Here is a 56,237-nt window from a genome sequence, read left to right as displayed (position 1 = left end):
CCCCTGAAAAATCCGCGTGTTGATCCTCAGGGGTGGCGGAGCTGCGCCATCATCGGCGGGAGATGAACGACGACCTCGCCACCCCTGGCGCCGACCAGTCCCTGTCCCCTGGTCCGGGGGACCCCGGCGCCGAATCGCGTGGCTGCCTCTTCGCACTCTCCCAGCCCCCGCTGATGCTGTTCCTCACGGTGATCGGCGCCCTGCTGCTCTTCACGGCTCTCTACGATCTGTATCCGTGGTGACGCGGCCGGTATCCGTGGTGGCGCGGAAGCGGCCGGCTCACTCCCCGGCTTCGCGGCGCCGCGCCCGGTACGCGGCCACATGCAGCCGGTTGCCGCAGGTCCTGCTGTCGCAGTAGCGGCGTGAGCGGTTCCTGGAGAGGTCCACGAAGGCCCGCCGGCAGTCCGGGGCCTCGCAGCGCCGCAACCGCTCCCGCTCACCGGCGACGACCAGGAAGGCGAGGGCCATGCCGCCGTCGGCCGCCAGGTGGTCGGCGAGGGAGGCGCCCGGCGCGAAGTAGTGCACGTGCCAGTCGTAGCCGTCGTGGTCCGTCAGGCGGGGCGTGGTACCCGCGCCCGCGACCATCTTGTTGAGCAGCTCCGCCAGGGCCCGGGTGTCCTCGGTCGCGAAGGCCTCGGCGAAGCCCGCGCGCACGCTCCGTACGGCCGCCAGGTCGCGGGCGTCGAGCCGTTCCACGTCGCTGATGCTGTGCCGGTCGACGAAGCGCCGCAGCGCGGCGACATCGGGCAGCGAGTCGGGCTCTTCGCCCTCCGCCGCGCTGTTGACCAGATCGACGACGGCGTCAAGTGCGCACCGGGTGTCATGGTTGATCAGCACGGTTCGCTCCCTGGCCGGTGGTCGACTGCTGCCTGGCTTCCGCAGGTGCGTGTGCATCCGCAGATGCTCGCCGACTTTAGCGCTCGCAACGCACCGGCGCCTTCGCCGCGATGCGATCCGCGGCGAAGGCGCCGGTGTCTGCGAAGTGTCTGCGATGTCTGCGGTGCGTGTGCGGTTGCGAGGTCCGGGCTCGCGCCGTCTCCCCGAGTCGGACGGCTACGGGCTGTGAGCGGTAGGGGGCGGTTGGTCCTGCTGTGCCTCTCAGGTGTCGCCCGGCTCAGCTTTCGGCCAGGATGTGGGAGAGCTCGGTATCGAGATCGAAGTGGCGGTGCTCGGTGCCCGGGGGCACCGCGGCGTCCGTCCGCTTGAGGAACGACTCCAGCGCCCGCGCCGGGGCCTCGAGCAGGGCCTCACCCTCCGGAGAGCTCAGGGCGATGCACACGACGCCCTGGCCGTGGCTGCGGGACGGCCAGACCCGGACGTCGCCGGTGCCGGTGGGCCGGTGCAGTCCCTCGGCGAGGAGGTCGCGGGCGAACACCCACTCGACGGTCTCCTCGGCTCCGGTGTGAAAGGTGGCGTGCACGGCGTAAGGATCGGCCGTGTCATACCGCAGGCCCGCCGGGACGGGCAGGGAGGATTCGCTCGACACAACGAGGCGCAGGTGCAGCTCGCAGCTGACCGTGGTGTTCATAAGCGCCAAGGCCTTTCGCTCAGTGTGCGCTCGGGGATTCGCACGTCGGCGAAATCGACATGCCACCTACGGTGTCGTTGTAAACCCCTCTGACCGTTTTGAGGTCGTTCAGGTACCCCGTACGGCGGAGTCCTGAGTCATCCTCGGCGACCATTCCGGTGATGCTTCACGGTCGGGTAAGTTGGGCCGTATGAATGCGGAGAGTGACGAGCGACGGGAGGTCGCCAAAGTGGGCGCCACCGGCGCTACGGGGGACGGCGCGACGGCGACGGGCGCGACGGCGGTCGGTGGACTGCTGGGCTCGAAGGCACCGCAGTTCATCCAGGCTTCGAGGACGCTGCATCTGAGCTGGCAGGTAGGCGTTTTCCTGGTCGGTCTCGCGATCGTGGCGGCGGGCGTGATCATGCTGCCGCTGCCCGGTCCCGGCTGGCTGGTGATCTTCGGCGGCATGGCGGTCTGGGCGACCGAGTTCGTGTGGGCGCAGCTGGTGCTGCGCTGGACGAAACGGAAAGTGACGGAGGCCGCACACAAGGCCCTGGATCCGCGGGTGCGGCGGCGCAACATAATCCTCACGGCGATCGGCCTGGTGATCATCGGAACCGGGATCGCGGTGTACGTCTGGAACTACGGTTTCGTGATGCCGTGGCAGGTCGGCCGATGACGCGCGGATGGTCAGGGGCACGCGCTGACATGCGGTAATGTGTGCCCTGCGCCCGGGCGATTAGCTCAGCGGGAGAGCGCTTCGTTCACACCGAAGAGGTCACTGGTTCGATCCCAGTATCGCCCACTCCGTTGAGGGGTGAGCCCTGCTCACAAGCAGCGTTTGCCACCTCAACTTCGTTTTTCTGCGCGGCTGCGCCGCGCGGGCGGGGGCTTCGCCACCCGCACCCCCACGCCCACCGGCCGAGGGGCCGGAGGCTTTCGAGCCTCCGGCCCCTCGGTGCGTTTCCGAACCCGGCGCGGGTGCGATCACCGCATTCGGCCCAGTGCGTCCCGGACCCGCCGTGCGTCACGCAGCCGCTGTTCGTACGTCGCGCCGACGGCGAGCAGCAGCAGGCCGGCGACGGCGGGCGGCAGCCAGCGGGGGAGCGCCTCCACGACCTGGACGATGTACGGGGCCAGCTCGTGCACGGCGTCCAGCGCCAGGGCGGCACCGCCGAGCAGCAGCGGCGCCTGGAGCTGCTGCCGGGCGCCGAGCAGCGTCACGGCCAGGGCGCCGAGCCCGAGGAGCAGCGGCCGCAGCCAGTGCGTGTCGCTCCAGGCCGCCACGAGGCTCGGCACCAGCGTCGCAGCGAGCCCGGGGCCGTACGTCGCCCAGGAGGACGCTGACGGCTCCTGGCGCCGCCTGCGGACGCCGACGAAGAGCGCGGCGACGCTCACCGGCAGCGTGTACGCCTCGGGGGCCGTGACGCCGGACGCCGAGAGCCGGACCCAGGTCGCGAGGACGAACAGCGCGGCGGCCGCGTGGGCGGCGCCCCGGCGGTCCGGGCGCAGCGCCGTGCCTGCCGCGATGACCCCGGCGAGGGCGAGGACCGTGGCGAGGACCGGCCGGTTTCCCGCGGCCAGGCCCATCGCGAGGAGCGCAGCCGCGTACCCGGCGCTCTCGACGGAGATCCCGGCCGGGACGGCGCGCAGCCGGGCCGCGAGGAGCGACGCGGCCGCGGCGACCGCCAGGACGGCGAAGGCCGTGCGGGCCGCCGGGAGGTCCCCGGCGGCGCACAGCGCGACCGTGAGCGCCACGGCGCACACGACGGCCGCGCACGCCGTCACGGCCTGCCGCAGGCGTCCCCCGGACGCCGCGGCGGCCCCGAACACGACCAGCAGGCTGCCGAACACGGCGAGCGTCACGGCCTGCTCGGCCAGCCCCCAGAAGCCGACGGTCAATGCCACCGCCACGGCACAGAGCAGCGCGGCGAGCGAGGCCCCGCCGGGGGCATCAGGGCCGGGGGAGGGTGGGCGCTCTGCGGCGTGAGCCGCTGGGCCGGTGGCGTCTGTGGGGAGGGCCGGGGGGCGCGCCGCCGGGCCGGATGCCTCATGGCCAGGGGGCGCGGGAGCTGCGCAGCCCGTTGGGTCGGAGTCTGTCGAGCCGGGCGCCCGTCCGGGGGACTCGCGGCCAGGGGACGCGGAGCCCTGTGCGGCGGAGGCCGCCGGGCGGGAAGGCGCCGGGTCCGTGGGGCCGGGCGTCGCAGCGGCCTCCGGGAGGGTTGCCGAGGCGACCAGGAGGACCGCTGTCTGGGCCACGAGCAGGGCCACGGCGACCGGGTACGGGAGGTCGAGAGCGACCGGCAGCACCACGCCCGCGGCGCACCCGGCCGCGACCGCCCAGGAGAGCAGCGCGGGCCGTCCGTGGCGCCCCGTTTGCCAGCGGTGCACCGCCAGGGCCGTCACCGCGGTGAGGGCCAGGACGGTCGGGACGGCGAAGGTGATCGGCCAGGACCACCCGGGTCCGAGCGTCCCGGCCGGGGTGATCGCCTCGCGCGATCCCACCGGGGCGCCGGACCAGACGGCGCCCACCCAGCTCACCGGGCCCAGTACGGCCGTGGCCACCGCGGGTCCGGTCCAGAGCAGCGCGCCGGCGTGGACGGCGCCCGCGGCGGCTGCCAGTCCGGCGGCCACGGGGGCGCGCCCGGCCAGGGCGCGGGCGGCCACCAGCACACCGGTTCCGCACAGCAGGTAGCCGAGGACGATCCATTGCTCGGGCAGCCCGGTCCTGAGCAGCCCGCCCAGCGCCGCGACCAGGGCCAGGCCGCCGCCGGCCGCAGGCCACGCGGCGCCGGCAGGCCGGTGTTCGCCGGAGGGACGGGTCCGGAGAGGCCGGTCCGGTGCGCCGGAGTCTCCGGCCTCGCCCGCACCAACAGGCGCCGAGGGTGCGGTCGGTGCCGACGCTGCGGCCGGTGCCGACGGCGCGGACAGTGCCGGAAAGCGCCACGACGCGCTCACTCCGGCCGCGGCCCCCACGAGCAGCAGCGCGGCCGCCCGCGCCGCCTCGGTGGTGCCGGATGCGGTCACCGACAGCCCCGCCGCGAGCAGCAGCCCTGCGGCCCCCGTCACCGAACCGGTCACGGCAGCGGTCAGGCGTACGCCCGGTACCCGGCACCACAGGGCGATCGCCAGGTCCGCCACCGCCGATGCCAGCAGCGCCGAGCCGAAGCCGAACGGACCGGCACCCTCCGCCACGGCCCAAAGAACCAGCGGCAGTTGGGCCAGGCATACGGCGATGGGGAGCGGCAGCAGCAGCCCGGCCGCCCGCGTGCCCGATCGCGCCTCCGCGTCCGGCGGCGCCTGGTCGGTGCCCTCGGCCTCGGAGGCGTGCAACCCCTCGCCGTCCGCGGGGCGATGGCGGAGCCACAGCCCGTACGCCGCCCAGGTCCCTGCGATGACGGCGCCGGCCGCGGCCGCGTAGCCCGCGACGTCCGCGTCCGGGAGCGCCACCCGGTGCAGCGCGTACGCGTCCAGCACCAGCAGGACCAGGCCCAGGCAGGCCACGACCTCCGAGGTCGCGACGAGCGCACGGCGCAGCAGCAGCGCGGGCGCACCCATGGCGGCCAGGGTCAGCGCGCCCAGGACCGCGGCCCGGCCGCCCAGCCCCAAGTGCCCCCAGCTGACGACGGTGAAGGCGGTCACGGCGATGGCCAGCAGCACGCCTCCGAGGGTCAGCAGCAGGTTCTGCACGGTCGGCGGGTCGGCCTCCCGGAACGGCAGCGGCGAGCCCGGCAGCGGCGAGTCCTGTCGCGGCGAGTCCCGCGGCGGCGACTGGAGTCCGGACCGCGGGGCCCAGGCCATCGCGCGGGCAGAGGCGGGGCCGGACCGCCGCAGCTGGGCGAGCAGTTGGGCCCGGCGCGCGAGCAGCCCTGAGCGCTGAGCCTCCACCCGGGCCAGGGTGAGCTCGAGCTGCTGCAGCTCGACGGCCGGCGGCAGGTCCGGTGGCACGTTGTCCATGCCCCGGGAGTGTGGATGCCGGGGAGGTACCCGGACATGGGCGCACGTACTCAGATCCGTTGAGTACGCGAAGCCGCCGGACCCGAACGGGACGGCCACACTGGCCCCATGGACTGGCACCGGTACCGCTTCCGCAGCCTCTGGACGGTCGATGCCGCGCCCGCAGCCGTCTACGCCGTGCTGGCCGTGCCCGAGGACTATCCCGCCTGGTGGCCGCAGGTCCGCGAGGTGAGCCGGACCGACGAGGGCACGGGTACGGCCCGCTTCCGGTCCGTCCTGCCCTACGACCTCCTGGTCACGATGCGCGAGACCCGGCAGGACCCGGCGGCCGGGGTCCTGGGGATCGCGATGAACGGGGACCTCGAGGGCTGGGCGCGGTGGACGGTCGGCGCCCGCGGCGGCGGTGCGCACGCTCTCTTCGAGCAGGAGGTCGAGGTGAGGAAGCCGCTGATGCGTGCCCTGGCCGTGCCCTGCCGCCCGCTCTTCCTGGCCAACCACGCGCTGATGATGCGCGGAGGCCTGCGCGGACTGCGCCGCAGGCTCGCGGATGTCGTTTGATGGAACTCTCCCGGGCACTGTATTGTTCAGGCCGTGCCGCGGGCCTGCCCCCAGCACATGGGGCGATTAGCTCAGCGGGAGAGCGCTTCGTTCACACCGAAGAGGTCACTGGTTCGATCCCAGTATCGCCCACGAGACCGAGGCCGCACGTGTCCGCGAAATGCGCGGACCCGCGTCGGCCTCGTCGTTTCTGCGCGGGACGCCGTCCCCGCGGTGCGGGGGCTTCGCCACCCGCACCCCCTGAAACCTGAAGCGAGGCCGGGACGCCAACGGGCAGCCCGGCCTTCGTCGTTGGAGCGATTCCCGGGCTACGCGGCGGCCGGCAGCTCGGGCCGCAGCGGCCAGGCGGGGTCGACGGCTTCGTCCGAGCCGTTCTGGGCGAACCACGACTGCAGTCCGCGCGCCTGTGCCGCGTGCCACACGGCCTGCCGGGTGTGCAGCTCGGCGGGGCTCAGTGGATCGAGCCGGGCCGCGAATCGCCGGCCCAGAGCCCGTACGACCTCCAGCGCTGCCACCGCGTCCGCCGCCGCGTCGTGGGCGGCGGACAGCACCACCTCGTAGTGCGCGCACAGGTCGGCGAGCGTGCGCCGGCCCTTGCGGTAGCGGTCCAGATGCTTGTCCAGCACCCGCGGGTCGAGCACGCACAGCGAGCCGAACCCGAGGTAATCGGCAAGGGCCTTGGCGCGGTGCCGCCGCAACTCGCGGTCCAGCAGCGTCAGATCGAACGGCGCGTTCATCACCACCAGCGGCGTGTCGGCCGCGGTCTGGGCGGCGAGCGCCCGCGCCACCTCCTCCATCACCGGCGCGGGCCACCGGCCCTCCCGGTTGAGCAGGTCCTGTGTCAGGCCGTGCACGGCGATGGCTTCTTCAGGCACCGGCACTCCCGGGTTCACCAGCCAGCGGCTGATGCGCGGCACCGCCGCCGGTGCGCTCTGGACCACCAGCGCGGCGGAGACTATGCGGTCCTGTTCCACGTCAATTCCCGTGGTTTCTGTGTCGAATGCGGCGAGCGGCCCCTCGTACCAGCACGGCATGTCACAACTCCTCGCGCGAAACCGGCAGATGGGAATTCGAACCCACTGCCCGAGCTGGTGATACCCGGGCCGTTTGCGCTGTACGCAGGGCGGAGACAACACAGATGACGGACCGTTCGAATGTCATCGGGTCCGGAGCGGGGAATCAATCGGCAAGGCCGGGAAGGCTATTCGGTCATGGCGCTCGCGCAGCCCGAACATGAGGGTCCCGCCCGTGCCGAAGGCTACGGGGGAGGGCTGCTGCCGCTGCGCGGCGGACTCGCCACCACTGCCTGCATGGAGACTCTCCAGGTGGGCTATCTCCACGCGGTCGCGGCCGCGGCGGGCTGCTCGCTGGCGCAGCCCTTTCCCGACAACGGGATCGACTGGCACGTCAGCCACAGCGCGCCGGGCCACGCCGTGGACGACGAGGTGACCATCAAGGTGCAGCTCAAGTGCACCTACCAGATACCCCCGCACCCGCCGGGACGGGCGTTCTCCTTCACGCTCGACAACGAGCACCTGGTGAAGCTCGCCCGCACCCCGGTGTCGGTGCACAAGATCCTGGTCGTGATGCTCGTACCGCGCAGCCGCGAGGAGTGGCTGCGCGCCTCCCACGACCGGCTCGAACTGCGGCACTGCTGTTACTGGACCAACCTGGCCGGGCACCCGGTGACCGGCCGGCGCAGAACCACCGTGCGGATCCCGACCACGCGGATCTTCGACGACCGAGCCCTCTGCGAGATCATGACCCGGGTCGGGGTGGGAGGGAGACCTTGATGCACCGGCCGTTCGACGAGTCCGTACGACCACATCCCCGAGAAGCCGCGGGAGCGCTGCCCCCGGGCGGCCTGGCCCCCGAGCAGGTGGACCCGGCCGTCCTCAGCGCCCTGCTGGGGCGGCACGGCTGGCGGCGGCGCGGCGGGGCGGCGGGCCGCTACGGCCGCTGGACCCCGCCGGGACCCGGGGCGGCCGGGACCAGCCTGCTGGTGCCGGAGAACCGCGCCTTCCCCGACAGCGAGGACCTGATCGCCGAGGCCCTCACCGCGCTGGCCCGCAGCGCCGCGCCGTCAGCCCGCGACGTGCTCGTGGGCCTGGCCGTGCCCAGTGACGAGATCCGCTGGTGGCGGGACGCGCCGGTGCCGGAGAGCGGTGCGGCGGCGTGGCCCGCGCAGGAGCAGCTGCGGGCGGGCGCGCGGGCGATGCTGGTGGCCGGTGCGCTCGCCGCGCGCGCCCGCGCCGGCTACTACGGGGCGCGGCACCGGCGGCACGCCGAGGCGGCCCTGGAGCGGATGCTCGTCGGGCCCGAGCCGGGCACCGGCCGGCAGCTGACCGTTTTCGTGCCGGTCGAGACCGGCCGCACCGCCGTCACCGCCCTGCTGCGCGCCCTGCACGCGGCCCGTGACGCCGTCGACTACCAGCGCGCCACGGGCGGGATGGAGGCCTTCGACGCGGCCGTCGAGCTGGGCGTGTGCCAGGAGCTGACCGAGGCGGTCGTGGGGCTCGTACGCGGCTCGGAGGGGGTGCGGGTGGCGCTGGACTGGTCGCCCGCCGCCGGTGCGCCGGAGGGCTTCGCGGGCAGGCCGGAGCCGGTGGAGTTCTCGCCGGGGGACCTGCCGGCCCTGCGGGAGGCGGGCGCGCGGTATGTGCGCGACGAGCCGTCCGTGCCGGTACGGGTCACGGGCGCGGTGGTGCGGATGCGCCGCTCGGCACCCGGCGGGCCGGGGACCGTACGGCTGCGGGTCCTGGCCGGGGCGGAGGTGCCGCAGGTGCGGGTGGCGCTCGACGAGGACGCGTACCGCATCGCGGGGCACGCGCACCTGGTCGGCCTGCCGATCAGGGTGAGCGGACGGCTGGAGAGCCGGGGCGGCTTCCGCCGTCTGACCGGTGCGCAGGGTGTGGTGCCGGTGCAGGTGGACGAGGCGGAGCGGGACCGGCTGATGAAGTCGCTGCAGGAGCACCTCGACTTCTTCGAGGAGGCGTGCGGCGCCGACGACGCGTAGCGGCCCAGGACCGCTTAGAAGATGCCGGCCTTGCGGTGGCGGTAGAGATCGCGCAACAGGGCGATCTCCGCTCCGTGGTGGATCACTTCGCGGTTGATGTGCAGCACGAGCGCGGCCATCGGCAGGTCGGCGAACGGCCCTTCGGCCGGTCCGCAGGGGCGCGCGAGGCCCTCGTCCCCGAGACCGCGCACACCCGCGGTCCAGGCCGCGTACCCCTCGTCGAGCTGGGCGAGCGCCTCCTCGGCCGTGCCCGCGTAGTGGAAGGACTCGTACGAGACGGGCGGGCCGCCGAAGTATGAGGCGACGCGGGCACCGAGGACGCCGACCACGATGTGGCCGAGCCGCCAGGCGATCGTCGTCACGGGCGCCGGGTCCGGCTCCGGGAAGGCGAAGTCGATCGTGAAGCCGCCCGCCCCGGCAGCGATGGGGGCCGTGCTCTCGCCTCTGGGACGCACGCTCCAGCAGCCGGGCACCGGCTCCCAGAAGTACTCGTCGTCGGACAGCCCCTCCAGGCGCTGCCGCAGCTGGTTTCGCCAGTGCCGGTCGAGCTGATCGACGAGCTCGTTGTTCCAGTCGATGGCCATGTCCGTCACGGTAGGCGCCGGGTAACCATTTCGCGTCCGGCCCGCCCGGCTCGGTACGATTCAGGCGCGCAGGCCGCCGCTTGCCGCACCACCCACAGTCAGGAGAGACCGGTGTCAGACGTCCGTGTGATCATCCAACGCGATTCCGAGCGGGAAGAGCGCGTGGTGGCCACGGGCACTACGGCGGCGGAGCTTCTGGGCGGCGACCGCAGCGTCGTCGCGGCGCGGATCGCGCCCGCGGGCGGGGTCGCGGCGCTGAAGGACCTCGCGTACGAGGTGGCGGACGGCGACGTGGTCGCGCCCGTCCCGATCACCTCCGATGACGGCCTCAACATCCTGCGCCACTCCGCCGCGCATGTGATGGCGCAGGCCGTGCAGGAGCTGTTCCCCGAGGCCAAGCTGGGCATCGGCCCGCCCATCAAGGACGGTTTCTACTACGACTTCGACGTCGCGACCCCGTTCCACCCGGACGACCTCAAGCGCATCGAGAAGAAGATGCAGGAGATCGTCAAGCGCGGACAGCGCTTCTCTCGGCGCGCGGTGTCCGACGAGGACGCGCGCGCGGAGCTGGCCGGCGAGCCGTACAAGCTGGAGCTGATCGGGCTCAAGGGCTCGGCCGCCGACGCCGCCGAGGGCGCGTCCGCCGAGGTCGGCGCAGGCGAGCTGACCATCTACGACAACCTCGACCCGAAGACCGGCGACCTGGCCTGGAAGGACCTGTGCCGCGGTCCGCACCTGCCGACCACCCGGAACATCCCGGCGTTCAAGCTGATGCGCTCGGCCGCCGCGTACTGGCGAGGCAGCGAGAAGAACAAGCAGCTGCAGCGGATCTACGGCACCGCGTGGCCGTCGAAGGACGAGCTCAAGGCGTACCTGGACTTCCTCGCCGAGGCCGAGAAGCGCGACCACCGCAAGCTCGGCTCCGAGCTCGACCTCTTCTCCGTGCCCGAGGACATCGGCTCGGGGCTCGCGGTCTTCCACCCCAAGGGCGGCATCGTCCGGCGGACCATGGAGGACTACTCCCGCAAGCGGCACGAGGAGTCGGGCTACGAATTCGTCTACACCCCGCACGCCACCAAGGGGAAGCTGTTCGAGAAGTCGGGCCACCTGGACTGGTACGCCGAGGGCATGTACCCGCCCATGCAGCTCGACGAGGGCGTCGACTACTACCTGAAGCCCATGAACTGCCCCATGCACAACCTGATCTTCGACGCGCGGGGCCGCTCGTACCGTGAACTGCCGCTGCGGCTCTTCGAGTTCGGAACGGTCTACCGCTACGAGAAGTCGGGCGTCGTGCACGGCCTCACCCGGGCCCGCGGCTTCACCCAGGACGACGCGCACATCTACTGCACCAAGGAGCAGATGGCCGACGAACTGGACTCGCTGCTCACGTTCGTGCTGAACCTGCTGCGCGACTACGGCCTGCACGACTTCTACCTGGAGCTGTCCACCAAGGACCCGGAGAAGTTCATCGGTTCGGACGAGGTGTGGGCGGAGGCCACCGAGATTCTGCGCCAGGCCGCCGAGAAGCAGGGTCTTGACCTGGTCATGGACCCGGGTGGCGCGGCCTTCTACGGACCGAAGATCTCCGTGCAGGCGAAGGATGCGATCGGCAGGACCTGGCAGATGTCCACCATCCAGGTCGACTTCAACCTGCCCGAGCGCTTCAACCTCGAATACACCGCGGCCGACGGCTCCCGGCAGCGTCCGGTCATGATCCACCGCGCGCTGTTCGGATCGATCGAGCGGTTCTTCGCGGTGCTGCTGGAGCACTACGCGGGCGCGTTCCCCGCATGGCTGGCCCCGGTCCAGGCGGTCGGCATCCCGATCAGCGACGACCACGTGCCGTATCTGCAGGAGGTCGCCGCCAAGCTGAAGCGGCACGGCATCCGGGTCGAGGTCGACGCCTCCGCCGACCGCATGCAGAAGAAGATCCGCAACGCCCAGAAGTCGAAGGTCCCGTACATGCTCATCGCGGGCGACGACGACGTGTCGAAGGGCGCGGTCTCCTTCCGCTACCGCAACGGCGAACAGAAGAACGGCGTGCCGGTAGAGGAGGCGGTGACCGAGATCCTCAAGGCCGTCGAGGACCGGGTGCAGGTCTGATCCGTAGGCGGGAGGCCCCTGGAGCTCAAGCCTTAAGGGGGCTTCTTCTCGTCCTCGCGCGTGAAGGTCTGCAGCAGCCAGGAGGAGAACGAGCCGGTCACCGCGCCCAGCAGCGCGAGGCCGCACGCCATCAGAGCGGCCGCGACCAGCCGCCCCTGCGGGGTCACCGGGGCCACGTCCCCGTAGCCCACGGTGGTCAGCGTCGAGCAGGCCCACCATGCGGCGTCGCCGAAGGTACGGATGGTGGTGCCGGGGGCGTCGCGCTCGGCCTGGTAGACGGCCAGCGACGCGGCGAAGCCCAGAAGCACCGAGGTCATGCCCGCGTACGTGATCACGCGCGCGTAGAGCGAGAGCGTCGGCTGGTCGCGGCGCGCCTGCACCGCGTTGTAGACCCGCACCATCCGCAACGGGCGCAGCAGGGGCAGCACCAGCACCACCGTGTCCAGCCACCGGGTGACGACGAACCGCACGCCGCGGCCGCTCAGCCGCAGCCGCACCCCGTAGTCCACCGCGAAGCACGCCCAGCTGACCGCCGTCAGCGCGAGCCAGAAGTCGAGCCACAGCCGGGAGAGGTCCGGCGCGAGCACCCGCACCGCGTACGAGGTGAGAAAGAGCAGCGACGCGGCGAAGAGCGGGATCTCGGTGCGCCGCTCCCAGCTCCGCATCCGGCTGTCGTCGTTCATCGGCTCAGCATCGCGGGACCGGCCGGGGCCGCCGCCCCGGCGACACGCTGCGAACGGGCGAAGCCATATGCTGCAGAGCATGACGAGTGAGCCGGAGCAGCAGATCGGAGTCGGGACGCCGGATGCGTTCCAGCGCTTGTGGACCCCTCATCGGATGGCTTACATCCAGGGGGAGAACAAGCCGAGCGGCCCCGGCTCGGGCGACGGATGCCCGTTCTGCACCATCCCGGCCAAGTCCGACGAGGACGGGCTGATCGTCGCCCGTGGCGAGCGGGTCTACGCCGTGCTCAACCTCTACCCGTACAACGGCGGCCACCTCATGGTGGTCCCCTTCCGGCACGTCGCCGACTACACCGAGCTGGACGAACCGGAGACGGTGGAGCTCGCCGAGTTCACCAAGCGCGCGATGAAGGCGCTGCGCACCGCGTCCGGGGCGCACGGCTTCAACGTGGGCATGAACCTGGGCGCGGTGGCGGGCGCGGGCATCGCGGCCCATCTGCACCAGCACGTGGTGCCGCGGTGGGGCGGCGACACCAACTTCATGCCGGTCGTCGCCCATACGAAGGTGCTCCCGCAGCTGCTCGCGGACACCCGCAGGATGCTCGCCGAGGCCTGGCCCGCGGCCTGAACGTCGGGGCGGGCTGACGTCCGGCTGCTCTGATGCCCGGGCGGCCTGACGTCCGCGCCTGAGGGCTGCCGCGCGCGGTCAGGCGGTTACGCGTCGTAGAGGTCGGCCCTCATCGGCGTCGCACCCTGGACGAGGCCGCTGAGGATGAGGGAGCGGTTGCCGAACTGCTCGGTGTCCACGCCGTTCTCCTCCAGGACGCGGAGCGCCGCCGCGTGCACCACCCGCAGGACCGGGGTGGCCGCGCGCAGGGCGTCGTCCGCCATGAAGCGGTGGCGCCACGGCTTGTCCGCCCAGGCGTGCCGCAGACCGAACGGCTCCGGCAGGGTCAGGCTCCCGCCGAGGTAGTCGAGGACCGGCGGGAACCAGGTCAGAGGGGCGCGCGCGGCCAGCCGTACCACCTCCTTGGCGTCCACCAGCGGCAGCGCCACCTCCTTGCTCTCCCAGAACTTCACGCTCCTGGAGACCACCTTGGTCTTCGCGGCGGGCTTGGTCGTGAACAGCGGGTGCACCGGGCCGAGGGCGTGGCCGGTCACCTCGATCCGCAGCGTCTCGTGCAGCACGGTGACCGTGACCAGCATGGTGATCACCAACTGCCCGTCCCACAGGACGAACTGCACGCCCAGATAGTGGCGGTTGCCGCTGCCGAACTGCTGCTCGTTGCAGATCCGCTGGATCTCGTGGCCCTTGATCTGGAAGGCGTCGGTGTCGCTGTCGTTCGGCCGGGCCACCTCGTCCGCGCCCTCGCCGATGGGCGACACGATCCAGTGCGTCACCGTCGGCTTCGGGAACCCTCCGGTGTGCAGCGGGCCGCGCTCCAGCATCCGCAGCTGGTCGTGGACGGCCCGGATGACATCCCAGCTGCGGAAGGGGTTGATGTCCTTGTCCGGGTCGCTGGAGACCAGGTCCTCCGCCATGTGCCAGCTGCCCCAGCGGGTGCCCATGCCGAGGATCCCCTTGGGGCCCGCGTAGAAGACGAGATTGCTGTGCTGCTCGGCGGACAGCCTGGCCAGGCCCTGGCGCAGGCGCTCCGCGCTGGTCTCGTTGGGGTTCTGCGGCACCGCCTCGGGGATCTTCGCGCCGACCCCGCCGCCCGAGAGCAGGCCCTCCCAGCGGTCCCGCAGGTCCTTCGCCGTACGCTCGCAGATCTGCTTCGCCCACAGCCAGCCGATCACCGGGGCGACGACCATCGCGCGCAGATAGAGTCCCCAGAAGCCGGTGAACGGCAGCCTGATGAGGAACAGCAGCGCCAGCAGGCCGACCCCGGCGAGCACGGCCGTACCGAGCGCCCCTGCCCTCCGGTTCTGCGATCCGGCCAGCGACCGGCGCAGCTGGAACGCGGCCAGCCACAGCAGCAGCCCGGGCAGGAACAGCAGCCCGAAGACCACCATCACCATCGTGAGCCGGGTGTCCCGCTCCTTGCGGATGCGGTTGGCGGCCAGGCAGTGCTCGACCACGGCCTGCGGCTCCGTGCCGAAGGACTGGATCAGCGGCTTCCGGGCGCCGCCGAGCATCCGCACCTGCACGGCGCGGGAGAACGCCTCGCCGAGATTGGGCTCGAACAGCGACAGCCGTGGTGCCGAGACCTGGGATTTGTGCCAGTCGCTGTTGGCCTTCAGCATGTCGGCGACTGGGCTGTCGCGGTAGGCGGCCGAGGACAGCGCACTGGTCGCCGCCGTCTGCCCTGCCGAGCCGGAGAGCGGGATCTGCGCCCCGGGACTGAAGTCGAACCCGCCGTCTGTCACTACCGCCCCCAACGCTGCTGCGCTTCCGCCAACGGATCTTCCCGACTACCGCGTCCGGCAACCCTCGTTCAGGGCACACCGTCTGACGTGCATCTCAGCGTATCGGCGGTCTGCCGCCCGCCGCACGGCAGTTGGGGCGGGCGACAGGTCCACTATCCGTCAACTACCCGCCGGATCCGGCCTCTTCACGGATCTTTGTGGCGAGCTGCGCCGGCATCGGCTCGTGCCGGACGTACGACCGGCTGAACCGGCCCGTGCCGTGCGACAGCGACCGCAGGTCCACCGCGTACCGGCCGATCTCGATCTCCGGGATCTCGGCCCGTACGAGCGTGCGGCCCGCGCCCACCTGCTCGGTGCCGACCACCCGGCCGCGCCGTCCTGACAGGTCGCTCATCACGGGACCCACGTACTCGTCCGAGACCAGCACCTGCACCTCGGCGTACGGCTCCAGCAGGTGGATACGGCTCTGGGCCGCGGCCTCGCGCAGCGCGAGCGCGCCCGCCGTCTGGAAGGCGGCGTCGGAGGAGTCCACCGAGTGCGCCTTGCCGTCGAGCAGGGTCACCCGCACGTCGACCAGCGGATATCCGGTGGCCACTCCCCGCGTCGCCTGTGCCCGTACGCCCTTCTCGACCGAGGGGATGAACTGCCGCGGCACGGCGCCGCCGACGACCTTGTCGACGAACTCGATGCCGGAACCCTCGGGCAGCGGCTCCACTTCGATCTCGCAAATGGCGTACTGCCCGTGCCCGCCGGACTGTTTGACGTGCCGGCCGCGCCCCGCGCTCTTCTCGGCGAACGTCTCGCGCAGCGACACCTTGTGCGGCACGGCATCGACCTGGACGCCGTACCGGCTGCGCAGCCGCTCGAGCGCCACGTCCATGTGCGCCTCGCCCAGGCACCACAGCACCACCTGATGGGTGTCGGGATTCTGCTCCAGACGCATCGTCGGATCCTCGGCGACGAGCCGGGAGAGCCCCACGGAGAGCTTGTCCTCGTCGGCCTTGCTGTGCGCCTCGATCGCGATCGGGAGCAGCGGGTCCGGCATCACCCACGGCTCCATGAGCAGCGGGTTGTCCTTGGCGGACAGGGTGTCGCCGGTCTCCGCGCGGTTCAGCTTGCCCACGCAGGCCAGGTCGCCCGCGATGGCCTCGGGCATGACCCGCTGCTGCTTGCCGAAGGGGGCCGAGAGCGCGCCGATCCGCTCATCCACGTCGTGGTCCTCGTGGCCGCGGTCCTCCAGGCCGTGCCCGGAGACGTGGACCGTCTCGTCGGGGCGCAGCGTGCCGGAGAACACCCGCACCAGGCTGATCCGGCCGACGTACGGGTCGGAGGAGGTCTTGACGACCTCGGCCGCGAGCGGCCCCTCGGGGTCGCAGGTCAGCGGAGGCCGCGGGCTGCCTTGCGGGGTGGTGACCGCCGGGGCCTCGCGCTCCAGCGGGGTCGGGAAGCCGCCGGTGATCAGCTCCAGCAGCTCCACGGTCCCGATGCCCTGCTTGCTGCCCTCGGGGGCGGGCGCTGCGGCCAGCACGGGGTGGAAGGAACCGCGGGCGACCGCTCGCTCCAGGTCCTCGATCAGTGTCTTGATATCGATGTCCTCGCCGCCGAGGTAGCGGTCCATGAGGGTCTCGTCCTCGCTCTCCGAGATGATCCCCTCGATGAGCCGGTTGCGAGCCTCCTCGATGAGCGGGAGGTGCTCGGGATCGGGCGCCTGCTCGGCCCGTTCGCCGGAGGAGTAGTCGAAGACGCGCTGGGAGAGCAGCCCGATCAGGCCGGCGACCGGGGCGTGCCCGTCCGCTGCCTCCTCGCCGTGCAGCGGCAGATACAGCGGCAGTACGGCGTCGGGGTCGTCGCCTCCGAAGACCCGCTGGCAGACGGCCGTCATCTCCTCGAAGTCGGCGCGCGCCGACTCCAGGTGCGACACGACGATCGCGCGCGGCATCCCGACGGCGGCGCACTCCTCCCACACCATGCGTGTCGAGCCGTCCACGCCGTCCGCCGCCGAAACGACGAAGAGGGCCGCGTCCGCTGCACGCAGACCGGCCCTCAGCTCCCCGACGAAGTCGGCGTATCCGGGAGTATCGAGCAGATTGACTTTGATCCCGCCCCATTCCACCGGAACGAGGGAGAGCTGTACTGAGCGTTGCTGCCGGTGTTCGATCTCGTCGTAGTCGGAGAGGGAGCTTCCGTCCTCGACCCGGCCCGCCCGGTTCACCGCGCCCGCCGCGAGAGCGAGGGCCTCGACCAGAGTGGTCTTTCCGGACCCGCTGTGGCCGACCAGCACCACGTTCCGCAGGGATGAGGGCCGGTCGGCCGTCGCTGCCCTGCCGGCGGCTCCGGGGTGTGCGTTCGTCCTGTCGCCCATGTGCCTCGCCTCCCGGTCTGCACCTGTTGCGGTTCTTCGAGCTTTCCACCCCTGTCATGCTGCGTCCATACGTCGTACCCCGGCCACGCGCCGGGTGCGCTCATCGAACACAAGCGCCCGCTGGCTACGATGGGGCGGCGCCGGTGGCCGCATGGGCCGCACGGCCCCCACCGACCCTCGGGAAGGCCATGCTGAACAAGTACGCGCGTGCGTTCTTCACGCGTGTTCTCACACCGTTCGCCGCGCTCCTGCTGCGCCTCGGGGTCAGCCCCGACGCGGTCACCATCGCCGGGACCGCCGGAGTCGTCGCGGGCGCGCTGGTCTTCTTCCCCCAGGGCGAGCTGTTCTGGGGCACTGTGGTAATCACCCTGTTCGTTTTCTCGGACCTGGTGGACGGGAACATGGCCCGGCAACTGGGCAGGTCGAGCCGGTGGGGCGCATTCCTGGACTCCACCCTCGACCGGGTCGCGGACGCCGCGATCTTCGGCGGGCTCGCGCTCTGGTACGCGGGCGGCGGCGACAGCCTCGTGCTGTGCGCGGTCACCATCTTCTGCCTGGCCAGCGGCCAGGTGGTCTCGTACACCAAGGCCCGCGGCGAGAGCATCGGACTGCCGGTGAATGTGAACGGTCTCGTCGAGCGGGCCGAGCGGCTGGTGATCTCGCTGGTCGCGGCGGGCTTCGCAGGGCTGCACGCGTTCGGTGTGCCCTACATCGAGGTCCTGCTGCCGGTCGCGCTGTGGGTGGTGGCGGTCGGCAGCCTGGTGACGCTCGGGCAGCGGATGGTCACGGTACGCCGGGAGGCCGCGGAGGCGGACGCGGGGGCTGCGCAGGGGAGCGAGGCGTCATGATGCCCGGGATCGCGCACCGGCTCACCGACGGGCTCTACGGCCTGGGCTGGAGCACGGTCAAGCACCTGCCCGAGGCCGCGGCCGTACGGCTCGGGCAGCAGATCGCCGACAGCGCCTGGAAGCGGCGCGGCAACAGCGTGCTGCGGCTCGAGTCCAACCTCGCGCGCGTGGTGCCGGACGCCACGCCGCAGCGGCTTGAGGAGCTGTCCCGCGCGGGCATGCGCTCGTACCTGCGCTACTGGATGGAGTCCTTCCGGCTCCCGGTCTGGAGCAACGAGGACATCGCGGCCGCCTTCTCGCCCAAGGACATCCACCTGCTGGAAGAGGGCCTCGCCGCGGGCCGGGGCGCGATCATCGCGCTGCCGCACCTGGCGAACTGGGATCTCGCCGGAGCCTGGGTCACTACCCGGCTCGGCGTGCCCTTCACCACGGTCGCAGAGCGGCTGAAGCCCGAGACCCTCTACGACCGGTTCGTCGCCTACCGCGAGGGCCTGGGCATGGAAGTCCTCCCGCACACCGGCGGCAGCGCCTTCGGCACCCTCGCCAGGCGGCTGCGCTCCGGAGGCCTGGTGTGCCTGGTCGCGGACCGCGACCTGTCCGCGTCCGGTATCGAGGTTTCGTTTTTCGGGGACGTCGCGCGGATGCCCGCGGGGCCTGCCATGCTCGCCCAGCAGACCGGCGCGCTGCTGCTGCCGGTGACACTCTGGTACGACGAACCGCCGGTCATGCAGGGGCGCGTGCACCCGGCGGTCGAGGTCCCACAGACCGGCACCCGCGCCGAGAGGACGGCCGCGATGACGCAGGCCCTCGCGGACGTCTTCGCCGCCGGAATCGCCGAGCACCCGCAGGACTGGCACATGCTGCAGCGGCTGTGGCTGAAGGACCTCGGGCCGCGGGAGCCGGGGAATGACCGCTCCGCCGACAGCTGAAGGAACGGAGAAGCCTTGAGGATCGGCATCGTCTGCCCGTACTCCTGGGATGTGCCGGGCGGCGTCCAGTTCCACATCCGGGACCTGGCCGAGCATCTGATCCGCCGTGGCCACGGGGTGTCCGTGCTGGCCCCGGCGGACGACGAGACCCCGCTGCCGCCGTACGTCGTCTCGGCGGGCCGCGCCGTGCCCGTGCCGTACAACGGCTCCGTCGCCCGCCTCAACTTCGGCTTCCTGTCCGCCGCGCGCGTGCGCCGCTGGCTGCACGACGGTGACTTCGACGTGCTGCACATCCACGAACCCGCCTCGCCCTCGCTCGGCCTGCTGTCCTGCTGGGCCGCGCAGGGTCCGATCGTCGCCACCTTCCACACCTCCAACCCGCGCTCCCGTGCGATGGTCGCCGCGTACGCGATCCTGCAGGCGGCGCTGGAGAAGATCAGCGCCCGCATCGCGGTGAGCGAGTACGCCCGGCGCACGCTCGTGGAACACCTCGGCGGCGACGCGGTGGTGATCCCCAACGGCGTGGACGTCGGCTTCTTCGCGGACGCCGAGCCCAAATCGGAGTGGCAGGGGGAGACGATCGGCTTCATCGGGCGCATCGACGAGCCGCGCAAGGGCCTGCCGGTGCTCATGAAGGCCTTGCCCCGGATCCTTGAGGAGCGGCCGGAGGCCAGGCTGCTGGTCGCGGGGCGCGGCGACGAGAAGGAAGCCGTGGCCGGGCTGCCGGCCGAGGTGTGCGAGCGCGTGGAGTTCCTCGGCATGGTCAGCGACGAGGACAAGGCGCGGCTGCTGCGCAGCGTGGACCTGTACGTGGCGCCGAACACCGGCGGCGAGTCCTTCGGGATCATCCTCGTCGAGGCGATGTCGGCGGGCGCTCCGGTTCTCGCCAGCGACCTGGACGCCTTCGCGCAGGTGCTGGACGGGGGAGCGGCGGGGGAGCTGTTCGCCTGCGAGGACGCCGACGGGCTCGCGACCGCCGCGGTACGGCTGCTGGGCGACCCGGTGCGCCGGGCGGAGCTGCGTGAACGGGGCAGGCGGCACGTACGGCGGTTCGACTGGTCGACGGTCGGCGCGGACATCCTGGCGGTCTACGAGACGGTGACCGACGGCGCGGCCTCGGTGGCGGCCGACGACCGCACGACGGGCCTACGAGCCCGCTTCGGCCTCGCCCGCGACTAAGGCCGTCAAAGGGACTTGTACACGTCGCGACGGTGGCCGACCTTGACAACAAGAACGATCAGTTGTCCGTCGTCGATGGAGTAGGCCACGCGATAGTCCTCCACGCGCAGCCGGTAGAGCCCGTCGTGTCCGGTCAGTTTCTTCACGTCCGCGTCACTGCGATATGGATCGTCGCCGAGGCGGGTGAGGGCGGTGAGGATTCGCATCGCATCGTGCCGCGGGATGGCTCGCAGCTGCCGCTGAGCGGTGGCAGTGAACCGGAACGCGTACTTCATGCGGCGTCGTGGTCCTCGCTGAACAGATCGGCGAGGACCTCCGCCATTGAGACGGTCGGTTCGCCGAGATGCTGGACTGCCTCGCGGGCGAGCAGTTCGTCGGCGGCCTCCTCGAGGGCACTGTACTCGTCCATCGGGACGATCGCGGCGACGGGAGTGCCGTTGCGGGTGATGACGGTGGCCTCGCCGGCCTCGGCCTTGTCCAGGATCTTGGCGAGCCTGGTCCGGGTCTCGCGGATGCTCAATGCGTCGGACATGCCTGAAGTGTACGCGGAGGCGTGTACACGCCGCCAGCGGTGAGCGTGCCCGGTTCCGGCTCCAGCAGTGCGCGCCCCACCCGCGCCCCGCTGCCCCGCCGGGCTGCGAAGACTCCGGGCGGTGTCCGCCGCAAGCGGCGGTAGCCTTGCCGCCCGTGACCTCGACATTGATCTGGATCGCGGTGGCGCTCGTCGCGATCGGCCTGTACCTGAGCTGGACCGCGGGGCGGCTCGACCGGCTGCACGCCCGTATCGACGCCGCCCGCGCCGCGCTCGACGCGCAACTGCTGCGCCGCGCCTCCGTGGCGCAGGAGGTGGCGACTTCCGGCGTCCTCGACCCGGCCGCGTCGATCGTGCTCTACCAGGCGGCACACGCCGCCCGCCAGGCCGAGGAGGAGCAGCGCGAGGTCGCCGAGAGCGAGCTCAGCCAGGCGCTGCGCGCCGTGTTCGCCGAGGCCCCGCAGGTCGAGGCCGTACGGGAGGCGCCCGGGGGCGAGGAGGCGGTCGGGGAGCTGTCGGCCGCGGTTCGCCGGGTCCCGATGGCGCGGCGTTTCCACAACGACGCGGTGCGCGCGGCCCGGGCGCTGCGACGGCACCGTAAGGTGCGCTGGTTCCGGCTCGCAGGCCACGCGCCGTTCCCGCTCGCCTTCGAGATGGACGACGAGCCCCCGGCCGCGCTGGCCGGACGAACCGGCCACTGAGGGCCCGGCTCCGGCAACCATGGAAACCCCGGCCGCCCCCGGCAACCCCGGGGAGCGGGCCACCGGGCCGCGATTGGCCCTTGTGGCGAAGCGGCCGCCGGCGCTTTTGTCTTATCCGTAGTAGTGCGGCGGCCCACCTGGACCGGATGGCCGGTCAGGGTCGGGTATCGAACGGGCCTACGATGGGCTCAATCGCACATTCGTCGTCGAGTGAGGTCAAACCGTGTCCAGCACGCCCCCCAGCACGTCTTCGATCGCTCCCAACGGGACCCCCGAGACCGGCACCGCGCGCGTGAAGCGCGGCATGGCCGAGCAGCTCAAGGGCGGCGTGATCATGGACGTCGTCACCCCGGAGCAGGCGAAGATCGCCGAGGACGCCGGTGCGGTGGCGGTCATGGCCCTGGAGCGGGTGCCCGCCGACATCCGCAAGGACGGCGGCGTGGCCCGGATGTCCGACCCGGACATGATCGAGGGCATCATCGACGCCGTCTCCATCCCGGTCATGGCCAAGTCCCGGATCGGCCACTTCGTCGAGGCCCAGGTCCTCCAGGCGCTCGGCGTGGACTACATCGACGAGTCCGAGGTCCTCACCCCGGCGGACGAGGTCAACCACAGCGACAAGTGGGCCTTCACCACTCCCTTCGTCTGCGGTGCCACCAACCTGGGCGAGGCCCTGCGCCGGATCGCCGAGGGCGCGGCCATGATCCGCTCCAAGGGCGAGGCCGGTACCGGCAACGTCGTCGAGGCCGTGCGCCACCTGCGCCAGATCAAGCAGGAGATCGGCCGCCTCACCACCCTCGACCACAACGAGCTGTACGCCGCGGCGAAGGAGCTGCGCGCCCCGTACGAGCTGGTCAAGGAGGTCGCGGAGCTCGGCAAGCTGCCGGTCGTGCTCTTCTCTGCCGGTGGCGTCGCCACCCCGGCCGACGCCGCGCTCATGCGCCAGCTCGGCGCCGAGGGCGTCTTCGTCGGCTCCGGCATCTTCAAGTCCGGCGACCCGGCCAAGCGCGCCGCCGCGATCGTGAAGGCGACGACCTTCTACGACGACCCCAAGATCATCGCGGACGCCTCCCGCGGCCTGGGCGAGGCCATGGTCGGCATCAACTGCGACACCCTCCCCGAGACGGAGCGCTACGCCAACCGCGGCTGGTAAGCGATCTTCACCTGGTGGGCGGCCCGCGGACCCCGCGCGCCGCCCACCGGCCGTAGAACCCACGACCCACGCCCCACGACCTGCGATCTGCAGAGAGGTTTCACCCCGTGTCCAACCCCGTCATCGGCGTCCTCGCCCTCCAGGGCGACGTCCGTGAGCACCTGGTCGCACTCGCCGAGGCCGACGCCCTGGCCCGCCCGGTCCGCCGCGCCGAGGAGCTCGCGGAGGTCGACGGCCTGGTGATCCCCGGCGGCGAGTCGACCACGATGTCCAAGCTGGCGGTCACCTTCGGCCTGCTGGAGCCGCTGCGCGAGCGCGTACGGGCCGGGATGCCCACGTACGGCACCTGCGCTGGGATGATCATGCTCGCGGACAAGATCCTGGACGGCCGGGACGACCAGGAGACCCTGGGCGGCATCGACATGATCGTGCGCCGCAACGCCTTCGGGCGCCAGAACGAGTCCTTCGAGGCCGCGGTGGACTTCGCCGGGATCGAGGGCGGCCCGGTCGAGGGCGTCTTCATCCGCGCTCCGTGGGTGGAGTCCGTCGGCGGGAACGCCGATGTGCTGGCCACGCACGAAGGCCACATCGTCGCCGTACGGCAGGGCAGCGTGCTCGCCACGTCCTTCCACCCGGAGCTGACCGGCGATCACCGGGTTCACCGGCTGTTCGTGGAAACGGTGCGCACAGCTGGGTAATCGGATCCCGGTAGGATCACTGGGGTTCGCTCAGGAATTGGTTACGTGAAGGAGACAGGCGGATGTCCGGCCACTCTAAATGGGCTACGACGAAGCACAAGAAGGCCGTGATCGACGCCAAGCGCGGCAAGCTCTTCGCGAAGCTGATCAAGAACATCGAGGTCGCTGCCCGCACGGGCGGCGCCGACCCGGACGGTAACCCGACCCTCTTCGACGCCATCCAGAAGGCGAAGAAGAGCTCGGTGCCGAACAAGAACATCGACAGCGCGGTCAAGCGCGGCGCAGGCCTCGAGGCCGGCGGCGCCGACTACGAGACGATCATGTACGAGGGTTACGGCCCGAACGGCGTCGCGGTGCTCGTCGAGTGTCTGACCGACAACCGCAACCGCGCCGCCTCCGACGTGCGCGTCGCGATGACTCGCAACGGCGGCTCGATGGCCGACCCGGGCTCGGTGTCGTACCTCTTCAACCGCAAGGGCGTCGTGATCGTCCCCAAGGGCGAGCTGACCGAGGACGACGTGCTGGCCGCGGTCCTGGACGCGGGCGCCGAGGAAGTCAACGACCTCGACGAGAACTTCGAGGTCATCAGCGAGGCCACCGATCTCGTGGCGGTGCGCACCGCGCTCCAGGAGGCGGGCATCGACTACGACTCGGCCGACGCCAACTTCGTGCCCACCATGCAGGTTGAGCTCGACGAGGAAGGCGCGCGCAAGATCTTCAAGCTGATCGACGCGCTCGAGGACAGCGACGACGTGCAGAACGTCTTCGCCAACTTCGATGTCGCCGACGACATCATGGAGAAGGTCGAAGCCTGAACTCGCTCCGATGGCGGGCCGGTGGGACACGTCCCCCGGCCCGCCGTCGTTGTCGGTGCCACCGGATAGCCTGACGATGACAGTCGAAGATCGTCGCCTGGGACCCCAACCATCAATTGAGGAACCCCAACGGCGATCAACCACATCCGCGAGAGCGGCGGCGGTTTAGCCGCAAGAAGGGGCCGTTGATGCGCGTGCTCGGGGTCGACCCGGGGCTGACCCGGTGCGGCATCGGCGTGGTCGAGGGCGTCGCGGGCCGGGCCCTGACGATGCTCGGCGTCGGCGTCGTACGGACCCCGGCCGACGCGGACATCGGCGAGCGGCTGGTCCTCATCGAGCGCGGCATGGAGCAGTGGCTGGACGAGCACCGGCCCGAATGCGTCGCCGTGGAGCGGGTGTTCAGCCAGCACAATGTCCGTACGGTCATGGGCACCGCGCAGGCGAGCGCCGTCGCGATGCTCTGCGCCTCGCGCCGCGGGCTGCCGGTCGCGCTGTACACCCCCAGCGAGGTCAAGGCCGCCGTCACCGGCAGCGGCCGCGCGGACAAGGCACAGGTCGGGACGATGGTCACCCGGCTGCTGAGGCTGAACGCGCCGCCCAAACCGGCGGACGCCGCCGATGCGTTGGCCCTCGCGATCTGCCACATCTGGCGCGCGCCCGCGCTGGGCCGCCTCCAGCAGGCGCACGCCGCCGCAGCCCGTCCCTCCCGCATCCCCCCAGCGCCCGTACGGAAGGTCACGCCATGATCGCCTTCGTCAGCGGCCCGGTCGCCGCCCTCGCCCCGGACAGCGCGGTCGTCGAGGTCGGCGGGGTCGGCATGGCGGTCCAGTGCACCCCGAACACCCTCTCCGGGCTGCGCGTCGGCCGGCAGGCCCGCCTCGCCACCTCCCTGGTCGTCCGCGAGGACTCGCTCACGCTGTACGGCTTCGCGGACGACGACGAGCGGCAGATCTTCGAGCTGCTGCAGACCGCGAGCGGGGTCGGCCCGCGGCTCGCCCAGGCGATGCTCGCCGTGCACTCCCCGGACGCGCTGCGGCGCGCCGTCGCCACGGGCGACGAGAAGGCGCTCACCGCGGTGCCCGGCATCGGCAAGAAGGGCGCGCAGCGGCTGCTGCTGGAGCTGAAGGACCGGCTCGGCGAGCCGACGGGACCGGTTCGGGCCTCCGGCGGCGCGGCCTCGGCGGCCGCGGGCTGGCGCGACCAACTGCACGCCGCCCTGGTCGGTTTGGGGTATGCCACGCGGGAGGCGGAGGACGCGGTGGTGGCAGTCACCCCGCAGGCCGAAGCCACGGACAGCCCGCCACAGGTGAGTCAGCTGCTCAGGGCGGCTCTTCAGACGCTGAACCGCGCGCGATGAACGCGTGGCTGTGGGAGATCGTCCCGTTGGGCGGGACGGGGCACGGCCTCGTGCCACCGGCGTGCAGCACAGTACGAAACGCCAGCCACATGGGAGCAACGCAGTGAACTGGGAAGACGGCGAAGACCGCCTCGTGGCGCCCGCCGCCGACGGCGAGGACCAGGCAGTCGAGTCCGCCCTGCGCCCCAAGGACCTGGACGAGTTCATCGGCCAGGAGCGCGTGCGCGAGCAACTCGACCTCGTGCTGCGCGCAGCGCGGGCGCGCGGCGCGACCGCTGACCACGTCCTGCTCTCCGGCGCCCCCGGCCTCGGCAAGACCACCCTCTCCATGATCATCGCGGCCGAGATGGGCGCCCCGATCCGTATCACCTCGGGCCCCGCCATCCAGCACGCGGGAGACCTCGCCGCGATCCTCTCCTCCCTCACCGAAGGTGAGGTCCTGTTCCTCGACGAGATCCACCGGATGTCCCGCCCCGCCGAGGAGATGCTCTACATGGCGATGGAGGACTTCCGGGTCGACGTGATCGTCGGCAAGGGCCCGGGGGCCACCGCCATCCCGCTCGAGCTGCCGCCCTTCACGCTCGTCGGCGCCACCACCCGGGCCGGGCTGCTGCCGCCCCCGCTCCGCGACCGGTTCGGCTTCACCGGCCACATGGACTTCTACGAGCCGGCCGAGCTCGAGCGGGTCATCCACCGCTCCGCCCGCCTCCTCGACGTCGACATCGAACCCGAGGGCGCTGCCGAGATCGCGGGCCGCTCCCGCGGCACCCCCCGTATCGCCAACCGCCTGCTGCGCCGCGTCCGCGACTACGCCCAGGTCAAGGCGGACGGCGTCGTCACCCGCGAGGTGGCGGCCGCGGCCCTGGGGGTGTACGAGGTCGACGCGCGCGGTCTCGACCGCCTCGACCGCGCCGTGCTCGGCGCGCTGCTCAAGCTCTTCGGCGGTGGCCCGGTCGGCCTGTCCACCCTCTCCGTGGCCGTGGGGGAGGAGCGGGAGACGGTGGAGGAGGTCGCCGAGCCCTTCCTCGTACGCGAAGGACTGCTGGCCCGGACGCCGCGAGGGAGGATCGCGACGCCCGCGGCCTGGGAGCACCTGGGTCTCGTACCGCCGCAGCAGGGCGGCGGGGCACCGGGGCAACCGGGCCTGTTCGGTATGTAACGGTACGGTTACGGCGCGGAGACTCGCCCGTTCCGGAACCCGGGTGACATGCTGGGCGTTGTTCCGTAGGTGCGGACTCGCTTAGACTCCGCCGATGCCGTCTTTGTGGGACGGCGTGCCCACCCCCGAATACCAGGCCGCCGCTCGAGCGGTCGTGTGAAGGATTTCCGGCCCGTGAATATCGTGACCCTCCTCCCGTTCATCGTGCTGATCGGGGCCATGTTCCTGATGACCCGGTCCGCGAAGAACAAGCAGCGCCAGGCCATGCAGATGCGCAACCAGATGCAGCCCGGCACCGGCATCCGCACGATCGGCGGCATGTATGCCACCGTCAAGGAGGTCGGCGACGACACGGTCCTCCTCGAGGTCGCCCCCGGCGTGCACGCGGTCTACGCGAAGAACTCCGTCGGCGCCGTCCTCGAGGACGCCGAGTACAACCGCATCGTCCACGGCATCGACCCCGACGGCGACCTCAAGGTCGACGGAGACCTCAAGGCCGACGGCCCGGTCGTCCCGGACGACGCCTCCTCGCTGATCTCCGAAGAGACCCCCGCCGCCCCGGTCGCCCCTGCCGACCCCGCGGACGGTGACAAGCCGCGCATCGACCTCGGCAAGTCCGACGCCTCCGACGCCCCCGACGCCGAGGCCGAGCCCGCCGATGCTGCCGACGTCGCCGAGGCAAAGGACGGCAAGAAGGACGGCGACGCCGACGCGAAGTAGCCCGGCCCTGGGACCGCGCCGCACCCGCCGGGGTGCGCGGCGCGGTCCCAGGACGGTCCAGGCATCGGCGGGGCGCCGTCCCCACACCACTTCGTGGCCGCCCGCGTACGACGACCGATGCGGAGCGGTTGGACAGGGAGAAACGAGAAGGTGGCAGCACCGAAGAAGGGCCGGAGGTCCTCGGGGGCCCAGGGCAGGCCGGGGCGCGCCCTGGCGCTGATCCTGATCGCCATCGTGGCGCTCACCGGGGGGATGTTCCTCTCCGGGCACACCACGCCGCGACTGGGCATCGACCTCGCCGGCGGCACGAGCATCACGCTCACGGCGAAGAACCAGCCGGGCGAGAAGAACGCGATCAACCCGACCAACATGAACACCGCGGTCGGGATCATCGAGCGCCGCGTCAACGGTCTTGGCGTCTCCGAGGCCGAGGTCCAGACTCAGGGCGACAAGAACATCATCGTCAACATCCCCCGGGGAACGAACGAGAAGCAGGCCAGGGAGCAGGTCGGCACGACCGCCCAGCTCTACTTCCGCCCGGTGCTGACGATCGCCCAGGGCACCAAGACCCCTGAGCCCTCCAAGAGCCCCTCGGGCACGGACAAGGCCAAGGGCGGCGGCGAGAAGGCGAGCAGCGGCGACGAGGCCACGTCCTCGGCCACGCCCTCCTCGAGCGCCACCACCCAGGGCCGCGCCGTCACCGGCGCGCTCAAGGCGGACGAATCGCCGAAGGCGGCCCCCTCGCCCTCCGGCCAGCCGTCCCAGCCCCCGGCCCCCGAGCCGCAGCCGGGCGCCGGCATCCCCGCCGACCTGCAGAAGAAGCTCGCCGCGCTGGACTGCTCGAAGCCCGAGACGCGGGCGCAGGCGGGTCAGGGCGACAAGCCGGCCGACGCCACCGTCGCGTGCAGCGAGGACGGGGCCGCGAAGTACGCGCTCGGCCCTGCCGACGTCGAGGGCGTCGACGTCGACGACGCGAAGGCCGCCTTCGACCAGCAGCGGGGCACCGGCTGGATCGTCACGCTCGACTTCAACGACAAGGGCGCCAAGAAGTTCGCGGACTCCACCGGCAAGCTGGCGTCCAAGCAGCAGCCGCAGAACCAGTTCGCCATCGTCCTGGACGGCGAGGTCGTCTCCGCGCCCAGCGTCTCCACTGCGATCACCGGCGGCAACGCCGAGATCTCCGGCAGCTTCACCCAGCAGAGCGCCGAGGACCTCGCCAACGTCCTGTCGTACGGCGCGCTGCCGCTGACCTTCGACGAGTCCAGCGTCACCACCGTGTCCGCCGCGCTCGGCGGCGAGCAGCTGCAGGCCGGCCTCATCGCCGGTGCCATCGGCCTCGCGTTGGTGATCATCTACCTCGTGGCGTACTACCGCGGCCTGGCGTTCGTCGCCATCCTCAGCCTGATGGTCTCCGCGGCCCTCACCTACACGATCATGACGCTCCTCGGCCCCGGTATCGGCTTCGCGCTGAACCTGCCGGCGGTCTGCGGTGCGATCGTGGCGATCGGTATCACCGCCGACTCGTTCATCGTGTACTTCGAGCGCATCCGGGACGAGATCCGCGAGGGCCGCACGCTCCGCCCGGCGGTCGAGCGCGGCTGGCCGCGGGCCCGGCGCACCATCCTGGTGTCCGACTTCGTGTCCTTCCTGGCCGCCGCCGTGCTGTTCGTCGTCACGGTCGGCAAGGTGCAGGGTTTCGCCTTCACCCTCGGCCTCACCACGCTGCTCGATGTCGTCGTGGTGTTCCTCTTCACCAAGCCGCTGATGACACTCCTGGCCCGGCGGAAGTTCTTCGCGAGCGGCCATCCATGGTCCGGCCTGGACCCGAAGCGGCTCGGCGTCAAACCCCCGCTGCGCCGAGGCCGCCGTACCCCCGCCGTCCCGACCGACCCGAAGGAGGCGTGAGATGTCGCGCCTTGGCAGCATCGGCGCCCGCCTCTACCGCGGCGAGGTCGGCTACGACTTCGTCGGCAAGCGGATGATCTGGTACGGCCTGTCCGTCCTCATCACCATCACGGCCATCGTCGGGCTCGGGGTCCGCGGGCTGAACATGGGCATCGAGTTCTCCGGCGGCGCGGTCTTCACCACCCCGAAGACCAGCGTCTCCGTCACCCACGCCCAGGAGGAGGCCGAGAAGGCCTCCGGGCACGCCGCCATCGTGCAGCAGCTCGGCGGCGACGCCCTGCGCATCCAGATCAGCGAGGTCGACACCGCGAAGGCCGACCAGATCCGTGAGGATCTGGCAGAGGACTTCGGCATCCCGGCGCAGGACATCAACGCCGAACTGGTCGGCCCGAGCTGGGGCGAGCAGATCGCCAACAAGGCCTGGCTGGGCCTGGGCATCTTCATGGCGCTCGTGGTGGTCTATCTGGCCATCGCCTTCGAGTGGCGGATGGCGCTGGCCGCCCTGGTCGCCCTGATCCACGACCTCACGATCACCGTCGGCATCTACGCCCTCGTCGGCTTCGAGGTCACCCCGGGCACCGTCATCGGTCTGCTGACGATTCTCGGCTACTCCCTCTACGACACCGTCGTCGTCTTCGACGGTCTGAAGGAAGCCAGCAAGGACATCACCAAGCAGACTCGCTACACGTACAGCGAGATCGCCAACCGCAGCCTCAACGCGACCCTGGTCCGCTCCATCAACACCACGGTCGTGGCGCTGCTGCCGGTCGCGGGCCTGCTGTTCATCGGCGGCGGTGTGCTCGGCGGCGGCATGCTCAACGACATCTCGCTGTCGCTGTTCGTCGGCCTGGCCGCCGGCGCGTACTCCTCGATCTTCATCGCAACGCCGCTGGTCGCCGACCTGAAGGAGCGCGAGCCGGCGATGAAGGCCCTGGCCAAGCGGGTGCACGCCAAGCGCGTCTCCGCCGCGGCCAAGGCCGAGAACGAGCCGGAAGGCGCGCCGCAGGACGCCGCCCCGGAGGACGCCGTCCCGGGCGGCGAGGAGGCCGCGGCCGTGGTCGGCCAGCGCGGCCGCCCGGCGCCCCGCAGCGGCGGCGGCCGCCGCGGCCGCCCGTCGGGGAAGCGCCGGTGACGGCAGTGGAGCGGGAGGCGCCCATGGAAGACCTGAAGGACCGGCTCCTCGCCCGCATCCGGGACGTGTCGGACTTTCCGGAGCCGGGCGTTCAGATGTTCAAGGACATCACCCCGCTGCTCGCCGATCCGGCGGCCTTCGGCGCCCTGACCGAGGCGCTCGCGGAGCTGTGCGTCCGGCACGGCGCCACGAAGGTCGTCGGCCTGGAGGCGCGCGGCTTCATCCTGGCCGCGCCCGCGGCGCTCCAGGCGGGTCTCGGCTTCGTGCCCGTCCGCAAGGCGGGCAAGCTGCCCGGCGCGACTCTCTCGCAGGCGTACGAGCTGGAGTACGGCATCGCCGAGATCGAGGTGCACGCCGAGGACCTCACGGCCGACGACCGGATCATGATCATCGACGATGTGCTCGCCACCGGCGGCACCGTCGAGGCCTCGATGCAGCTCATCCGCAGAGCGGGCGCGAAGGTCGCGGGCGTCGCGGTCCTCATGGAACTCGGCTTCCTCTCCGGCAGGGACCGCCTCGAGCCCGCACTCGAAGGCGCTCCGCTGGAGGCCCTGATCACGGTCTGATGATCACGGTCTGAGGTCACGGCTGAGATCACCGCCTGGGATCATGGCTGAGATCAGTCGTGGATCACGCTCCGGGACAGCGCAGGCACAGCCCGTACGGACGACTCGTACCGGCGCAAGGGGCGGACGCCCGCAGGACCGGGTGCCCGCCCCTTCGCCGTGCCCCCGCTGCCCGGCTCCCGGCTTGTTCCGCGCGCCGGGTCGATACCATGGGGATCTCCGGACCTGATCGGAGGGCCGGACGATCCCTCCTGGCACGCCGTCGGCGAGGAGGGGCACACCCGAGGAGTGCTCTTGCCCGACAAGGCCCAGCCGCTTGCCGCCGCGCAACCGGAGCAGCCCACCGCCGAGGCCGGCGACTCCGCCGCCGCCGCGGAGGGTACGCCCGCGCCTGCGACCCCTGCGACTCCCGCGGCCACGCCCGAGCCTCCGGCCGAGCGGCCGAACGGCGCCGTGACCGGCACCACCGGATCCTCCCCGGCAGGCCGTCCGGCGCAGGGCCCCGCCGCCAGGTCCGCCTCCTCCAACCGGGTCCGCGCCCGCCTCGCCCGCCTCGGCGTGCAGCGCTCCAGCCCGTACAACCCGGTCCTCGAACCGCTGCTGCGGATCGTCCGCAGCAACGACCCGAAGATCGAGGCGGCGACGCTCCGCCAGATCGAGAAGGCCTACCAGGTCGCCGAGCGCTGGCACCGCGGGCAGAAGCGCAAGAGCGGCGACCCGTACATCACGCACCCGCTTGCCGTGACGACGATCCTCGCCGAGCTCGGCATGGACCCGGCGACGCTGATGGCGGGCCTGCTGCACGACACCGTCGAGGACACCGAGTACGGCCTGGACACCCTGCGCCGCGACTTCGGTGACCAGGTCGCCCTGCTGGTCGACGGCGTCACCAAGCTGGACAAGGTCAAGTTCGGCGAGGCCGCGCAGGCCGAGACCGTACGCAAGATGGTCGTCGCCATGGCCAAGGACCCGCGCGTCCTGGTCATCAAGCTCGCCGACCGCCTGCACAACATGCGCACCATGCGCTACCTGAAGCGGGAGAAGCAGGAGAAGAAGGCCCGCGAGACCCTCGAGATCTACGCCCCGCTGGCGCACCGCCTGGGCATGAACACCATCAAGTGGGAGCTCGAGGACCTCGCCTTCGCGATCCTCTACCCCAAGATGTACGACGAGATCGTGCGGCTCGTCGCCGAGCGCGCGCCCAAGCGCGACGAGTACCTGGCGGTCGTCACCGACCAGGTGCAGGGCGACCTGCGCGCGGCCCGGATCAAGGCGACCGTCACGGGGCGGCCGAAGCACTACTACTCCGTCTACCAGAAGATGATCGTCCGCGGCCGCGACTTCGCGGAGATCTACGACCTGGTGGGCATCCGCGTCCTCGTCGACACCGTCCGCGACTGCTACGCGGCGCTCGGGACCATCCACGCGCGGTGGAACCCGGTGCCCGGGCGGTTCAAGGACTACATCGCGATGCCCAAGTTCAACATGTACCAGTCGCTGCACACGACGGTCATCGGGCCCAGCGGCAAACCGGTCGAGCTGCAGATCCGCACCTTCGACATGCACCGCCGCGCCGAGTACGGCATCGCCGCCCACTGGAAGTACAAGCAGGAGGCCGTCGCCGGTGCCTCCAAGGTGCGCAGCGACGCGCCGAGGAGCAAGGCAGGCAAGGAAGACGCCATCAACGACATGGCGTGGCTGCGGCAGTTGCTGGACTGGCAGAAGGAGACCGAGGACCCGGGCGAGTTCCTGGAGTCCCTGCGCTTCGACCTCTCCCGCAACGAGGTCTTCGTCTTCACCCCCAAGGGCGATGTCATAGCGCTGCCCGCGGGCGCCACGCCCGTCGACTTCGCGTACGCCGTGCACACCGAGGTCGGCCACCGCACCATAGGGGCCCGGGTCAACGGGCGGCTCGTACCGCTCGAATCGACCCTGGACAACGGCGACTTGGTGGAGGTTTTCACCTCCAAGGCGCCCGGCGCGGGCCCGTCCCGCGACTGGCTGGGCTTCGTCAAGTCCCCGCGCGCCCGCAACAAGATCCGCGCGTGGTTCTCCAAGGAGCGCCGTGACGAGGCGATCGAGCAGGGCAAGGACGCCATCGTGCGGGCGATGCGCAAGCAGAACCTGCCGATCCAGCGGATCCTCACCGGCGACTCGCTCGTCACGCTCGCGCACGAGATGCGCTACCCGGACATCTCGGCGCTCTACGCGGCCATCGGCGAGAGCCATGTCTCGGCGCAGAACGTCGTGCAGAAGCTCGTTCAGGCGCTGGGCGGCGAGGAGGCGGCCAACGAGGACATCGCCGAGACCGCACCGCCGATCCAGCGCCGCACCAAGCGCCGGTCCAGTGCGGACCCCGGTGTGGTCGTCAAGGGTGTCGACGACGTGTGGGTCAAGCTCGCCCGCTGTTGTACGCCCGTACCCGGCGACCCGATCATCGGCTTCGTCACGCGCGGCAGTGGCGTATCGGTTCACCGCGCCGACTGCGTGAACGTCGACTCGCTGTCGCAGCAGCCCGAGCGGATCCTCGAGGTCGAGTGGGCGCCCACGCAGTCCTCGGTCTTCCTGGTCGCCATCCAGGTCGAGGCGCTGGACCGCTCCCGGCTGCTCTCCGATGTCACACGCGTGCTGTCCGACCAGCACGTCAACATCCTCTCCGCGGCCGTCCAGACCTCCCGCGACCGGGTCGCCACGTCCCGCTTCACGTTCGAGATGGGCGACCCGAAGCATCTGGGCCATGTGCTGAAGGCCGTACGGGGCGTGGAAGGCGTCTACGACGTCTACCGCGTGACGTCCGCCCGCAGGCCATGACATCCACCTCGTGAAGCTGCCCCCGGCGCATGGCGCCGGGGGCAGCTTCACGAGGTGGGGAGGCGGCGGCGCTCAGCCGCCGAACTCCTCCAGGCCCTTCAGCGCCTGGTCCAGCAGCGCCTGACGGCCCTCGAGCTCCTGCGAGAGCTTGTCTGCCTTGGCGTTGTTGCCGGCCGCGCGCGCCTGGTCGACCTGCTGACGCAGCTTGTCAACGGCCGCCTGCAGCTGGCCGGTCAGCCCCTCGGCACGGGCCCGCGCCTCGGGGTTCGTACGCCGCCACTCGGTCTCCTCGGCGTCCAGGATGGCGCGCTCCACCGCGTGCATCCGGCTCTCGATCCTGGGGCGGGCGTCCCGCGGTACGTGCCCGATGGCCTCCCACCGCTCGTTGATCGCGCGGAAGGCAGCCCGCGCCGCCTTGAGATCGGTGACCGGGAGCAGCTTCTCGGCCTCGGTCGCGAGCTCTTCCTTGCGGGTCAGGTTCTCCCGCTGCTCGGCGTCGCGCTCGGCGAAGACCTCGCCGCGCGCCTGGAAGAACACGTCCTGGGCGCCGCGGAAACGGTTCCACAGGTCGTCCTCGGCCTCGCGCTGCGCGCGCCCTGCGGCCTTCCAGTCCTGCATCAGCTCGCGGTACCGCGCGGCGGTCGGGCCCCAGTCGGTGGATCCGGACAGCTCCTCCGCCTCGGCGACGAGCTTCTCCTTGATCCTGCGGGCCTCCTCGCGCTGCGCGTCGAGCGCCGCGAAGTGCGCCTTGCGCCGCTTGGAGAACGCCGAGCGGGCGTGCGAGAAGCGGTGCCACAGCTCGTCGTCGGTCTTGCGGTCCAGGCGCGGCAGGCTCTTCCAGGTGTCGACCAGGGCGCGCAGGCGCTCTCCCGCCGCCCGCCACTGCTCGCTCGCGGCCAGCTGCTCGGCTTCGGCGACCAGGTCCTCCTTGGCCTTCCGGGCCTCTTCCGCCTGCCGGGCCTTCGCCGCCTTGCGCTGCTCGCGGCGCGCCTCGACCTCGCCCGCCAGCTTGTCGAGCCGCTGGCGCAGCGCGTCCAGGTCGCCGACCGCGTGGTGCTCGTCAACCTGCTGGCGCAGGTGGTCGATGGCGGTGGTCGCGTCCTTCGCGGACAGGTCGGTGGTCCGCACCCGCCGCTCGAGGAGGCCGATCTCGACGACCAGCCCGTCGTACTTGCGCTCGAAGTAGGCGAGAGCTTCCTCGGGAGATCCCGCCTGCCACGATCCGACGACCTTCTCTCCCTCGGCCGTCCGCACGTACACGGTCCCCGCGTCGTCGACGCGGCCCCATGGGTCGCTGCTCACAGCGCCTCCTCCACATGATGCTCGCGCACGGGCATGCGGCCCGCCGGGCATCGTCCACAGTTTCGTCACCGCCAACATAGGCGAATGACGGGTCGGCTGTCCGCATCCAGCACGACCGAAATTTCACGTTCGCGCGTGTCAGGACTTGCGGACCGTCGCCTTGTCGATCACGACCGTGGCGTTGGGCGCGGTGTTCTGAGCGGCGTCCGGCGCGGAGGCTCCGGCGTCGGCGATCTTCTTCAGTACGTCCTTGCCGCCGGTGATGGTTCCGAACGGTGTGTAATCAGGCGGAAGCCGGCTGTCCTGGTAGACGAGGAAGAACTGGCTGCCGCCGGTGTCCCGGCCCTGACCGGTCTGGGCGTTGTACTGGTTGGCCATGGCGACGGTGCCCGCCGGGTAGACGTTCCCTTTGAGCCTGCGGTCCCTGAGGTTCTCGTCCGGGATCGTGTAGCCGGGGCCGCCCTGTCCTGTGCCCTTCGGATCACCGCACTGCAGCACGTAAATACCGCCTGTCGTCAGGCGGTGACACTTGGTGTGGTCGAAGAAGCCCTTGTCCGCGAGGAAGTTGAAGGAGTTCACGGTGTGCGGCGCCTTGCCGGCGTCCATCTCGATGTCGATGTCGCCGCAGGTGGTCTCCAGCTGCATCGTGTACGTCGCCGACTTGTCGATCGTGACAGCGGGCTCCTTCTTCCACTGCTGGGTGCCGGGCGAGCCCTTGGCGGGCTTGCCGCAGGGGTCGGGGGCCTTGGTCGTGGGAGACGGTGACGGGGCGGCGCTGTCGTTCTCCTTGTCCCCGCCGAAGCTGCCGGCCGTGTAAGCCGCCGCGCCCGCGGCGAGTACGACGGCCAGGCCGCTCGCGATCACCGCGTTGCGGCGCCGCGCCTTGCTGCGCTGCTGGGCGCGCCGCTGCTGCTGCCGCTCGTACTTCTCCCGGGCGAGCTGCCGCCGCCGCTGGTCCTTCGTGGCCACCGTGTCCTCTCCCTGTGCTCGCGTGGGCCTCTGTCGGCCGTGATGTGAGCCGTACCGTATACGGGTTCGCTGTGTCCCGGGCGTCGCCGGTAGGCTCTGAACTGCTCAGATTGCTCATGCTGGACGACACTTAAGGACGATCGTGCTGATTGCCGGGTTCCCGGCCGGGGCCTGGGGGACCAACTGCTACCTGGTCGCCCCCGCCGCGGGCGAGGAGTGCGTGATCATCGACCCGGGCCACGAGGCCACCGAGGGAGTCGAGGAGGCGCTGCGGAAGCACCGCCTCAAGCCCGTCGCCGTGGTCCTCACCCACGGCCACCTCGACCACGTCGCCTCGGTCGTCCCGGTCTGCGGTGCGCACGACGTCCCGGCCTGGATCCACCCCGCGGACCGCTACATGATGAGCGACCCGGAGAAGGCGCTCGGCCGGTCGATAGGGGCGCAGTTGCTGGGTGAGCTGACGGTGGGGGAGCCGGACGACGTCAAGGAGCTGTCCGACGGCGCCGAGCTGAAGCTGGCGGGCCTGGAGTTCACGGTCGCGCACGCGCCCGGCCATACCAAGGGGTCGGTGACCTTCCGGATGCCCGAGGCCTCCGACATCCCGTCGGTCTTCTTCTCGGGCGACCTGCTGTTCGCCGGCTCCATCGGACGCACCGACCTGCCCGGCGGCGATCACGCCGAGATGCTCGAGTCGCTGGCCCGTGTGTGCCTTCCGCTCGAGGACTCGACCGTGGTCCTGTCCGGCCACGGCCCCCAGACGACCATCGGCCGCGAGCGTGCCACCAACCCGTTCCTGCGCGAGGTGGCGGCCGGCCTCGGAGGCGGCGGAACCGCCGCTCCACGACGAGGAATGTGACGACTTCTCCCGTGAGCACCTTCAAGGCCCCCAGGGGCACGTACGACCTGATCCCGCCGGATTCCGCGAACTTCCTCGCCGTGCGCGAGGCCATCGCCGCGCCGCTGAGGCGGGCCGGATACGGCTACGTGGAGACGCCCGGCTTCGAGAGCGTCGAGCTCTTCGCGCGCGGAGTCGGCGAATCCACGGACATCGTGACCAAGGAGATGTACACCCTCACCACCAAGGGCGGCGACGAGCTGGCGCTGCGCCCCGAGGGCACCGCCTCCGTGCTGCGGGCGGCGCTTGAGGCAAATCTCCACAAAGCGGGCAATCTTCCGGTCAAGCTCTGGTACTCGGGCTCGTACTACCGCTACGAGCGCCCGCAGAAGGGGCGTTACCGCCACTTCTCGCAGGTCGGCGCCGAGGCGATCGGGACCGAGGACCCGGCGCTGGACGCCGAGTTGATCATCCTGGCCGTGGACGCGTACAAGTCCCTGGGCCTGAAGAACTTCCGGCTGCTGCTCAACTCCCTCGGGGACAAGGAGTGCCGACCCGTCTACCGCGCCGCGCTCCAGGACTTCCTCCGCGGCCTCGACCTCGACGAGGACACGCGCAGGCGGGTCGACATCAACCCGCTGCGGGTGCTCGACGACAAGCGGGAGGCCGTGCAGAAGCAGCTCACCGGCGCGCCGATGATGCGGGACCACCTGTGCGAGGCCTGCAAGGCCTACCACGAGCAGGTGCGCGAGCTGCTGACGGCGGCGGGCGTGGCCTTCGAGGACGACCCCAAGCTGGTGCGCGGCCTGGACTACTACACCCGTACCACCTTCGAGTTCGTCCACGACGGGCTCGGCTCGCAGTCCGCGGTGGGCGGCGGCGGCCGCTACGACGGGCTGTCCGAGATGATCGGCGGGCCCGCGCTGCCGTCGGTCGGCTGGGCGCTCGGCGTGGACCGTACGGTCCTGGCGCTCGAGGCGGAGGGCATCGAGCTCGAACTACCCGCCCCGACCCAGGTGTTCGCGGTGCCGCTCGGCGAGGAGGCCCGGCGCACGCTGTTCGGCGTCGTCACCGAGCTGCGGCGGGCCGGGGTCGCCACCGACTTCGCGTACGGCGGCAAGGGCCTGAAGAACGCGATGAAGTCCGCGAACCGGTCGGGTGCGCGGTACGCGCTCGTGGCGGGCGAGCGGGATCTCGCGGACGGCGTCGTCCAGCTCAAGGACCTGGAGAGCGGCGAGCAGGCACCGGTGGCGCTGGACGCGGTCGTGGCGGAGCTGCGGGGGAAGCTGGGCTGACGCGGGCGGGGCTGACGCCGGGACCGCCCGGCGCCGGTCCTTGTGGTCGCCGGTCCTTACGTTGATCGAACGCCCACCGGACGACGATGGCCGGACACGGTCACTCGTGCGGTGGGCCAGCCCCTGCGAGTGCCCGTACTGCGGCACAATGTGCGTGTCCGGCAGGGCGTAGTCCCTCGGCAGCATCCTTCGGCAGCGACGGAAACGGCGATATGGCGACGACAGTGGTTGACGACGTGTCCACCGACGGGGACGAGCGGGAGCGCGGCAGCCGCGAGGCTGTCGGCAGCGGCCGGGGCCTCGCCTGGCTGCTGGTGATCACCGCTGCGGCGGGGCTGCTGGCCTCGTGGGTGATCACGCTCGACAAGTTCAAGCTGCTCGAGGACCCGAACTTCCAGCCGGGCTGCAGCCTGAACCCGATCGTCTCGTGCGGCAACATCATGAAGAGCGAGCAGGCCGAGGCCTTCGGGTTCCCGAACCCGATGCTGGGCCTGGTCACGTACGGCGCGGTGCTCGCGATCGGGATGGGCCTGATCGCAGGGGCCCGCTACCGCCGCTGGTTCTGGCTAGGGCTGAACGCGGGCACGCTCTTCGGCGTCGGCTTCTGCACATGGCTGCAGTACCAGTCGCTCTACGTCATCGGCTCGCTGTGCCTGTGGTGCTCGCTCGCCTGGATCGCCACGATCGTGATGTTCTGCTACGTCACGAAGCACAACGTCGAGCAGCGCTTCATCCCGGCGCCCGAGGGGCTTCGGCGCGGCCTGAAGGAATTCCACTGGGTGCCGCCTGTGGTCTGGATCGGCATCATCGGCATGCTGATCCTGACCCGCTGGTGGGACTTCTGGACGGGCTGATCGCAGGTCCTCCCCGACACCGCACTGACAAAGCTCTTGATCCCAGGCCACCGGCCACCGGCCACCGGCCACCGGCCACCGGCCACCGGTCCCGGGCCGCCGGCCGCCGGCCCCCGGCCGCCGACTCGGCGGCCGGGGGCCTTGTCAGTGAGGTGTCATAGGCTGCGCAGCGTGGAGCCCGACCTGTTCACCGCAGCCGAAGAGGACCGCCGAGAGAAGGATCCGGCCAGCAGCCCGCTGGCCGTGCGGATGCGTCCGCGGACCCTCGACGAGGTCGTGGGGCAGCAGCATCTGCTGCGCCCCGGCTCGCCGCTGCGCCGGCTCGTCGGCGAGGGGTCGTCAGGCCCCGCCGGTCCGTCCTCCGTGATCCTCTGGGGCCCGCCGGGCACCGGCAAGACCACCCTCGCCTACGTCGTCAGCCAGGCCACCAACAGGCGCTTCGTGGAGCTCTCGGCGATCACCGCGGGCGTGAAGGAGGTGCGGGCCGTCATCGAGGGCGCGCGCCGCGCCTCGGGCGGCTACGGCAAGGAGACGGTCCTCTTCCTCGACGAGATCCACCGCTTCAGCAAGGCCCAGCAGGACTCCCTGCTCCCGGCGGTCGAGAACCGGTGGGTCACGCTGATCGCGGCGACCACCGAGAACCCGTACTTCTCGGTCATCTCCCCGCTGCTCTCCCGGTCGTTGCTGCTCACCCTGGAGCCGCTGACGGACGAGGATCTGCGGGGGCTCGTCCACCGGGCGGTGGCCGAAGAGCGCGGGCTCGGCGGCGCGGTCCGGCTGCCGGAGGACGCAGAGGCACACCTGCTGCGGATCGCGGGCGGAGACGCCCGGCGGGCGCTCACCGCCCTGGAGGCGGGGGCGGGTTCGGCGATAGCGAAGGGCGAGGACGAGGTCACCCTCCAGTCCCTGGAGGAGGCCGTCGACCGCGCGGCCGTGAAGTACGACCGCGACGGCGACCAGCACTACGACGTCGCGAGCGCGCTGATCAAGTCCATCCGCGGCTCGGACGTCGACGCGGCGCTGCACTACCTGGCGCGGATGATCGAGGCGGGGGAGGACCCGCGGTTCATCGCGCGGCGGCTGATGATCTCGGCGAGCGAGGACATCGGCATGGCCGACCCGACGGCGCTGCAGACGGCGGTGGCCGCGGCCCAGGCGGTGGCCATGATCGGCTTCCCGGAAGCCGCCCTCACGCTGAGCCATGCCACGATCGCGCTCGCCCTGGCGCCGAAGTCCAATGCCGCCACGACCGCCATCGGCGCCGCGCTCGCGGACGTACGCGCGGGCCTGGCGGGCCCGGTACCGCCTCACCTGAGGGACGGCCATTACCAGGGCGCGAAGAAGCTCGGCAACGCCCAGGGCTACGTGTATCCGCACGACGTCCCGGGCGCCATCGCCGCCCAGCAGTACGCCCCGGACACCATCCGGGGCAAGCAGTACTACCAACCGACGCGCTACGGCGCGGAGGCCCGCTACGCGGACGTCGTCGAGCGCGTCCGCGCCCGCCTCCGTGGCGAGCCGCCACCGCGACGCGCGGACACCGCGCCCCAGGCCGGCGCGGGCGTGCCCGCTTCCCCTGCTGCGCAGACCGACGCGGACAAGCGGGCACCAGGCGAGCCGGTCAAGCCCGCGCCTGCAGCGGCGCCGCGGGACGGGGCGCAGCCGGGTGCTGACGGCGTGCCCGCGAAGGCCCCAGAGCCCTCGGACCAGCCCGCGGCGGAAACCCCCTGAACCACCACTCCTCCGGCGCAGGCTCTTCCCACGCCCACCTTCCGCGCGGCCGGCGGGCGGCATTCCGCGGCGCCTGGCCGTGCCCGCGCCTCCGGCGCGGAATGCCCACCCGCCCCTTAAAGGGCGGGTGGGCACATGTGGCGCGTAGCGCCGGCGCGGTGCGCTCGCCCGCCGCGTCGGTCGCGGCACCGATCGTCGTCTCCGCGAGCCGCCCGCAGGGCTACTCGCTTTCGAGGGCCGCCTCGAAGAGCGTGTGCATCGCGCGGCGAAGCTGCGCGATGTCCCCTACCGGCTCCGGGAAGTCGAAGCGCGCATCGAAGGGCCGGTCGTCCTCGTCGGTGAACCGCACGCGCAGCCCGAAGCGGTCCAGCGCCACCGGCACGGCAAGGCCCCCCAGCACGCACCCCCCGTCCGAGCGCTCCCCCAGCAGTGAACACAGCCCGCGCACCTGGTCCCCGTGAGCGGCCGCGAGGTGCTGGAGCAGCTCGGCCTCGTGGCGTACGAGCGGGTCGGGGGCCGCCGCCGCGAATTCCTCCGGCTCGACCGACTCGGCGCCCCACAGGTCGTCCACGGCCGCCTCGCCGACCTCCAACCGCAGCAGCATCCAGGCGGGACGCCCGTACTCCCCAGGTGCCGGGCCCTCCTGCAACGCCTCCCCGATACCCAGGCCGCTCTCGATTCCCAGCAGGGCGCCCACCGGATGCTCCTCGGCGAGCAGCATCGCGCACGCCGCCCGCTCCTCGTTCCGTACCGGAGTGAGCCACCCTCCGATCCACCCGCGGCCCCGGATACGATGGGGTACGGCGACCGGTGCGACGTCGGTGATCTCGATCACGGCCGTCAGATCGTCGTCCTGTGCGTGGGCCGCGGCACGAGCCGCGGGGGAGTCCCCAGGCACCAGCAACAGCACGTCTCCGTCCGGAGTGACGGTGCGTGCCGCGGGCGCTCCGGCGCCCAGATCGTCCAGGTCCGCACCCGGAATGCAGAGTGCGGCCGAGGCGTTCGACTCCACGAGGGTTCGTACACGCTCGGCGGCCAAGGGCTGCCCGGCGTCTTCCACGGGGCGCGGCTGACCCGGCCAGGCGCTGTCCGTCGTCGATTCCGCGGCGCGGCCGGTGCCGGGCAGGGGGCTCCCAGGTCGAAACATGCGTTCTCCTCCGCTAAGGTAAGCCTCACCTAACTTACACGGAGGTCCGTTCCACGTGAACCAGTCGCGTCCCAAGGTCAAGAAGTCGCGGGCGCTCGGCATCGCCCTGACGCCGAAGGCGGTCAAGTACTTCGAGGCCCGTCCCTACCCGCCCGGCGAGCACGGCCGTGGTCGCAAGCAGAACAGCGACTACAAGGTCCGTCTTCTCGAGAAGCAGCGTCTGCGCGCTCAGTACGACATCAGCGAGCGGCAGATGGCCCGTGCCTACGACCGCGCTCGGAAGGTCACCGGCAAGACGGGCGAGGCCCTCATCGTCGAGCTGGAGCGCCGTCTGGACGCGCTCGTCCTGCGTTCGGGCATCGCCCGGACGATCTACCAGGCCCGCCAGATGGTGGTCCACGGTCACATCGAGGTCAACGGCCGCAAGGTCGACAAGCCGTCCTTCCGCGTCTCGCCCGACGACGTCGTGATGGTGCGCGAGCGCAGCCGCGCCAAGCACCCCTTCCAGGTGGCCCGCGAGGGTGGCTACGCCCCCGACGGCGAGACCCCGCGCTACCTGCAGGTCAACCTCCAGGCGCTCGCCTTCCGCCTCGACCGGGAGCCGAACCGCAAGGAGGTCCCGGTGATCTGCGACGAGCAGCTCGTCGTCGAGTACTACGCCCGCTGACCCGGGCGAGGCATCTGCCTCCCCGGTGCGCTGTCCACCCGCCCGCCCTTCTCCGGGGCGGGCGGGTGCGTCTTCTCCGTGCTTCCGCTGCTCCCGTTGCCCCCGTTCCCCCCACGGCCCTCGCGCAGCGCCCGCGCCACCGCCCCGTCCAGGTCCAGCCGCGCCCCCTCGGCCAGGCACTCCTCGTACCGCTCCGTCCCGAGCGCCTTCCGCGTCCGCTGCTCGCACAGCTCGTGCGGAGCGTTGAAGTGCTGCGAGCCGAACAGCGGCAGGCCGACCGAGCGCCACAGCTGCCCCGCCGCCCCCTGCACCACCGCCGCCTCCTCCATCTCGCCCTCGTTCGCCATGAGGAGGGCGAGCAGCTCGATCGCCACGACCGCGCCCACCAGGTCGTGGAAGGCGTGGTCGATGGCCAGGCACTCCTCCACCAGCCGGCGTGCCTCCTCCGCATCGCCCCGTGTCCAGGCCGCGTAGCCCAGGACGTACAGCGCGTAGGCCAGCGACCAGCGCTCGCCGTGGTCCTCGCAGACCTGGCGGACCTCCTCGCACAGCGAGACCGCGCCCGCCAGATCCCCCTGGAACGCCATGGTGATCGCCAGCTCGACCTGCCCCATCAGCACGTTGCTGTTCAGCTCGCCGATCTCCCGGTACTGCGCGAGCGCCGCCCGCAACAGCTCCTCCGCGCGGGGCATGTCGTCGGAGACCAGGGCGAGACAGCCGGTGCGGTGGAGGGCGTACGCCGCGGCCAGCGGGTTGCCGGTGCGCTCCGCCTCCTCGGTGCACTCCTGGAGAGCCGCGATCGCGCCGACCGCGTCGCCCTGGAGCACCGCCACATAGCCGAGCACCCACAGCGCCTTGAGCCGCGACTCGTCGTGCCCGCCCTCCAGCTCCAGCGCCCGCATCAGCCAGTGCCGGCCCTCCGAGAGGCGGCCGCAGCCGACCCAGTAGAACCACAGGGTGCCCGCGAGGTACTGCCCGATGTGCGCGTCCTCGGCCGCCTCCAGACTGAACTCCAGCGCCACCCGCAGATTGCTCAGCTCGGCGTCGATCCGGGCCGCAACCTCCGCCTGCCGAGGGCTGAACCAGTCCAGCTCGCACCAGGTGGCAAGACCCATGTACCAGTCGCGGTGGCGGCGGCGCATCCGCGCGGTGTCACCCGTCGCCTCGAGCCAGCACGCGCCGTACGCCCGTACGGTCTCCAGCATCCGGTAGCGGACGCCGGCCGGGGTGTCCTCGCGCGCCAGCACCGACTGCGCCACCAGCTCGCCGACCACGTCCAGCAGATCGTCCGCGGCCAGGTCGGGACCCGAGCAGACGTACTCGGCCGACTCCAGGTCGAAGTGGCCCGCGAACACCGAGAGCCGGGCCCACAGCAGCCGCTCCCGCGGGGTGCACAGCTCATGGCTCCAGCCGATCGCGGTGCGCAGCGCCCGATGGCGGGGCAGCGCGGTGCGGCTGCCCCCGGTGAGCAGCCGGAAGCGGTCGTCGAGGCGCTGCAGCAGCTGCTCGAGCGAGAGCGCCCGCAGCCGCCCGGCCGCCAGCTCCAGGGCGAGTGGGATCCCGTCGAGCCGGTGGCACAGCTCGCCGACCGCCCACAGGTTGTCGTCGGTGATCTCGAAGCCGGGCAGCACGGCGGCAGCCCGCTCGGCGAAGAGCGCGGCGGCGTCCCCGGCGGGCGGCGGCGGGATCGTGGGGGAGCGAGCGGGAGCGGGGGCGGGCATGGGCGCGAGCGGGAAGGCCTGCTCGCCCGCCACGCCGAGCGGCCGGCGCCCCGCCGCGAGCACGCTCAGCCCCGGAGCCCGGCGCAGCAGGTCGCGGACGAGGGCCGCGGACTCCTCGACGATGTGCTCGAAACCGTCCAGGACGAGAAGGAGTTGGCGGTCGGCAAGCTGTTCGCCGAGCGCGGCGCGCGGACGTCTGCCCGTGTGGCCGGCCAGGCCCAGCGACTCGGTCACCGCGCGCTCCAGCAGCTCCGGGCCGTTCAGGGCGGCGAGCTCCACCAGCCAGACGCCGTCACAGAAGCGTTCCTGCTCTTGATGAGCCGCGCGCAGCGCGAGGCGCGTCTTCCCGGCCCCGCCGACCCCGGTCACGGTGACGAGCCGGGATCTCTCCAGCTGCCGCCCCAGCTGCGCGAGTTCGGCCGTACGACCCACGAACGCATTCAGCTCCGCGGGGAGATTGCCGGGGGCGGGGCCGGTGTCGCGGGGGCCGTGCGGGGCGTTGCCCGGGCGCGTGGAGCGTCGCATGGCCCACGGAGCGTACTCGCATATATGCGCACCGTACAATCCGGCTTGGCGGCCGGCCTGCCGCCGCCGGGTAATCCGGTACGGGCCCGGCCTCCCGGCGCGATAGGGTCGGCATCTGCCGCCCGTTCCCGGAGAGACCGCCGTGACCGGCGGCGACCGATACGTCTACAGGGAGCGGTGCATCGTGTCCGGTGGAGAGGTGGCCGGGATCCTCGTGGCCGTCTTCTGGGCCATCCTGGTGTCGTTCCTCGCCGTGGTGCTGGTGAGGCTCGCGCAGGTGCTCAAGGAGACGACGAAGCTGGTGGCGGACGTCTCGGAACAGGCGGTCCCGCTCCTCGGCGAGGCGTCGGCGACCGTACGGACCGCGCAGACCCAGCTGGAGCGGGTCGACGCGATCGCGACCGATGTCCAGGAGGTCACCTCCAACGCCTCGGCGCTCTCCTCGACCGTCGCCTCCACCTTCGGCGGCCCGCTGGTCAAGGTCGCCGCCTTCGGCTACGGGGTGCGCCAGGCCCTCGGCCGCAAGGACGCGCAGCCGCCCGCGCGGCGCCGTACCGTGATCGTAGGACGCACAGTGCCGCAGGCCCGGCGACGCGGCCGGGGCGCCCGCGGCGGAAAGGCCTGACGCACCGATGTTCCGCCGCACGTTCTGGTTCACCACCGGCGTCGCAGCCGGCGTGTGGGCCACCACCAAGGTCAACCGCAAACTCCGGCAGCTGACGCCGGAGAGCCTCGCCGCGCAGGCCGCCGACCGGGCCGTCGAGGCGGGCCACCGGCTCAAGGAGTTCGCGCTCGACGTCAAGGCCGGCATGGCGCGGCGCGAGACCGAACTGAACGACGCACTGGGGCTCGAGCCCCGGGACCAGGACCAGAACCGAGAACTGCCCGGGCCGCGCCGACCGACGGAGCTGGGCACGAAGTACCCGTACAACCGGAATGAGGACCACTGATGGAGTCGGCTGAAATCCGTCGCCGCTGGCTGCGCTTCTTCGAGGAGCGCGGGCACACCGTCGTGCCGTCGGCGTCGCTCATCGCGGACGACCCGACACTGCTGCTGGTCAACGCAGGCATGGTCCCGTTCAAGCCGTACTTCCTCGGTGAGGTCAAGCCACCCTTCCCGCGCGCCACCAGCGTGCAGAAGTGCCTGCGCACCCCGGACATCGAGGAGGTCGGCAAGACCACCCGGCACGGCACGTTCTTCCAGATGTGCGGCAACTTCTCCTTCGGCGACTACTTCAAAGAAGGCGCCATCAGGTACGCCTGGGAGCTGCTGACCACCCCCGTCGCCGAGGGCGGTTACGGCCTGGAGGGCGAGAAGCTCTGGATCACCGTCTACGAGGAGGACGACGAGGCCGAGCGCATCTGGCGCGAGGTCATCGGCGTCCCCGCCGAACGCATCCAGCGCCTGGGCATGGGCCCCAACTACTGGTCCATGGGCGTGCCCGGACCCTGCGGACCCTGCTCCGAGATCAACTACGACCGCGGCCCGGAGTTCGGCGAAGAGGGCGGCCCCGCCGTCAACGACGAGCGCTACGTGGAGATCTGGAACCTGGTCTTCATGCAGTACGTGCGCGGTGAGGGAGCCGGCAAGGAGGACTTCCCGATCCTCGGCGAGCTGCCCAGCAAGAACATCGACACCGGCCTCGGCCTCGAGCGCCTGGCGATGATCCTGCAGGGCGTGCAGAACATGTACGAGATCGACACCTCGCGCGCCGTCATCGACAAGGCCACCGAGCTCACCGGCGTTCCGTACGGCGCCGCCCACGACTCGGACGTCTCGCTCCGCGTCGTCTCCGACCACGTCCGCACCTCGGTCATGCTCATCGGCGACGGCGTCACCCCCGGCAACGAGGGCCGCGGCTACGTCCTGCGCCGCATCATGCGCCGCGCCATCCGCAACATGCGGCTGCTCGGTGCCAAGGGCCCGGTGATCGGTGAGCTCGTCGACACGGTCATCAAGACGATGGGCGAGCAGTACCCGGAGCTCGAGACCGACCGCAAGCGCATCGAGACGGTCGCCCTCGGCGAGGAGGCCGCCTTCCTCAAGACCCTCAAGACCGGCACCAACATCCTCGACACCGCCGTCTCCGACACCAAGGCCGCAGGCTCCAGCGTCCTCCCCGGCGACAAGGCCTTCCTGCTCCACGACACCTGGGGCTTCCCGATCGACCTCACCCTCGAAATGGCCGCCGAACAGGGCCTGTCGGTGGACGAGGAGGGCTTCCGCCGGCTGATGAAGGAGCAGCGGGAGCGGGCCAAGGCCGACGCCAAGGCCAAGAAGCAGGGCCACGCCGACCTGTCCGCGTACCGCGAGGTCGCCGACACCGCGGGCTCATCAGACTTCACCGGCTACACCGACACCGAAGGCGAGTCCCGCGTCGTCGGGCTGCTCGTGGACGGCGTGCCCTCGCCCGCCGCCTCCGAAGGCGACGAGGTCGAGGTCGTCCTGGACCGCACCCCCTTCTACGCCGAGGGCGGCGGCCAGCAGGCCGACCAGGGCCGCATCCGGCTGGACAGCGGCGCCGTCGTCCAGGTCCACGACGTCCAGCAGCCGGTGCCGGGGGTCAGTGTGCACAAGGGCATCGTCCAGGTCGGCGAGGTGACCGTCGGGGCCTCCGCCTACGCCGCCATCGACGTCTCGCGCCGCCGAGCCATCGCCCGCGCCCACAGCGCCACCCACCTCACCCACCAGGCGCTGCGCGACACCCTCGGCCCCACGGCCGCCCAGGCCGGCTCGGAGAACGCCCCCGGCCGCTTCCGCTTCGACTTCGGCTCGCCGACCGCCGTGCCCGGCACGGTCCTCACGGACGTCGAGCAGAAGATCAACGAGGTGCTGGCCCGCGAACTCGACGTCACCGCCGAGGTGATGAGCATGTCCGAGGCCAAGAGGCAGGGCGCCATCGCCGAGTTCGGCGAGAAGTACGGCGAGCGGGTCCGCGTCGTCACCATCGGCGACTTCTCCAAGGAGCTGTGCGGCGGCACGCATGTGCACAACACCGCCCAGCTCGGGCTGGTGAAGCTGCTCGGCGAGTCCTCGATCGGCTCCGGCGTGCGCCGCGTCGAGGCCCTCGTCGGCGTCGACGCGTACAACTTCCTGGCCCGCGAGCACACGGTCGTCTCCCAGCTCACCGACCTGGTGAAGGGCCGCCCCGAGGAGCTGCCGGAGAAGATCTCCGGAATGCTCGCCAAACTCAGGGAGGCCGAGAAGGAGATCGAGAAGTTCCGCGCCGAGAAGGTCCTCCAGGCCGCTGCGGGCCTCGCCCAGGGCGCCAAGGACGTACGGGGCGTGGCCCTCGTCACCGGTCGGGTGCCGGACGGCACCGGCGCCGACGACCTGCGCAAGCTGGTCCTCGACGTGCGCGGCCGCGTCCAGGGCCGTCCGGCCGTCGTCGCGCTGTTCACCGTGGCGAACGGCCGTCCGCTGACCGTGGTCGCCACCAACGATGCCGCCCGCGAACGCGGCATCAAGGCCGGCGAGCTGGTCCGTACGGCCGCCAAGACCCTCGGCGGCGGCGGTGGCGGCAAGGATGACGTCGCCCAGGGCGGCGGCCAGAACCCGGCTGCCATCGACGAGGCCGTGGCCGCCGTCGAGCGGCTGGTCGCCGAGAAGGCGTGACGCGTCCTGTGACGGAGGCTCAGGAGGATCGGCACATGCGACGCGGCAGGCGCATCGCCGTCGACGTCGGGGACGCCCGGATCGGGGTCGCCTCGTGCGACCCCGACGGGGTCCTGGCCACCCCGGTGGAGACCGTGCCGGGACGGGACGTCCCGGCGGCGCAGCGGCGCCTCGCGACGATCGTCGAGGAGTACGAGCCGATCGAGGTCGTGGTCGGTCTGCCCCGCTCGCTCAGCGGCGGGGAGGGCCCGGCCGCGAAGAAGGTACGGGCCTTCGCGCAGGGGCTCGCCCAGGGCATCGCGCCGGTGCCCGTGCGCCTGGTGGACGAGCGGATGAGCACCGTCACCGCGGCGCAGGGGCTGCGCGCCTCGGGCGTCAGCTCCAGGAAGGGCCGCGGGGTCGTCGACCAGGCAGCGGCCGTGGTCATCCTCCAGAACGCCCTTGAGACCGAACGAGCGTCGGGTAAAGCTCCAGGGGAGTGCGTCGAAGTGGTCATCTGATCGCGATACGGTAACGTTCCGCGCGGCGCGGCACCGTTCGAATGTCGAATGCCACCGTGCGGAACGAGGCGGACCGGACCCCTGCGCAAGGACGACGCGCACCGGGAGCCACCTCGTGGCTCGAGGGGATCGATGACTGAGTATGGCCGGAGCCAAGACTCCGAACCGTGGCATCCAGACGATCCTCTCTACGGGGACCAGAGGTGGGACGGGCAGCCGCAGTGGGAGGGCCAGGCGGCACCGTACGGCGCCGCACAGCAGCAGTACCCCGGACAGCAGAGCTACGACCAGCAGGGCTACGACCAGCAGCGTTACGACCAGCAGGGCTACGATCAGCAGCGTTACGTCCAACAGGACTACGGTCGGCAGCAGTACGGCTGGGACCCCTCGCAGACCGGCGAACAGCTGGTGTACGGCGGCCCCGAGGACCCGTACGGACACCAGCCGCAGCCCCACGACCCGTACGGCGGCGAGCGCCCCGACCTGTACGGCACCCCGGACGCCTATCCGCCGCCCCAGCCGCCGGGCAGCAGGACCCAGCAGCAGTACGCGCCGCCCCAGGCCTACGACGAGCGGCAGCAGTACGCCGAGGACCGGCAGTACGCAGAGCGCCGGCAATACCGGCAGCCGGAGCCGGACCACCAGGCGGAGTGGCAGCCGGAGCCCGAGATGGAGGAGCATCCTTTCTTCGCGGGCGACCAGGGCCGGGACGGCCGCGGTGACGACGACTACGACGACGAGGCCGCCCGCTCGGGCCGCGGTGGCGGCCGGTACGGGGACCACGACCGCGACCGCGAGCCGGGGCCCAAGCGCCGCAGCGGCATGGCGCTGCTGCTGTCCACCGTGATCCTCGCCGGTGTGATCGGCGGCCTCGGCTACCTCGGCTACGACTTCTGGCAGGACCGGTTCGGCCCGGCGCCCGACTTCTCGGGCAGCGGCAGCGGCGAGGTCCAGGTCGAGATCCCGGACGGGGCGACCGGCAACCAGATGGGCAACATCCTCAAGAGCGCGGGCGTGGTGAAGAGCGTCGACGCCTTCGTAGAGGCGCAGAACAGCCACCCGAAGGGCAACACGATCCAGCCCGGGGTCTACGTCCTGCGCGAGAGGATGTCCGCCAAGTCGGCCGTCGATCTGATGACGGACCCGAAGAACCTCGACTCGCTCATCATCGCCGAGGGCCTGAGGGCCTCATCCGTCTACACCGCCATCGACAAGAAGCTCGACGTCCCGGGCGGAACCACCAAGACCGTCGCCAGGAAGCAGGCCGAGAACCTCGGCCTGCCCGACTGGGCCGACGGCGACGCGAAGATCAGGGATCCGCTGGAAGGATTCCTCTACCCCTCGCGCTACAGCGCGGCCAAGGGCACCAAACCCGAGGACGTCCTGCGGCAGATGGTCGGCCGCGCGACGCAGGAGTACCAGAAGCTGGACGTCGAGGACAAGGCGGACAAGCTGGGGCTCGAGTCGCCGCTCGAGCTCGTCACGGTCGCCAGCCTCGTCCAGGCCGAGGGCAAGACGCACGACGAATTCCGCAAGATGGCCGATGTCGTCTACAACCGCCTCGAGCCCAACAACCCGGAGACCTGGGGCAGGATCGAGTTCGACTCGGCGTACAACTACCTGAAGAACCAGAGCAACATCGACATCCCGATCAACAAGATCCGGAACGACCCCGACCCGTACAACACGTACTACCACCGGGGACTCCCGCCCGGGCCGATCGGGAATCCGGGCGACGAGGCCCTGCGGGCGGCGCTCGACCCGGACAAGGGCGGCTGGTTCTACTTCGTCGCCACGGACGGCGAGAACAAGACCGAGTTCGCCAAGACCCTCGAGGAACACAACCGCCTGGTCGAGAAGTTCAACAAGAACCGGCGGGAGAGCGGGGGGTGAGGGCGTGACGGCTGTTCAGAAGGCGGAAGGCCGGCGCGCGGCGGTCCTCGGGTCACCGATCGCGCACTCCCTCTCGCCCGTCCTGCACCGCGCCGCGTACGAGGCGCTGGGGCTGACCGGCTGGACGTACGACCGCTTCGAGGTCGACGAGGCCGCCCTGCCCGGCTTCCTCGGCGATCTCCCGGAAGGCGACTGGGCGGGCCTGTCCCTGACCATGCCGCTCAAGCGCGCCGTCATCCCGCTGCTCGACGAGATCAGCGAAACCGCCGCGTCCGTCGAGGCCGTCAACACGGTGATCTTCACCGAGGACGGCCGCCGCATCGGCGACAACACCGACATTCCGGGCATTCTGGCTGCGCTGCGCGAGCGCGGCGTGGAGAAGGTCGAGCGCGCCGCCGTGCTCGGCGCCGGGGCCACCGCCTCCTCCGCGCTCGCCGCGCTCTCCCGGATCTGCACCGGCCGGATCACCGCGTACGTGCGCAGCGCGGCGCGCGCCGTAGAGATGCGGCAGTGGGGCGAGCGGCTCGCCGTCGACGTCGCGACCGCCGACTGGGCCGATGCCGCCCGCGCCTTCTCCGCCCCGCTGGTCATCGCCACCACCCCGGCCGGCACCACCGACGCGCTCGCCGCTTCCATCCCCGACCTGCCGGGGACGCTCTTCGACGTGCTGTACGAGCCGTGGCCCACCCGCCTCGCCGCGGCCTGGTCGGCGCAGGGCGGCAACGTCGTCAGCGGCCTCGACCTGCTCGTCCACCAGGCCGTACTCCAGGTCGAGCGGATGACCGGGCGCGCGCCCGCCCCGCTGGCCGCCATGCGCGCGGCGGGCGAGCAGGCCCTCGGGACGTGACGGAATCCGTCCGTTCCGTGGACTGACGTCCGGGGACGGGACCCGGACGTGGGAGGATCGGAGGTGGCGGACCGGGGCCGCGCTCGCCCAGGCCACGCCGTAGATCCGAGGCGCGAGCATCATGAGGAGCACCGTTGAGCAGGTTGCGCTGGCTGACCGCGGGCGAGTCGCACGGCCCCGCACTCGTCGCGACGCTGGAGGGTCTCCCCGCCGGCGTCCCGATCACCTCCGACATGGTGGCGGACGCGCTGGCGCGGCGGCGGCTCGGCTACGGCCGGGGCGCGCGGATGAAGTTCGAGCGCGACGAGGTCACCTTCATCGGCGGCGTACGCCACGGCCTGACCCTCGGCTCGCCGGTCGCGATCATGGTGGGGAACACCGAGTGGCCCAAGTGGGAGAAGGTCATGGCGGCCGACCCGGTCGACCCGGCCGAGCTCGCCGAGCTCGCCCGCAACGCCCCGCTGACCCGCCCCCGCCCCGGCCACGCCGACCTCGCGGGCATGCAGAAGTACGGCTTCGACGAGGCCCGCCCGATCCTGGAGCGCGCCTCCGCCCGGGAGACCGCCGCCCGGGTCGCGCTGGGCACGGTCGCCCGCTCCTACCTCAAGGAGACGGCCGGGATCGAGATCGTCTCCCATGTGGTCGAGCTGGCCGCCGCCAAGGCCCCGTACGGCGTCTACCCCAAGCCCTCGGACGTCGAGCGGCTCGACGCCGATCCGGTGCGCTGTCTGGACGCGGACGCGAGCAAGGCGATGGTCGCGGAGATCGACCAGGCCCACAAGGACGGCGACACGCTCGGCGGCGTCGTCGAGGTGCTGGCCTACGGCGTGCCCGTCGGCCTCGGCTCGCACGTGCACTGGGACCGGCGGCTGGACGCCCGGCTCGCCGCGGCTCTGATGGGCATCCAGGCGATCAAGGGTGTCGAGGTCGGCGACGGCTTCGAGCTGGCGCGCGTACCGGGCTCGCGGGCGCACGACGAGATCGTCTCCACCGACGAGGGAATCCGGCGCAGCTCCGGCCGCTCGGGCGGCACCGAGGGCGGTCTCTCGACGGGCGAGCTGCTGCGCGTACGGGCCGCGATGAAGCCGATCGCGACCGTGCCGCGGGCCCTGGCCACGGTCGACGTCACCACCGGCGAGGCCACGCAGGCCCACCACCAGCGCTCCGACGTGTGCGCCGTGCCGGCCGCGGGAATCGTCGCCGAGGCGATGGTCGGGCTGGTGCTGGCGGACGCGGTGGCGGAGAAGTTCGGCGGCGACAGCGTGGCCGAGACCCGCCGCAACGTGCAGAGCTTCCTCGACCACCTGGCCATCCGGTGACCCCGGTCGTCGTCCTTGTCGGCCCGCCCGGCGCGGGCAAGTCCACCGTCGGCGCGCTGCTCGCCGAGCGGCTCGGCGTGGCGTACCGCGACACCGACGCCGACATCGAACAGGCCGCGGGCAAGCCCATTCCGGAGATCTTCTTCGAGGACGGCGAGCCGCACTTCCGCGAGCTGGAACGGCAGGCCGTACGGACCGCGCTCGCCGGGCACGGGGGCATCCTCTCGCTCGGCGGCGGCGCCGTGATGGACGAGGGGACCCGAGCCCTGCTGACCGGGCTGCCCGTCGTCTTCCTGGACGTCCAACTCGCCGACGCCGTCAAGCGGGTGGGCCTGGATGCCCCGCGTCCGCTGCTCGCTGTCAATCCGCGGCAGCGCTGGCGCGAGCTGATGGAGCAGCGCCGGCCTCTCTACACCGAGGTCGCCCGCGCCGTCGTCAGCACCGACGACCGCACCCCCGAGGACGTCGCGGAAGCGGTCCTCGACGCACTCGAACTCTCGACGCACTCGAACTGAGGAAGGTATGAGCCAGAGCATCACCCGGATCCAGGTCGGCGGCACCGCGGGCACGGACCCGTACGAGGTCCTGATCGGACGTCAGCTGCTCGGTGAGCTCCCGGGCCTCATCGGCCGTGCCGCCAAGCGGGTCGCCGTTCTGCACCCCGAGGCGCTGGCCGCGACCGGCGAGGCGGTCCGCGAGGACCTGGCCGCGCAGGGCTACGAGGCCATCGCGATCCAGCTGCCCAACGCGGAGGAGGCCAAGACCGCCGAGGTCGCCGCGTACTGCTGGAAGGCGCTCGGCCGGACCGGCTTCACCCGCACCGATGTCGTCGTCGGCGTCGGCGGCGGCGCCACCACCGACCTCGCCGGCTTCGTCGCGGCGACCTGGCTGCGCGGCGTGCGCTGGATCGCCGTCCCGACCACCGTGCTCGGCATGGTCGACGCGGCCGTCGGCGGCAAGACCGGCATCAACACCGCCGAGGGCAAGAACCTGGTGGGCGCCTTCCACCCGCCCGCCGGTGTCCTGTGCGACCTCGACAGCCTCGGCTCGCTGCCCGCCAACGACTACATCAGCGGCCTCGCCGAGATCATCAAGGCGGGCTTCATCTCCGACCCCGTCATCCTCGACCTGATCGAGGAGGACCCGGCGGCGGCGCGTACGCCCGAGGGCCCGCACACCGCCGAGCTCATCGAGCGGTCGATCCGGGTCAAGGCCGAGGTGGTCTCCGCCGACCTCAAGGAGTCCGGCCTGCGCGAGATCCTCAACTACGGGCACACCCTCGGCCACGCCATCGAGAAGAACGAGCGCTACAACTGGCGGCACGGCGCGGCGGTTTCGATCGGCATGGTGTTCGCCGCCGAACTCGGGCGGCTGGCCGGGCGGCTCGACGACGCGACCGCCGACCGGCACCGCACCGTGCTGGAGTCGGTCGGGCTGCCGCTCACCTACCGCGGCGACCAGTGGCCCAGGCTGCTGGAGACCATGAAGGTCGACAAGAAGTCCCGGGGCGACCTGCTGCGTTTCGTCGTCCTCGACGGCCTCGGCAAGCCGACCGTCCTGGAGGGCCCCGACCCGGCCGTACTCGCGGCCGCGTACGCGGAGGTGGCCAAGTGACACGCCGGGTCTACGTGTTGAACGGCCCGAACCTGGGACGGCTCGGCTCGCGCGAGCCCGACGTCTACGGCGCCACGTCCTATGCCGGACTCGTCGAGGAGTGCGCCCGGCTCGGCAAGGAGCTGGGCTTCGCGGTCGAGGTGCGGGAGACCAACGACGAGGGGGAGATGATCCGCTGGCTGCACGAAGCGGCGGACGAGTCGATTCCGGTGGTCCTCAACCCCGCTGCCTTCACGCACTATTCGTACGGGATGCGGGACGCGGCCGCGCAGCGCACCGCACCGCTCATCGAGGTGCACATCTCGAATCCGCACGCCCGGGAGGAGTTCCGGCACACGTCGGTCGTCGCGGCCGTCGCGTCGGGGACGATCGCGGGCTTCGGCATCGGCTCGTACCGGCTCGCGCTGCGGGCGCTGGCCGAGGAGTTGTCGGACTGACCGGCTCGATCAAACGGTTCTTCGTACCGTCCGGGCACTCCCGGCCGACACCGGCCGTTCACACTGCGGCGGCCTGGGACGGTACCGTTCGGTAGCGGTGCGGCCCCGAAGGCCGCCCGTTCACGCGCATGTTCGCCCGCACGAGACGGAGAGCCAGCGGATGCAGCACGCAGTGGGGGCTCCGCTGCCACCGCCCCACGGACCGAACCAGCCGACGGGTTCCGGCTGGACCCCCGTAACGCCGCCGGCGCAGGCGCAGAGCGCACCGCCGCCCCACCCGCCGCACGCGCCCGGCTGGACGGGTCCGGCGCCGCAGCACGCGTCGGCACCGCCCGTCGACACCACCGGACACGTCCGGCTGCCGCCCGGAGGCCCGGTTCCCGTACCGGGCCCGCCGCCCGGCACAGCGGCCCCCGACCCGTCGCAGGCGACCATCGCTGTGCTGCTGATAGGGCCCGCGGGAGCGGGAAAGACGACGGTCGCGCGGCACTGGGCGGACACCCGGCGGGTGCCGACCGCGCACATCAGCCTCGACGACGTACGCGAGTGGGTACGGGCCGGGTTCGCCGATCCCCAGTCGGGGTGGAACGAGCACTCCGAGGCGCAGTACCGGCTCGCCCGCCGCACCTGCGGCTTCGCCGCCCGCAACTTCCTCGCCAACGGGATCTCCTGCATCCTCGACGACGCCGTCTTCCCCGACCGGCCGGTCGTCGGACTCGGCGGCTGGAAGCGGCACGTGGGGCCGGGCCTGCTGCCGGTGGTGCTGCTCCCGGGCCTGGAGATCGTCCTCGAGCGCAACGCCGAGCGCGCGGGGAACCGCCGGCTGTCCGACGAGGAAGTCGCTCTGATCCACGGCAAGATGGCCGGCTGGTACGGCTCGGGCCTGCCCATCATCGACAACTCCCAGCTGGACGTCCCGACGACGGCCCGCATCCTCGACGAGGTCCTCTCCCGGAGCCTCGCCAGCCCACCGACCTGGTAGCGCCGGGGCCCGGCCCAGGAGCCCGCTCCACGGCTGCCCCGCCGCCCGGGGTCCGGCCCGGGAGCCCCGCCGCCCTCCACGGCTGCCCTGCACCGCCGCCAGGTGCCGCCGGGGCCCGGCCGAAGGGCCCAGCCCGTCTTGCGCGGCTGTCCTGCCGTCGGGTCCGGTCCGGGGCCCTTTCCCGCGCTGAGCGGCTGCCCTGCCGCCGCCGCCACCCCGTTGCGGCGTACGTCGCCCCCATCCGGGCGCTGCTGCCCGACCGCCCTGGGCCCCCGGCCGCAGCCGGCCGAGTCCCGAGTAAAGGGCCTGCCCATTACAGGGCGGGTGGGTGG

52 protein-coding genes and 2 tRNA genes are annotated in these 56,237 nt (G+C 71.7%); 40 read left to right on the top strand and 14 right to left on the bottom strand.

Annotated elements, in window-relative coordinates:
- The first annotated feature begins 62 nt into the window (after positions 1-62).
- Entirely contained in the window at positions 63-242 is a 180-nt protein-coding gene (locus ACTWQC_RS25365; protein WP_443318108.1) for a hypothetical protein, read from the top strand.
- Positions 243-279: 37 nt separating this feature from the next.
- Here ACTWQC_RS25365 and ACTWQC_RS25360 read toward each other — a convergent pair whose 3' ends face one another.
- Complete coding sequence (locus ACTWQC_RS25360; protein WP_443318107.1) at positions 280-837, bottom strand: CGNR zinc finger domain-containing protein; 558 nt, start codon at positions 835-837, stop codon at positions 280-282.
- Positions 838-1,114: 277 nt separating this feature from the next.
- The gene (locus ACTWQC_RS25355; protein WP_003959770.1) at positions 1,115-1,528 is read right to left on the bottom strand and encodes an SsgA family sporulation/cell division regulator; all 414 of its coding nucleotides are present in this window, start codon (positions 1,526-1,528) and stop codon (positions 1,115-1,117) included.
- Between the two features lie 190 nt (positions 1,529-1,718).
- On the opposite strand from ACTWQC_RS25355, the gene ACTWQC_RS25350 reads away from it, so the two are divergent.
- Positions 1,719-2,189, top strand: coding sequence for a TIGR02611 family protein (locus tag ACTWQC_RS25350; protein WP_443318106.1), 471 nt, complete (start codon positions 1,719-1,721; stop codon positions 2,187-2,189).
- Between the two features lie 54 nt (positions 2,190-2,243).
- A tRNA-Val gene (locus tag ACTWQC_RS25345) sits at positions 2,244-2,315 on the top strand.
- A 182-nt stretch (positions 2,316-2,497) separates the two neighbouring features.
- On the opposite strand, the gene ACTWQC_RS25340 is transcribed toward ACTWQC_RS25345, so the two are convergent.
- Positions 2,498-5,467, bottom strand: a complete 2,970-nt coding sequence (locus ACTWQC_RS25340) for an SCO7613 C-terminal domain-containing membrane protein (protein WP_443318105.1) — start codon at positions 5,465-5,467, stop codon at positions 2,498-2,500.
- Positions 5,468-5,575: 108 nt separating this feature from the next.
- Here ACTWQC_RS25340 and ACTWQC_RS25335 point away from each other — a divergent pair, with 108 nt between their 5' ends.
- Complete coding sequence (locus tag ACTWQC_RS25335; RefSeq protein WP_443318104.1) at positions 5,576-6,025, top strand: SRPBCC family protein; 450 nt, start codon at positions 5,576-5,578, stop codon at positions 6,023-6,025.
- Between the two features lie 60 nt (positions 6,026-6,085).
- Positions 6,086-6,157: transfer RNA gene (locus ACTWQC_RS25330), tRNA-Val, on the top strand.
- 176 nt (positions 6,158-6,333) lie between these two features.
- Here the strand turns inward: ACTWQC_RS25330 and ACTWQC_RS25325 are convergent.
- The gene (locus tag ACTWQC_RS25325; RefSeq protein WP_443318103.1) at positions 6,334-7,059 is read right to left on the bottom strand and encodes an exonuclease domain-containing protein; all 726 of its coding nucleotides are present in this window, start codon (positions 7,057-7,059) and stop codon (positions 6,334-6,336) included.
- Positions 7,060-7,236: 177 nt separating this feature from the next.
- Between ACTWQC_RS25325 and ACTWQC_RS25320 the strand changes: the two genes are divergently transcribed.
- Positions 7,237-7,818, top strand: a complete 582-nt coding sequence (locus tag ACTWQC_RS25320) for a DUF4365 domain-containing protein (RefSeq protein ID WP_443318102.1) — start codon at positions 7,237-7,239, stop codon at positions 7,816-7,818.
- Entirely contained in the window at positions 7,818-9,041 is a 1,224-nt protein-coding gene (locus ACTWQC_RS25315) for a hypothetical protein (RefSeq protein ID WP_443318101.1), read from the top strand. Before ACTWQC_RS25320 ends, ACTWQC_RS25315 begins: the two co-directional genes overlap by 1 nt.
- Before the next feature lie 14 nt (positions 9,042-9,055).
- Here ACTWQC_RS25315 and ACTWQC_RS25310 read toward each other — a convergent pair whose 3' ends face one another.
- On the bottom strand, positions 9,056-9,625 hold the full coding sequence (locus tag ACTWQC_RS25310; RefSeq protein WP_443318100.1) for a DinB family protein: 570 nt from the start codon (positions 9,623-9,625) through the stop codon (positions 9,056-9,058).
- A 111-nt stretch (positions 9,626-9,736) separates the two neighbouring features.
- Between ACTWQC_RS25310 and thrS the strand changes: the two genes are divergently transcribed.
- Positions 9,737-11,731, top strand: a complete 1,995-nt coding sequence (gene thrS, locus ACTWQC_RS25305) for a threonine--tRNA ligase (RefSeq protein WP_443318099.1) — start codon at positions 9,737-9,739, stop codon at positions 11,729-11,731.
- A 32-nt stretch (positions 11,732-11,763) separates the two neighbouring features.
- Here thrS and ACTWQC_RS25300 read toward each other — a convergent pair whose 3' ends face one another.
- Entirely contained in the window at positions 11,764-12,414 is a 651-nt protein-coding gene (locus ACTWQC_RS25300) for a potassium channel family protein (RefSeq protein WP_443318098.1), read from the bottom strand.
- A gap of 67 nt (positions 12,415-12,481) precedes the next feature.
- On the opposite strand from ACTWQC_RS25300, the gene ACTWQC_RS25295 reads away from it, so the two are divergent.
- Entirely contained in the window at positions 12,482-13,042 is a 561-nt protein-coding gene (locus ACTWQC_RS25295; RefSeq protein WP_443318097.1) for an HIT family protein, read from the top strand.
- A gap of 86 nt (positions 13,043-13,128) precedes the next feature.
- On the opposite strand, the gene ACTWQC_RS25290 is transcribed toward ACTWQC_RS25295, so the two are convergent.
- On the bottom strand, positions 13,129-14,784 hold the full coding sequence (locus ACTWQC_RS25290; protein ID WP_443318096.1) for a hypothetical protein: 1,656 nt from the start codon (positions 14,782-14,784) through the stop codon (positions 13,129-13,131).
- 163 nt (positions 14,785-14,947) lie between these two features.
- Positions 14,948-17,146: an elongation factor G-like protein EF-G2 gene (locus tag ACTWQC_RS25285; protein WP_443318095.1), complete on the bottom strand. Its 2,199-nt coding sequence runs from the start codon at positions 17,144-17,146 to the stop codon at positions 14,948-14,950.
- Between the two features lie 188 nt (positions 17,147-17,334).
- Here ACTWQC_RS25285 and pgsA point away from each other — a divergent pair, with 188 nt between their 5' ends.
- From pgsA to ACTWQC_RS25270, 3 genes are read left to right on the top strand one after another with little or no spacing between them, the layout of a single operon-like run.
- The gene (gene pgsA / locus ACTWQC_RS25280; protein WP_443318094.1) at positions 17,335-17,994 is read left to right on the top strand and encodes a phosphatidylinositol phosphate synthase; all 660 of its coding nucleotides are present in this window, start codon (positions 17,335-17,337) and stop codon (positions 17,992-17,994) included.
- Positions 17,991-18,923, top strand: coding sequence for a phosphatidylinositol mannoside acyltransferase (locus tag ACTWQC_RS25275; RefSeq protein WP_443318093.1), 933 nt, complete (start codon positions 17,991-17,993; stop codon positions 18,921-18,923). Before pgsA ends, ACTWQC_RS25275 begins: the two co-directional genes overlap by 4 nt.
- 15 nt (positions 18,924-18,938) lie before the next feature.
- A complete protein-coding gene (locus tag ACTWQC_RS25270; RefSeq protein WP_443318091.1) occupies positions 18,939-20,102 on the top strand; it encodes a glycosyltransferase family 4 protein in 1,164 nt (387 codons plus the stop codon).
- Between the two features lie 5 nt (positions 20,103-20,107).
- On the opposite strand, the gene ACTWQC_RS25265 is transcribed toward ACTWQC_RS25270, so the two are convergent.
- Positions 20,108-20,377: a type II toxin-antitoxin system RelE family toxin gene (locus ACTWQC_RS25265; protein ID WP_443318090.1), complete on the bottom strand. Its 270-nt coding sequence runs from the start codon at positions 20,375-20,377 to the stop codon at positions 20,108-20,110.
- A complete protein-coding gene (locus ACTWQC_RS25260) occupies positions 20,374-20,634 on the bottom strand; it encodes a type II toxin-antitoxin system Phd/YefM family antitoxin (RefSeq protein ID WP_443318089.1) in 261 nt (86 codons plus the stop codon). The genes ACTWQC_RS25265 and ACTWQC_RS25260 overlap by 4 nt, the downstream gene beginning before the upstream one ends.
- A 155-nt stretch (positions 20,635-20,789) precedes the next feature.
- Here ACTWQC_RS25260 and ACTWQC_RS25255 point away from each other — a divergent pair, with 155 nt between their 5' ends.
- From ACTWQC_RS25255 to ACTWQC_RS25200, 12 genes are all read left to right on the top strand, one after another.
- Positions 20,790-21,335: a hypothetical protein gene (locus ACTWQC_RS25255; protein WP_443318088.1), complete on the top strand. Its 546-nt coding sequence runs from the start codon at positions 20,790-20,792 to the stop codon at positions 21,333-21,335.
- Positions 21,336-21,558: 223 nt separating this feature from the next.
- Positions 21,559-22,488, top strand: coding sequence for a pyridoxal 5'-phosphate synthase lyase subunit PdxS (gene pdxS, locus ACTWQC_RS25250; protein ID WP_443318087.1), 930 nt, complete (start codon positions 21,559-21,561; stop codon positions 22,486-22,488).
- A 107-nt stretch (positions 22,489-22,595) separates the two neighbouring features.
- Positions 22,596-23,186 (top strand): pyridoxal 5'-phosphate synthase glutaminase subunit PdxT, encoded by a 591-nt coding sequence (gene pdxT / locus ACTWQC_RS25245; protein WP_443318086.1) that lies wholly within the window; start codon positions 22,596-22,598, stop codon positions 23,184-23,186.
- A 62-nt stretch (positions 23,187-23,248) separates the two neighbouring features.
- On the top strand, positions 23,249-24,001 hold the full coding sequence (locus ACTWQC_RS25240; protein WP_443318085.1) for a YebC/PmpR family DNA-binding transcriptional regulator: 753 nt from the start codon (positions 23,249-23,251) through the stop codon (positions 23,999-24,001).
- Positions 24,002-24,189: 188 nt separating this feature from the next.
- Entirely contained in the window at positions 24,190-24,747 is a 558-nt protein-coding gene (gene ruvC / locus ACTWQC_RS25235) for a crossover junction endodeoxyribonuclease RuvC (RefSeq protein WP_443318084.1), read from the top strand.
- Complete coding sequence (gene ruvA, locus ACTWQC_RS25230; protein WP_443318083.1) at positions 24,744-25,358, top strand: Holliday junction branch migration protein RuvA; 615 nt, start codon at positions 24,744-24,746, stop codon at positions 25,356-25,358. Before ruvC ends, ruvA begins: the two co-directional genes overlap by 4 nt.
- A 103-nt stretch (positions 25,359-25,461) precedes the next feature.
- Positions 25,462-26,517 (top strand): Holliday junction branch migration DNA helicase RuvB, encoded by a 1,056-nt coding sequence (gene ruvB / locus ACTWQC_RS25225; protein ID WP_443318082.1) that lies wholly within the window; start codon positions 25,462-25,464, stop codon positions 26,515-26,517.
- Positions 26,518-26,691: 174 nt separating this feature from the next.
- Positions 26,692-27,237, top strand: coding sequence for a preprotein translocase subunit YajC (yajC, locus tag ACTWQC_RS25220; protein ID WP_443318081.1), 546 nt, complete (start codon positions 26,692-26,694; stop codon positions 27,235-27,237).
- A gap of 150 nt (positions 27,238-27,387) precedes the next feature.
- A complete protein-coding gene (gene secD, locus ACTWQC_RS25215) occupies positions 27,388-29,142 on the top strand; it encodes a protein translocase subunit SecD (RefSeq protein ID WP_443318080.1) in 1,755 nt (584 codons plus the stop codon).
- Position 29,143: 1 nt separating this feature from the next.
- Entirely contained in the window at positions 29,144-30,274 is a 1,131-nt protein-coding gene (gene secF / locus ACTWQC_RS25210; protein ID WP_443318079.1) for a protein translocase subunit SecF, read from the top strand.
- A 23-nt stretch (positions 30,275-30,297) separates the two neighbouring features.
- Positions 30,298-30,840 carry an adenine phosphoribosyltransferase gene (locus ACTWQC_RS25205; protein WP_443318078.1) on the top strand — a complete coding sequence of 181 codons (543 nt, stop codon included), beginning with the start codon at positions 30,298-30,300 and terminating at the stop codon, positions 30,838-30,840.
- A 294-nt stretch (positions 30,841-31,134) separates the two neighbouring features.
- On the top strand, positions 31,135-33,651 hold the full coding sequence (locus ACTWQC_RS25200; protein ID WP_443318077.1) for a RelA/SpoT family protein: 2,517 nt from the start codon (positions 31,135-31,137) through the stop codon (positions 33,649-33,651).
- A gap of 72 nt (positions 33,652-33,723) precedes the next feature.
- Here ACTWQC_RS25200 and ACTWQC_RS25195 read toward each other — a convergent pair whose 3' ends face one another.
- Both ACTWQC_RS25195 and ACTWQC_RS25190 read right to left on the bottom strand, forming a co-directional pair.
- Positions 33,724-34,953, bottom strand: a complete 1,230-nt coding sequence (locus ACTWQC_RS25195; protein ID WP_443318076.1) for a DUF349 domain-containing protein — start codon at positions 34,951-34,953, stop codon at positions 33,724-33,726.
- Between the two features lie 138 nt (positions 34,954-35,091).
- The gene (locus tag ACTWQC_RS25190; RefSeq protein ID WP_443318075.1) at positions 35,092-35,922 is read right to left on the bottom strand and encodes a peptidylprolyl isomerase; all 831 of its coding nucleotides are present in this window, start codon (positions 35,920-35,922) and stop codon (positions 35,092-35,094) included.
- A 142-nt stretch (positions 35,923-36,064) separates the two neighbouring features.
- Between ACTWQC_RS25190 and ACTWQC_RS25185 the strand changes: the two genes are divergently transcribed.
- From ACTWQC_RS25185 to ACTWQC_RS25170, 4 genes are all read left to right on the top strand, one after another.
- Positions 36,065-36,778 carry an MBL fold metallo-hydrolase gene (locus ACTWQC_RS25185; protein WP_443318074.1) on the top strand — a complete coding sequence of 238 codons (714 nt, stop codon included), beginning with the start codon at positions 36,065-36,067 and terminating at the stop codon, positions 36,776-36,778.
- A gap of 11 nt (positions 36,779-36,789) precedes the next feature.
- Positions 36,790-38,052 carry a histidine--tRNA ligase gene (hisS, locus tag ACTWQC_RS25180; RefSeq protein ID WP_443318073.1) on the top strand — a complete coding sequence of 421 codons (1,263 nt, stop codon included), beginning with the start codon at positions 36,790-36,792 and terminating at the stop codon, positions 38,050-38,052.
- A 212-nt stretch (positions 38,053-38,264) separates the two neighbouring features.
- Positions 38,265-38,906, top strand: a complete 642-nt coding sequence (locus tag ACTWQC_RS25175) for a vitamin K epoxide reductase family protein (protein ID WP_443318072.1) — start codon at positions 38,265-38,267, stop codon at positions 38,904-38,906.
- A gap of 171 nt (positions 38,907-39,077) precedes the next feature.
- Complete coding sequence (locus ACTWQC_RS25170) at positions 39,078-40,637, top strand: replication-associated recombination protein A (protein ID WP_443318071.1); 1,560 nt, start codon at positions 39,078-39,080, stop codon at positions 40,635-40,637.
- Between the two features lie 220 nt (positions 40,638-40,857).
- Here the strand turns inward: ACTWQC_RS25170 and ACTWQC_RS25165 are convergent, their stop codons facing one another.
- Positions 40,858-41,784 (bottom strand): DUF2470 domain-containing protein, encoded by a 927-nt coding sequence (locus tag ACTWQC_RS25165; RefSeq protein ID WP_443318070.1) that lies wholly within the window; start codon positions 41,782-41,784, stop codon positions 40,858-40,860.
- A 55-nt stretch (positions 41,785-41,839) separates the two neighbouring features.
- Here ACTWQC_RS25165 and rpsD point away from each other — a divergent pair, with 55 nt between their 5' ends.
- Positions 41,840-42,451 (top strand): 30S ribosomal protein S4, encoded by a 612-nt coding sequence (gene rpsD, locus ACTWQC_RS25160; RefSeq protein ID WP_443318069.1) that lies wholly within the window; start codon positions 41,840-41,842, stop codon positions 42,449-42,451.
- Here the strand turns inward: rpsD and ACTWQC_RS25155 are convergent.
- Positions 42,439-44,697 carry an ATP-binding protein gene (locus tag ACTWQC_RS25155; RefSeq protein WP_443318068.1) on the bottom strand — a complete coding sequence of 753 codons (2,259 nt, stop codon included), beginning with the start codon at positions 44,695-44,697 and terminating at the stop codon, positions 42,439-42,441. The genes rpsD and ACTWQC_RS25155 overlap by 13 nt on opposite strands.
- A 184-nt stretch (positions 44,698-44,881) precedes the next feature.
- Between ACTWQC_RS25155 and ACTWQC_RS25150 the strand changes: the two genes are divergently transcribed.
- From ACTWQC_RS25150 to ACTWQC_RS25100, 11 genes are all read left to right on the top strand, one after another.
- Entirely contained in the window at positions 44,882-45,322 is a 441-nt protein-coding gene (locus tag ACTWQC_RS25150; RefSeq protein ID WP_443318067.1) for a DUF948 domain-containing protein, read from the top strand.
- Between the two features lie 7 nt (positions 45,323-45,329).
- On the top strand, positions 45,330-45,647 hold the full coding sequence (locus ACTWQC_RS25145) for a DUF6167 family protein (RefSeq protein ID WP_443318066.1): 318 nt from the start codon (positions 45,330-45,332) through the stop codon (positions 45,645-45,647).
- Positions 45,647-48,313 (top strand): alanine--tRNA ligase, encoded by a 2,667-nt coding sequence (gene alaS, locus ACTWQC_RS25140; RefSeq protein WP_443318065.1) that lies wholly within the window; start codon positions 45,647-45,649, stop codon positions 48,311-48,313. The genes ACTWQC_RS25145 and alaS overlap by 1 nt, the downstream gene beginning before the upstream one ends.
- A gap of 35 nt (positions 48,314-48,348) precedes the next feature.
- Positions 48,349-48,813 (top strand): Holliday junction resolvase RuvX, encoded by a 465-nt coding sequence (ruvX, locus tag ACTWQC_RS25135; protein WP_443318064.1) that lies wholly within the window; start codon positions 48,349-48,351, stop codon positions 48,811-48,813.
- Between the two features lie 132 nt (positions 48,814-48,945).
- Positions 48,946-50,706, top strand: coding sequence for an endolytic transglycosylase MltG (gene mltG / locus ACTWQC_RS25130; protein ID WP_443318063.1), 1,761 nt, complete (start codon positions 48,946-48,948; stop codon positions 50,704-50,706).
- A 4-nt stretch (positions 50,707-50,710) separates the two neighbouring features.
- Positions 50,711-51,553, top strand: a complete 843-nt coding sequence (locus ACTWQC_RS25125) for a shikimate dehydrogenase (RefSeq protein ID WP_443318062.1) — start codon at positions 50,711-50,713, stop codon at positions 51,551-51,553.
- 134 nt (positions 51,554-51,687) lie between these two features.
- Positions 51,688-52,872 (top strand): chorismate synthase, encoded by a 1,185-nt coding sequence (aroC, locus tag ACTWQC_RS25120; protein ID WP_443318061.1) that lies wholly within the window; start codon positions 51,688-51,690, stop codon positions 52,870-52,872.
- Positions 52,869-53,387 (top strand): shikimate kinase, encoded by a 519-nt coding sequence (locus ACTWQC_RS25115; RefSeq protein ID WP_443318060.1) that lies wholly within the window; start codon positions 52,869-52,871, stop codon positions 53,385-53,387. Before aroC ends, ACTWQC_RS25115 begins: the two co-directional genes overlap by 4 nt.
- A gap of 7 nt (positions 53,388-53,394) precedes the next feature.
- Positions 53,395-54,486 (top strand): 3-dehydroquinate synthase, encoded by a 1,092-nt coding sequence (aroB, locus tag ACTWQC_RS25110; protein ID WP_443318059.1) that lies wholly within the window; start codon positions 53,395-53,397, stop codon positions 54,484-54,486.
- Positions 54,483-54,923, top strand: coding sequence for a type II 3-dehydroquinate dehydratase (gene aroQ / locus ACTWQC_RS25105; protein ID WP_443318058.1), 441 nt, complete (start codon positions 54,483-54,485; stop codon positions 54,921-54,923). Before aroB ends, aroQ begins: the two co-directional genes overlap by 4 nt.
- 160 nt (positions 54,924-55,083) lie before the next feature.
- The gene (locus tag ACTWQC_RS25100) at positions 55,084-55,905 is read left to right on the top strand and encodes a Pro-rich N-terminal domain-containing protein (RefSeq protein ID WP_443318057.1); all 822 of its coding nucleotides are present in this window, start codon (positions 55,084-55,086) and stop codon (positions 55,903-55,905) included.
- The last annotated feature ends 332 nt before the right edge of the window (positions 55,906-56,237 follow it).

Source organism: Streptomyces sp. 8N616 (assembly GCF_052246385.1).
In the GTDB taxonomy this organism is placed as follows: domain Bacteria; phylum Actinomycetota; class Actinomycetes; order Streptomycetales; family Streptomycetaceae; genus Streptomyces.
Note: the sequence above shows the minus strand (reverse complement) of the source record. Positions and strands in the feature narration are given on the sequence as shown.

What these genes read in the sequence shown, in the direction of transcription:
- ACTWQC_RS25335 (WP_443318104.1), top strand. Translation starts at nt 5,576, where the DNA reads ATGGACTGGCACCGGTACCGCTTCCGCAGCCTCTGGACGGTCGATGCC.
- ACTWQC_RS25355 (WP_003959770.1), bottom strand. Translation starts at nt 1,528, where the DNA reads ATGAACACCACGGTCAGCTGCGAGCTGCACCTGCGCCTCGTTGTGTCG.
- ruvA (WP_443318083.1), top strand. Translation starts at nt 24,744, where the DNA reads ATGATCGCCTTCGTCAGCGGCCCGGTCGCCGCCCTCGCCCCGGACAGC.
- alaS (WP_443318065.1), top strand. Translation starts at nt 45,647, where the DNA reads ATGGAGTCGGCTGAAATCCGTCGCCGCTGGCTGCGCTTCTTCGAGGAG.
- ACTWQC_RS25265 (WP_443318090.1), bottom strand. Translation starts at nt 20,377, where the DNA reads ATGAAGTACGCGTTCCGGTTCACTGCCACCGCTCAGCGGCAGCTGCGA.
- ACTWQC_RS25365 (WP_443318108.1), top strand. Translation starts at nt 63, where the DNA reads ATGAACGACGACCTCGCCACCCCTGGCGCCGACCAGTCCCTGTCCCCT.
- ACTWQC_RS25320 (WP_443318102.1), top strand. Translation starts at nt 7,237, where the DNA reads ATGGCGCTCGCGCAGCCCGAACATGAGGGTCCCGCCCGTGCCGAAGGC.
- secF (WP_443318079.1), top strand. Translation starts at nt 29,144, where the DNA reads ATGTCGCGCCTTGGCAGCATCGGCGCCCGCCTCTACCGCGGCGAGGTC.
- ACTWQC_RS25285 (WP_443318095.1), bottom strand. Translation starts at nt 17,146, where the DNA reads ATGGGCGACAGGACGAACGCACACCCCGGAGCCGCCGGCAGGGCAGCG.
- ACTWQC_RS25325 (WP_443318103.1), bottom strand. Translation starts at nt 7,059, where the DNA reads ATGCCGTGCTGGTACGAGGGGCCGCTCGCCGCATTCGACACAGAAACC.
- ACTWQC_RS25205 (WP_443318078.1), top strand. Translation starts at nt 30,298, where the DNA reads ATGGAAGACCTGAAGGACCGGCTCCTCGCCCGCATCCGGGACGTGTCG.
- ruvC (WP_443318084.1), top strand. Translation starts at nt 24,190, where the DNA reads ATGCGCGTGCTCGGGGTCGACCCGGGGCTGACCCGGTGCGGCATCGGC.
- ACTWQC_RS25165 (WP_443318070.1), bottom strand. Translation starts at nt 41,784, where the DNA reads ATGTTTCGACCTGGGAGCCCCCTGCCCGGCACCGGCCGCGCCGCGGAA.
- ACTWQC_RS25100 (WP_443318057.1), top strand. Translation starts at nt 55,084, where the DNA reads ATGCAGCACGCAGTGGGGGCTCCGCTGCCACCGCCCCACGGACCGAAC.
- ACTWQC_RS25340 (WP_443318105.1), bottom strand. Translation starts at nt 5,467, where the DNA reads ATGGACAACGTGCCACCGGACCTGCCGCCGGCCGTCGAGCTGCAGCAG.
- ACTWQC_RS25310 (WP_443318100.1), bottom strand. Translation starts at nt 9,625, where the DNA reads ATGGCCATCGACTGGAACAACGAGCTCGTCGATCAGCTCGACCGGCAC.
- aroB (WP_443318059.1), top strand. Translation starts at nt 53,395, where the DNA reads ATGAGCCAGAGCATCACCCGGATCCAGGTCGGCGGCACCGCGGGCACG.
- ACTWQC_RS25260 (WP_443318089.1), bottom strand. Translation starts at nt 20,634, where the DNA reads ATGTCCGACGCATTGAGCATCCGCGAGACCCGGACCAGGCTCGCCAAG.
- ACTWQC_RS25175 (WP_443318072.1), top strand. Translation starts at nt 38,265, where the DNA reads ATGGCGACGACAGTGGTTGACGACGTGTCCACCGACGGGGACGAGCGG.
- ruvX (WP_443318064.1), top strand. Translation starts at nt 48,349, where the DNA reads ATGCGACGCGGCAGGCGCATCGCCGTCGACGTCGGGGACGCCCGGATC.
- mltG (WP_443318063.1), top strand. Translation starts at nt 48,946, where the DNA reads ATGACTGAGTATGGCCGGAGCCAAGACTCCGAACCGTGGCATCCAGAC.
- ACTWQC_RS25145 (WP_443318066.1), top strand. Translation starts at nt 45,330, where the DNA reads ATGTTCCGCCGCACGTTCTGGTTCACCACCGGCGTCGCAGCCGGCGTG.
- ACTWQC_RS25240 (WP_443318085.1), top strand. Translation starts at nt 23,249, where the DNA reads ATGTCCGGCCACTCTAAATGGGCTACGACGAAGCACAAGAAGGCCGTG.
- ACTWQC_RS25350 (WP_443318106.1), top strand. Translation starts at nt 1,719, where the DNA reads ATGAATGCGGAGAGTGACGAGCGACGGGAGGTCGCCAAAGTGGGCGCC.
- ACTWQC_RS25155 (WP_443318068.1), bottom strand. Translation starts at nt 44,697, where the DNA reads ATGCGACGCTCCACGCGCCCGGGCAACGCCCCGCACGGCCCCCGCGAC.
- ACTWQC_RS25315 (WP_443318101.1), top strand. Translation starts at nt 7,818, where the DNA reads ATGCACCGGCCGTTCGACGAGTCCGTACGACCACATCCCCGAGAAGCC.
- ACTWQC_RS25275 (WP_443318093.1), top strand. Translation starts at nt 17,991, where the DNA reads ATGATGCCCGGGATCGCGCACCGGCTCACCGACGGGCTCTACGGCCTG.
- ACTWQC_RS25295 (WP_443318097.1), top strand. Translation starts at nt 12,482, where the DNA reads ATGCTGCAGAGCATGACGAGTGAGCCGGAGCAGCAGATCGGAGTCGGG.
- pgsA (WP_443318094.1), top strand. Translation starts at nt 17,335, where the DNA reads ATGCTGAACAAGTACGCGCGTGCGTTCTTCACGCGTGTTCTCACACCG.
- ACTWQC_RS25300 (WP_443318098.1), bottom strand. Translation starts at nt 12,414, where the DNA reads ATGAACGACGACAGCCGGATGCGGAGCTGGGAGCGGCGCACCGAGATC.